The 57,394-nt window shown below is 60.8% G+C and carries 50 protein-coding genes and 4 pseudogenes (2 of these 54 only partly in view); 20 read left to right on the forward strand and 34 right to left on the reverse strand.

Annotated elements, in window-relative coordinates:
- The 3 genes in view from ABLE86_RS12655 to ABLE86_RS12665 are tightly spaced (each overlapping or abutting the next) and all read left to right on the forward strand, a layout consistent with a single transcriptional unit that may run on beyond the window.
- Positions 1-425: the 3' portion of a lasso peptide biosynthesis B2 protein gene (locus ABLE86_RS12655; protein WP_348779321.1), read on the forward strand. It extends 43 nt beyond the left edge of the window; 425 of the gene's 468 nt are visible here — the last part of the coding sequence; its start codon lies off the left edge, out of view; the stop codon is at positions 423-425.
- A complete protein-coding gene (locus ABLE86_RS12660; RefSeq protein ID WP_348779322.1) occupies positions 418-1,434 on the forward strand; it encodes a hypothetical protein in 1,017 nt (338 codons plus the stop codon). The genes ABLE86_RS12655 and ABLE86_RS12660 overlap by 8 nt, the downstream gene beginning before the upstream one ends.
- A complete protein-coding gene (locus ABLE86_RS12665; protein ID WP_348779323.1) occupies positions 1,431-2,471 on the forward strand; it encodes a nucleotidyltransferase family protein in 1,041 nt (346 codons plus the stop codon). Before ABLE86_RS12660 ends, ABLE86_RS12665 begins: the two co-directional genes overlap by 4 nt.
- 734 nt (positions 2,472-3,205) lie before the next feature.
- Here the strand turns inward: ABLE86_RS12665 and ABLE86_RS12670 are convergent.
- The 8 genes and pseudogenes from ABLE86_RS12670 to ABLE86_RS12705 all read right to left on the reverse strand — a co-directional run bounded on the left by ABLE86_RS12670 (position 3,206) and on the right by ABLE86_RS12705 (position 11,002).
- Complete coding sequence (locus ABLE86_RS12670) at positions 3,206-3,451, reverse strand: acyl carrier protein (RefSeq protein WP_348779324.1); 246 nt, start codon at positions 3,449-3,451, stop codon at positions 3,206-3,208.
- Positions 3,448-4,050 (reverse strand): GNAT family protein, encoded by a 603-nt coding sequence (locus tag ABLE86_RS12675; RefSeq protein WP_348779325.1) that lies wholly within the window; start codon positions 4,048-4,050, stop codon positions 3,448-3,450. Before ABLE86_RS12675 ends, ABLE86_RS12670 begins: the two co-directional genes overlap by 4 nt.
- The gene (locus tag ABLE86_RS12680) at positions 4,047-5,498 is read right to left on the reverse strand and encodes a class I adenylate-forming enzyme family protein (RefSeq protein ID WP_348779326.1); all 1,452 of its coding nucleotides are present in this window, start codon (positions 5,496-5,498) and stop codon (positions 4,047-4,049) included. The genes ABLE86_RS12675 and ABLE86_RS12680 overlap by 4 nt, the downstream gene beginning before the upstream one ends.
- 421 nt (positions 5,499-5,919) lie before the next feature.
- Positions 5,920-6,027 (reverse strand): annotated as a pseudogene (locus ABLE86_RS12685) (IS6 family transposase); the annotation flags it as partial.
- Between the two features lie 149 nt (positions 6,028-6,176).
- Positions 6,177-7,256: an AI-2E family transporter gene (locus ABLE86_RS12690; RefSeq protein ID WP_348779327.1), complete on the reverse strand. Its 1,080-nt coding sequence runs from the start codon at positions 7,254-7,256 to the stop codon at positions 6,177-6,179.
- Between the two features lie 85 nt (positions 7,257-7,341).
- Positions 7,342-9,024: an arylsulfatase gene (locus ABLE86_RS12695; protein WP_348779623.1), complete on the reverse strand. Its 1,683-nt coding sequence runs from the start codon at positions 9,022-9,024 to the stop codon at positions 7,342-7,344.
- 97 nt (positions 9,025-9,121) lie between these two features.
- Positions 9,122-10,114 carry a formylglycine-generating enzyme family protein gene (locus ABLE86_RS12700; RefSeq protein ID WP_348779624.1) on the reverse strand — a complete coding sequence of 331 codons (993 nt, stop codon included), beginning with the start codon at positions 10,112-10,114 and terminating at the stop codon, positions 9,122-9,124.
- A gap of 369 nt (positions 10,115-10,483) precedes the next feature.
- Positions 10,484-11,002: a GNAT family N-acetyltransferase gene (locus ABLE86_RS12705; RefSeq protein ID WP_348779328.1), complete on the reverse strand. Its 519-nt coding sequence runs from the start codon at positions 11,000-11,002 to the stop codon at positions 10,484-10,486.
- A 79-nt stretch (positions 11,003-11,081) separates the two neighbouring features.
- Here ABLE86_RS12705 and ABLE86_RS12710 point away from each other — a divergent pair.
- A pseudogene (locus tag ABLE86_RS12710) lies at positions 11,082-11,174 on the forward strand (IS5/IS1182 family transposase); the annotation flags it as partial.
- Here the strand turns inward: ABLE86_RS12710 and ABLE86_RS12715 are convergent.
- The 4 genes from ABLE86_RS12715 to ABLE86_RS12730 form a co-directional block, all read right to left on the reverse strand.
- Positions 11,136-11,573, reverse strand: a complete 438-nt coding sequence (locus tag ABLE86_RS12715) for a GFA family protein (protein WP_348779329.1) — start codon at positions 11,571-11,573, stop codon at positions 11,136-11,138. The pseudogene ABLE86_RS12710 and the gene ABLE86_RS12715 overlap by 39 nt on opposite strands.
- Before the next feature lie 609 nt (positions 11,574-12,182).
- Positions 12,183-13,328 carry an MBL fold metallo-hydrolase gene (locus ABLE86_RS12720; RefSeq protein WP_348779330.1) on the reverse strand — a complete coding sequence of 382 codons (1,146 nt, stop codon included), beginning with the start codon at positions 13,326-13,328 and terminating at the stop codon, positions 12,183-12,185.
- Positions 13,329-13,522: 194 nt separating this feature from the next.
- Positions 13,523-14,044 carry a Cache 3/Cache 2 fusion domain-containing protein gene (locus ABLE86_RS12725; protein WP_348779331.1) on the reverse strand — a complete coding sequence of 174 codons (522 nt, stop codon included), beginning with the start codon at positions 14,042-14,044 and terminating at the stop codon, positions 13,523-13,525.
- 259 nt (positions 14,045-14,303) lie between these two features.
- Positions 14,304-14,858: a hypothetical protein gene (locus ABLE86_RS12730; RefSeq protein WP_348779332.1), complete on the reverse strand. Its 555-nt coding sequence runs from the start codon at positions 14,856-14,858 to the stop codon at positions 14,304-14,306.
- A 907-nt stretch (positions 14,859-15,765) separates the two neighbouring features.
- On the opposite strand from ABLE86_RS12730, the gene ABLE86_RS12735 reads away from it, so the two are divergent.
- From ABLE86_RS12735 to ABLE86_RS12745, 3 genes are all read left to right on the forward strand, one after another.
- Positions 15,766-16,833, forward strand: a complete 1,068-nt coding sequence (locus ABLE86_RS12735; protein ID WP_348779333.1) for a hypothetical protein — start codon at positions 15,766-15,768, stop codon at positions 16,831-16,833.
- Positions 16,834-16,948: 115 nt separating this feature from the next.
- Positions 16,949-17,401, forward strand: coding sequence for a hypothetical protein (locus ABLE86_RS12740; RefSeq protein ID WP_348779334.1), 453 nt, complete (start codon positions 16,949-16,951; stop codon positions 17,399-17,401).
- Positions 17,402-17,556: 155 nt separating this feature from the next.
- Positions 17,557-17,928 (forward strand): YkvA family protein, encoded by a 372-nt coding sequence (locus tag ABLE86_RS12745; protein ID WP_348779335.1) that lies wholly within the window; start codon positions 17,557-17,559, stop codon positions 17,926-17,928.
- A gap of 993 nt (positions 17,929-18,921) precedes the next feature.
- On the opposite strand, the gene ABLE86_RS12750 is transcribed toward ABLE86_RS12745, so the two are convergent.
- Positions 18,922-19,056, reverse strand: coding sequence for a hypothetical protein (locus ABLE86_RS12750; protein ID WP_348779336.1), 135 nt, complete (start codon positions 19,054-19,056; stop codon positions 18,922-18,924).
- 281 nt (positions 19,057-19,337) lie between these two features.
- Between ABLE86_RS12750 and ABLE86_RS12755 the strand changes: the two genes are divergently transcribed.
- Together ABLE86_RS12755 and ABLE86_RS12760 are read left to right on the forward strand one after the other, a co-directional pair.
- Entirely contained in the window at positions 19,338-19,766 is a 429-nt protein-coding gene (locus ABLE86_RS12755; RefSeq protein WP_348779337.1) for a YidB family protein, read from the forward strand.
- 281 nt (positions 19,767-20,047) lie between these two features.
- Positions 20,048-20,224, forward strand: coding sequence for a hypothetical protein (locus tag ABLE86_RS12760; protein ID WP_348779338.1), 177 nt, complete (start codon positions 20,048-20,050; stop codon positions 20,222-20,224).
- A gap of 356 nt (positions 20,225-20,580) precedes the next feature.
- Here ABLE86_RS12760 and ABLE86_RS12765 read toward each other — a convergent pair whose 3' ends face one another.
- The 3 genes and pseudogenes from ABLE86_RS12765 to ABLE86_RS12775 all read right to left on the reverse strand — a co-directional run.
- A complete protein-coding gene (locus tag ABLE86_RS12765; protein ID WP_348779339.1) occupies positions 20,581-21,648 on the reverse strand; it encodes a hypothetical protein in 1,068 nt (355 codons plus the stop codon).
- Positions 21,649-21,916: 268 nt separating this feature from the next.
- Positions 21,917-22,231 carry a hypothetical protein gene (locus ABLE86_RS12770; RefSeq protein WP_348779340.1) on the reverse strand — a complete coding sequence of 105 codons (315 nt, stop codon included), beginning with the start codon at positions 22,229-22,231 and terminating at the stop codon, positions 21,917-21,919.
- Between the two features lie 60 nt (positions 22,232-22,291).
- Positions 22,292-22,393 (reverse strand): annotated as a pseudogene (locus ABLE86_RS12775) (IS630 family transposase); the annotation flags it as partial.
- A 420-nt stretch (positions 22,394-22,813) separates the two neighbouring features.
- Between ABLE86_RS12775 and ABLE86_RS12780 the strand changes: the two are divergent.
- Complete coding sequence (locus tag ABLE86_RS12780; protein ID WP_348779341.1) at positions 22,814-24,103, forward strand: acyl-CoA dehydrogenase family protein; 1,290 nt, start codon at positions 22,814-22,816, stop codon at positions 24,101-24,103.
- Between the two features lie 251 nt (positions 24,104-24,354).
- Positions 24,355-24,582: pseudogene (locus ABLE86_RS12785) on the forward strand (integrase); the annotation flags it as partial.
- A gap of 43 nt (positions 24,583-24,625) precedes the next feature.
- Here ABLE86_RS12785 and ABLE86_RS12790 read toward each other — a convergent pair.
- Positions 24,626-25,699, reverse strand: coding sequence for a DUF4917 family protein (locus tag ABLE86_RS12790; RefSeq protein WP_348779342.1), 1,074 nt, complete (start codon positions 25,697-25,699; stop codon positions 24,626-24,628).
- Between the two features lie 241 nt (positions 25,700-25,940).
- Entirely contained in the window at positions 25,941-26,504 is a 564-nt protein-coding gene (locus ABLE86_RS12795) for a hypothetical protein (RefSeq protein ID WP_348779343.1), read from the reverse strand.
- 213 nt (positions 26,505-26,717) lie between these two features.
- On the opposite strand from ABLE86_RS12795, the gene ABLE86_RS12800 reads away from it, so the two are divergent.
- The 3 genes from ABLE86_RS12800 (at position 26,718) to ABLE86_RS12810 (ending at position 29,550) form a co-directional block, all read left to right on the forward strand.
- On the forward strand, positions 26,718-27,557 hold the full coding sequence (locus tag ABLE86_RS12800) for a hypothetical protein (RefSeq protein ID WP_348779625.1): 840 nt from the start codon (positions 26,718-26,720) through the stop codon (positions 27,555-27,557).
- Positions 27,547-28,356 (forward strand): IS21-like element helper ATPase IstB, encoded by an 810-nt coding sequence (istB, locus tag ABLE86_RS12805; RefSeq protein ID WP_348779344.1) that lies wholly within the window; start codon positions 27,547-27,549, stop codon positions 28,354-28,356. Before ABLE86_RS12800 ends, istB begins: the two co-directional genes overlap by 11 nt.
- Positions 28,357-28,497: 141 nt before the next feature.
- A complete protein-coding gene (locus ABLE86_RS12810) occupies positions 28,498-29,550 on the forward strand; it encodes a hypothetical protein (protein WP_348779345.1) in 1,053 nt (350 codons plus the stop codon).
- A 293-nt stretch (positions 29,551-29,843) separates the two neighbouring features.
- Here the strand turns inward: ABLE86_RS12810 and ABLE86_RS12815 are convergent, their stop codons facing one another.
- The 10 genes from ABLE86_RS12815 to ABLE86_RS12860 form a co-directional block, all read right to left on the reverse strand.
- Complete coding sequence (locus tag ABLE86_RS12815; protein WP_348779346.1) at positions 29,844-30,761, reverse strand: TIR domain-containing protein; 918 nt, start codon at positions 30,759-30,761, stop codon at positions 29,844-29,846.
- A gap of 52 nt (positions 30,762-30,813) precedes the next feature.
- Entirely contained in the window at positions 30,814-31,524 is a 711-nt protein-coding gene (locus ABLE86_RS12820) for an adenylate/guanylate cyclase domain-containing protein (protein ID WP_348779347.1), read from the reverse strand.
- A gap of 6 nt (positions 31,525-31,530) precedes the next feature.
- The gene (locus ABLE86_RS12825; protein ID WP_348779348.1) at positions 31,531-32,343 is read right to left on the reverse strand and encodes an E2 domain-containing protein; all 813 of its coding nucleotides are present in this window, start codon (positions 32,341-32,343) and stop codon (positions 31,531-31,533) included.
- Entirely contained in the window at positions 32,344-33,759 is a 1,416-nt protein-coding gene (locus tag ABLE86_RS12830; RefSeq protein WP_348779349.1) for an adenylate/guanylate cyclase domain-containing protein, read from the reverse strand.
- Positions 33,760-34,171: 412 nt separating this feature from the next.
- Positions 34,172-37,966: a vitamin B12-dependent ribonucleotide reductase gene (locus ABLE86_RS12835; protein ID WP_348779350.1), complete on the reverse strand. Its 3,795-nt coding sequence runs from the start codon at positions 37,964-37,966 to the stop codon at positions 34,172-34,174.
- Between the two features lie 650 nt (positions 37,967-38,616).
- A complete protein-coding gene (locus ABLE86_RS12840; protein WP_348779351.1) occupies positions 38,617-40,143 on the reverse strand; it encodes an inorganic phosphate transporter in 1,527 nt (508 codons plus the stop codon).
- Between the two features lie 90 nt (positions 40,144-40,233).
- Positions 40,234-40,725, reverse strand: coding sequence for an NUDIX hydrolase (locus ABLE86_RS12845; RefSeq protein WP_348779352.1), 492 nt, complete (start codon positions 40,723-40,725; stop codon positions 40,234-40,236).
- Between the two features lie 193 nt (positions 40,726-40,918).
- Entirely contained in the window at positions 40,919-41,416 is a 498-nt protein-coding gene (gene gpt / locus ABLE86_RS12850) for a xanthine phosphoribosyltransferase (protein WP_348779353.1), read from the reverse strand.
- A 107-nt stretch (positions 41,417-41,523) separates the two neighbouring features.
- Positions 41,524-42,366: a universal stress protein gene (locus ABLE86_RS12855; protein ID WP_348779354.1), complete on the reverse strand. Its 843-nt coding sequence runs from the start codon at positions 42,364-42,366 to the stop codon at positions 41,524-41,526.
- 85 nt (positions 42,367-42,451) lie between these two features.
- The gene (locus ABLE86_RS12860) at positions 42,452-43,204 is read right to left on the reverse strand and encodes a competence/damage-inducible protein A (protein WP_348779355.1); all 753 of its coding nucleotides are present in this window, start codon (positions 43,202-43,204) and stop codon (positions 42,452-42,454) included.
- 187 nt (positions 43,205-43,391) lie between these two features.
- Between ABLE86_RS12860 and wrbA the strand changes: the two genes are divergently transcribed.
- Entirely contained in the window at positions 43,392-43,991 is a 600-nt protein-coding gene (gene wrbA, locus ABLE86_RS12865) for an NAD(P)H:quinone oxidoreductase type IV (RefSeq protein ID WP_348779356.1), read from the forward strand.
- Positions 43,992-44,091: 100 nt separating this feature from the next.
- Here the strand turns inward: wrbA and ABLE86_RS12870 are convergent, their stop codons facing one another.
- Positions 44,092-45,195: an NADH:flavin oxidoreductase/NADH oxidase gene (locus ABLE86_RS12870; RefSeq protein ID WP_348779357.1), complete on the reverse strand. Its 1,104-nt coding sequence runs from the start codon at positions 45,193-45,195 to the stop codon at positions 44,092-44,094.
- A gap of 465 nt (positions 45,196-45,660) precedes the next feature.
- Positions 45,661-45,927, reverse strand: coding sequence for a hypothetical protein (locus ABLE86_RS12875; protein WP_348779358.1), 267 nt, complete (start codon positions 45,925-45,927; stop codon positions 45,661-45,663).
- A 301-nt stretch (positions 45,928-46,228) separates the two neighbouring features.
- Here ABLE86_RS12875 and ABLE86_RS12880 point away from each other — a divergent pair, with 301 nt between their 5' ends.
- Positions 46,229-47,311: a polysaccharide pyruvyl transferase family protein gene (locus tag ABLE86_RS12880; RefSeq protein WP_348779359.1), complete on the forward strand. Its 1,083-nt coding sequence runs from the start codon at positions 46,229-46,231 to the stop codon at positions 47,309-47,311.
- Positions 47,304-48,689 carry a Coenzyme F420 hydrogenase/dehydrogenase, beta subunit C-terminal domain gene (locus tag ABLE86_RS12885; protein WP_348779360.1) on the forward strand — a complete coding sequence of 462 codons (1,386 nt, stop codon included), beginning with the start codon at positions 47,304-47,306 and terminating at the stop codon, positions 48,687-48,689. The genes ABLE86_RS12880 and ABLE86_RS12885 overlap by 8 nt, the downstream gene beginning before the upstream one ends.
- A gap of 30 nt (positions 48,690-48,719) precedes the next feature.
- On the opposite strand, the gene ABLE86_RS12890 is transcribed toward ABLE86_RS12885, so the two are convergent.
- Both ABLE86_RS12890 and ABLE86_RS12895 read right to left on the reverse strand, forming a co-directional pair.
- The gene (locus ABLE86_RS12890; protein ID WP_348779361.1) at positions 48,720-50,015 is read right to left on the reverse strand and encodes a divalent metal cation transporter; all 1,296 of its coding nucleotides are present in this window, start codon (positions 50,013-50,015) and stop codon (positions 48,720-48,722) included.
- A 103-nt stretch (positions 50,016-50,118) separates the two neighbouring features.
- Positions 50,119-51,153: a DNA topoisomerase IB gene (locus ABLE86_RS12895; RefSeq protein WP_348779362.1), complete on the reverse strand. Its 1,035-nt coding sequence runs from the start codon at positions 51,151-51,153 to the stop codon at positions 50,119-50,121.
- Between the two features lie 149 nt (positions 51,154-51,302).
- On the opposite strand from ABLE86_RS12895, the gene ABLE86_RS12900 reads away from it, so the two are divergent.
- Genes ABLE86_RS12900 through ABLE86_RS12910 form a run of 3 tightly spaced genes read left to right on the forward strand, consistent with a single transcriptional unit; the run spans position 51,303 to position 56,105 of the window.
- Positions 51,303-53,255 carry a PrkA family serine protein kinase gene (locus ABLE86_RS12900; RefSeq protein WP_348779363.1) on the forward strand — a complete coding sequence of 651 codons (1,953 nt, stop codon included), beginning with the start codon at positions 51,303-51,305 and terminating at the stop codon, positions 53,253-53,255.
- The gene (locus ABLE86_RS12905) at positions 53,256-54,566 is read left to right on the forward strand and encodes a YeaH/YhbH family protein (RefSeq protein WP_348779364.1); all 1,311 of its coding nucleotides are present in this window, start codon (positions 53,256-53,258) and stop codon (positions 54,564-54,566) included.
- A gap of 21 nt (positions 54,567-54,587) precedes the next feature.
- Complete coding sequence (locus ABLE86_RS12910) at positions 54,588-56,105, forward strand: SpoVR family protein (RefSeq protein WP_348779365.1); 1,518 nt, start codon at positions 54,588-54,590, stop codon at positions 56,103-56,105.
- Here ABLE86_RS12910 and ABLE86_RS12915 read toward each other — a convergent pair.
- Together ABLE86_RS12915 and ABLE86_RS12920 are read right to left on the reverse strand one after the other, a co-directional pair.
- Positions 56,102-57,037: a beta-xylosidase gene (locus ABLE86_RS12915; RefSeq protein ID WP_348779366.1), complete on the reverse strand. Its 936-nt coding sequence runs from the start codon at positions 57,035-57,037 to the stop codon at positions 56,102-56,104. The genes ABLE86_RS12910 and ABLE86_RS12915 overlap by 4 nt on opposite strands.
- A 1-nt stretch (position 57,038) precedes the next feature.
- On the reverse strand, positions 57,039-57,394 hold the 3' end of the coding sequence (locus ABLE86_RS12920) for a TIGR04290 family methyltransferase (RefSeq protein ID WP_348779367.1). It continues 397 nt past the right edge of the window; 356 of the gene's 753 nt are visible here — the last part of the coding sequence; its start codon lies off the right edge, out of view — the gene reads right to left on this strand; it ends in the stop codon at positions 57,039-57,041.

Genomic DNA, 57,394 nt, shown 5'->3' on the forward strand with positions numbered 1-57,394 from the left:
TGTGGATCGCCGCAAGGCTCATGCCGGTATTTGCAAGAAGGCGGCCGCTTGGCGAAATTCTCAAACGCGCAACGCCCGATCCGCAGACGCGCGCCTATGGCGACATGGCGCCCGGTGAGGTGATCGCTGCGGTGAAGGCCGTCGTCGCGCGGCCCTGGCGGATGCGGCGGCGGCGATGCCTGCGCGAGGGATTGCTGGCCTTTCACTATCTCGCCCTGAGCGGCCAAAGGCCCGTCCTGCATTTCGCGATCGTGCCGAAGACGGCGCTCACAACCCGGCCGCGCGCGCATTGCTGGGTCAGCCTTGAAGGCCAGACGGTCATGAATCCGCCGCAAGTACCCATGCTCGAGCTCTTCTCCTATGACGGGCGCACGGCTGCGCCCGCGCAACAAACGGTACAACTGGCGAGCCTAGTTCATGACTGAAGCAGCCATTCTGCTGGATTTCGTCGGATCGCGTTTCAAGGTGACTGCGGACGCCGGGTCTTGGATCGATAGGCTGCGCCAGGCCTTTGGGGGCTTTGTTCGTGACGACGCGGTCACATCACCCGATTTCGAATTGACGATCCGCGAAACCACCAGCCCGGCCTGGGCCGGCGGATTGCCTCTGACCTGGGAGGGCCAACTGCCCGACGGCCATATGGGACGTGTGTTCGAGTCCGACGGATCGGCCGTGCTCGAGGTCGACGGCGGCGGCGTCCTTGTCATCGACCATCTCGAACGCAAGGCCCTCGCCGAGTTCCGGCCGGGGAGCCATTCACATTTCTTCGGCTCCGCCGTCATGCTCGTCACCGACGCTGCACTCATGGCCACAGGCCAGCATATGGTTCACGCCGCCTGCCTGATCGAGAAGCGGTCCGGGCGGGCGGCGCTCGTGTGCGTTCCATCGGGAGGCGGCAAGACGACGACGGCGTTGGCGCTTGCCCATGACGGGTACTCGCTGATGACCGACGACGCCAGCGCCCTGATCCCCGATGCCGCCCGACCGCATGTCTGGGGATTTCCTCGGCCTCTCAAGGTTCACCGCAGAACCGCCGAACTGCTGCCGTGGCTTGGGACATTGCCGGACTGCTGGGACGAGAATGGGGAGCAAGGCTTGCCACTCGAGGGCCTTGCGGGTCGCATTGAGGTGGCAACTGGGCGAGAACCGGTAGAATTGGCCGCCATCTTCCTGCTTGGGCCACGCTCGACAGGCGGACACGCAATAGCGCCGCTGCCGAAGTCGGAAATGCTGTTCGCCATCGCACATGACAACGTCGCCTGGCGCCCCGCCGGCCTGGTTCCCAGGGCGATCAGGCGCTTCAATGCCTTCGCCCAGATGGTCGCACAGGTGCCGACCTTTGTCATTTCAGCCGGGACGGAGCTGGCAACTTTGCCGGCCCTGGTTGCCGCGGCGATGGACCGTTCCACGCAGCCCGGGAGGAATTTGCCATGACGAGCAAGCTCGAGGCTTGGCTGGCGAGGCTGTCCGATCCGAGCGGCCCCAATCCGCAGTGGTCGCCAGCACCTTTTTCGGACACCGAACTGGCGCTGTTGCCCAAAATCCTCGACGCCGCGGGACGCCACAACATCCGCCCCGGCCTGGTCCGCAATCTCGGCCTGCAGTTGCGAATGGCGCCAGAAGCCTTCGTCTCCGGAGAGCCCGCACGCAGCCGCACCGTAATCGATGCGCTGATGGCCCGTGCCAACGATCTGCGGCTGCAGGATGTTGCGCGCGCAGTCTTGCTTTCCAATGCCGCACGCGAGATCCTAACCGATGTGGCCGAATCCGCGCTGCCCGTCGTCTTGATAAAGGGCGTCGACTTGGCGGAGAGCGCCTATGGCGGCCTGCACGCCCGCACGTTTTCCGACATCGATTTGCTGGTGAGACCGCAGGCAGAAGAGGCGCTGGGCCAGATTCTGGCGAGCCACGGCTTCACCGCCCATCTGCCGAGCAAGAAGCGTGTCGAACATACCGAACGGCAATGGACGCGTACCGACGCGCATGGTGGCGTCATCCTGGTCGAGGTTCACACCGACCTTGTCCATGCACCGGAACTGCGCGCACGCCAGACCCTGACCTACGACCTCTACGCGGCCCCCGCAGCAGGAGGAGCAACGCCCGCCGCCAAGCTGGTCCTGTGCGCCCTGCATGGCGCGACGTCGCACCTGTTCGGCCGGCTGCAATATGTCGTCGACGGCCTGATGGTGGCACGCAGCGGCGTCGATCCCACCGAACTCCGCCAACGCACCTTGAGGTCCGGCGCCCTGTTGCCGGTCGCCACGATGCTCCGTCTTGCCCACAGGCTCTATGGCTGCGAGCCAAGCCATGCGCTTCTCGGCGCGCTCGGGCCGGTCCCCTGGGCCGGGCTGGAACAACTGATGATTACTCCAGCCATGGTTCTGTCGGCCAAGAGCACCCACAGATGGCGGCTGCTGCCGCAACGCTACATGTATCGGCGGCTGTTGCGCATGACTGGAAAACCTGCGTGAAGCGTTGCCACGCGCTGTTCACGGCGGAAGCCGTTCCCCAGGCTACTGCTGCAATGCGCGCTTTATTTGCCCCCCAAAAACCACAGGCGTTCTCGCGCGCTGGCGAAGGCCTGATGTCCAGCCTCGATGACCAATCTTGACGTTACGTCATTGCTTATTGTAAGTTGGGAATACAGGTAAGCATATCCTTTGGTTTAGTCTGAATCTGATCTGGAGGGAACCCCATGAAACGCGTCTATAGCAAACCAGTCTTGGTCAAATCAAAGATCACGCTGCAGGCTGTTACTGCAGGTGGCAAGGTTACCGGCGTAAAGGGAAAGTAACTGCAAGCCTTGAACTCCGCCCGCCGCGTCTCATCGGACAGCGGCGGGTGCGACGTGCGGCGCGCGCCCCCAAAAAGCCATGGTCTCCGGGTGCCGACGTCCTCGCTGTCGCGCTTTCTCCTTTGCGAAGGCCTCACATATAAAAAAGCGCTGATGGGTTCGGAGCGCGCACGCGCGAACGTTCGTCAGGCGCGTGATGTGTGGATCACCAAACGTCAGCCGAGCATGTGTCTTGAGCCGCATCGCCCTGGCCCAAGGCCATAACAGTAAGCCTGGACCCCGCCCGCCCGCCGCATCTCACCGGACTGCGGTTGGTTTGGTGTGCGCCTGGAAGGCGCGGCATCAGCGCACAATGAGTGGATTTGGTCTGGTACTGTCGCTACCTGAACAACATGTGAGTATCAGAACTCGCTATTTGGCCGAAGTTTTTCCCGCGAGCGCCAAGGCCACGTCGCTAATCGAACGCATCGTCGCAATGCGTTCGCTGTCGAGCAGCCGTCCGGTTTCCGCTTCGATCGCCAGCAGAATCTGCACATGCGTAACGCTGTCCCACGCCGGGATCGTGTCGACACTGCCGTCAAGCGGAATTGCCTCAACCGGAAGTTCGAGCACCCCTGCCACCAGGGCGCGGGCTGCTTCGAGGTGTGTATCGCTCATGCGGTGTCCTCGCGCTGGTGTGATTTCAACATTTTTCGCCCATCGAACCACTCGGAACGCAGCAGCCCGAATCCGAGTTGATCGACGAGCGAACCATCCAACAATACGAAGCTTTCGCGCATCGCCGCTTCGCGCCTGAAGCCCAGCCGCTGATAGTTGTACAGCGATGCGAAGTTGCGGGCATTGACCCATCCGGTTGCTCGGTGCACGCCAAGGCGCTCGAAGCAGTCCCCCAGAACCGCCTCGCGCACCTCGACGACGGCGCCCTTGCCCCGCCAGCCATGGTCCGCGATCAGCACGCCGAAGGTGATGTTGCCCGTCGAGGGCTGATAGGCGACCATATGCATCCCGATGGGTTCGGTGGCACCTTTAGGCCAGATGCCGTGGCCCATACGATCCTTGCGCGCGAGTTTGCGCAAATGCCGCCACCAGCGCCACATCGTCCAGCCATCGGACTTCCATGCCAAATCCGAAAAGGCCTGGCGGTCGCTCGTCCAATGCAGGGTCCGCCGCGCAAAGGCGACAGGCTCGATGGGCCGCAGCACGAATCGCTCGGTGGCGAGTTCAATTGCCTTGATCGATTTCGGATGGCTTGTCATATCTCCTGTCCATTGGCCGCGGAAAGGCAGGCGTTCCTGACGACGTCACGATTGAGCTTGCCTCGATCAGTTCGCGGCAAGGCATCGAGGATGAAGAGGCGCGATGGCATCGCCTCGCGGCGGACGCGCGTCTCGCACCAGACGCGGATTGCCTCTGCGTCGATAGCCGCATCGGGCTCGGTCACGATCGCGGCCGCAACCGTTTCGCCGCTGAGAGGATCGGCCAGCGCAAAGGCGCAGGCCTCGATGACGCCAGGGTGACGCTCCAACAGTGCATCGATTTCCTCCGCCGGTATCTTGATACCGCCGCGATTGATCTCGTGCTTGCTGCGGCCGACGAGACGCAGCACCCCGTCGCCGTCGATCTCGCCTATGTCGCCAGTGAGGAACCAGTCACCCGACAAGCTCTGGGCGGTGAGATCGGGGCGGTTGAGATAGCCTGTCATGAGGCTGGGCGAATTCACCGCCACCTCGCCACGCCCGTGCGCTGCGAAGCTGCCGTCAGCAAGACGAACCCGAAATGCGCCGCCCCAGGGCCGACCGACGATGCCGTCGCCAAGGCCGCCTTCTTCGGCGCTGCGGCCACCGATCCAGTTGGCCGTCTCGGTGATCCCATACATGTTGACCACGCGATTCGTTCCGGTCCAAGCCGCGATATCCGTCCACAGCGATGCCACCAACGGCGCCGACCCGACATGCACGCGCCGCAATGTGCCGCGTTTCGGTGGCGGCGAAAGCTTGAGTGCGACGCGCCACAGCGACGGGACCGAACTCATGAAGGTTACACCATACTCATCAATGACCTTGCCCAACGCATGCAGCCCGGTCGGGCCCGGCTCCGGCCAGAGGACCAGCCCGGCGCCGGCGGCAAGTGCCGTCAGCGTGTTGCCGATGAGCCCATGGCCAAAATGCATCGGCAGCACGGTGAGTGCGAGGGCAAGGTCTTGGCGGCCGATATGCGCGACATTGAGCGCGAGCCTTGCCTGCACCGCCCGATGCGTCAGCATCACGCCCTTGGGGCGGCTGGTGGTGCCGGAGGTCATCATGACCAGGGCCAGATCGTCGAGCCGCGCCATCGATCGGACGGGCGCCGCAGCCTTCGTCACGAACTCCGCCGGCGCCAGGGTGGTGACCCCATCAGGGGCCGCATGGCCGATCCAGGCGCGCGGCGCCGTCGTGTCGCGCACGATGCAGCGCTCCTCGCGCGTGATGCCATGGGAAACGACCACAGCCGCTGCGCCGCATGACCAGACCGCCAGCAGGTCGACGAGCAGGGCGGCACCATCACCATGGGCGAGGACGACGAGGTCGGCGGAGGTTACGTACGCTTCGCCAAGCTCCCTGACACGGTTCCAGACCGCATTTTGCACAGCCAGGCGATCGTAGCGGCGTCCGCAACGATGGTCGATCAGACATGCACCAGTGGCCAGATAAGAATCGATGGTCAACTATTGTCTCCCGAAGACTCCTGCGGTGAACAGCGCTGCCAAGTTTTTCCTACGATGAAATCGTTGGTCTACCACTCCATCGCAACTGCAAGACGGAACCGGACAATTGCTTTTCCCCAGTTTCAAATGCCGATGTCGTGCCTGGCGTGATTACTAAGTTCGATGAGCCGCACGCTTACATGAACATGACTTTGGAGGCCGCCAGCGCGTCATTGTTGGCATAATTGAAGCGATGAGGGAAGGATCCTTCATAAGCCCGCCGATGGATCTGTAACCGGAGGTAGCCGCAGCGCCCACTGACGTTCTTCCGGGAAGGTCAGAATCATCGGTAAAAAGGCAAGCTGGTTCAAAAACTCAACGGAAAACCAGGGTTCTGTTGCAACGGCTGAATGGGAGTGCAAAAAGGCCGGCCCGAGGCCAATTATGCGGCAAGAATTTCGAACTGCTCGGCCAGGGACGGATTCGGATTGAAGGCGTATCTCGCCTGTCGTTTGCGCATCATATGAACCATCTCGATGCCGGACATTAGGCGACCTTGCTTGCGCAGGGCGAACGGCAGATCTGCGCCCGATCTCGGCCATTCCCATCCGCGTCGCCACTTCCTGAAAGCTGACATCGCTGGATGAACGCTGCAGGTCGCGGACGCTCCACGAACGGCAATGGTTCAGTACCGCTCCATCACTCCGGGCCGGGCAGGCTGCCATCGACGTCGTCACCTGAGCTTGCCAGGGACTGCCGCCTCGCGAACCGCAGGATCACGCCCAACGCGGCCGCGGCCGGTATCGCCAACAACAAGCCGATGAAGCCGAACAGCCATCCAAACGCGAACAGTGCAAACATCATCCAGACCGGGTTGAGTTTGACGCGGCGACCGATAATACGCGGCGACAGGACGTAATCGGCAAGCATTTCTCCAGCAATAAAGATGCCCCCGACGACGGCGACCGGCAGCCAGTTCGGCCAGAACTGGGCCAACGCAACGCACACGGCCACGAAGAAGCCGGTGGCGGCTCCGAAATAGGGAACAAAACTGATGAGGCCCGCGGTGATCCCTATCAATATCGCATGGTTGAGGCCGGTCAGCTTGAGAGCTGTTGCATAGAGCACGGCGAGAACGAGACAGATAACGATCTGCCCGCGCACAAAGCCGGCAACCCTCTCGTGAATCTCGCGCCCAAGCGCACGAACATGGACGCGGTGCGCCGGGGGAAACCAGCCATCGACGGTCGCAAGCATGCGGTGCCAGTCAATAGCCAGATAAATGGCGATGACCGGCGTGACGACGAGCAGCGAAACAAGGTGGATCAGGGCCAGTCCGCCCGACCATGCCGAGCGAAGGAAGCCATCAAGCCAGGCGCTGCCCATCGCTCGCGCGAACTCACCGGAGGATGGCTCGATATGAAGTTCATCACCCATGATGCGGCGCAGCCAGGGGCGGCTTGCATCGGTCATGAGCGACTGTAGCCGTGCGACATAGCGGGGAAACTCCTCGATAAAAAATCTGAGTTCGCCAATGATGGCCGGGAGCATCACCAGGAAAGAGGCGATAAGACCCGCAAACAGCGGCAGGAAGACGATGAGAGCGGCAAAGGAGCGACCAATCCCAAACCGCTCCAATCTGTCGACTGCCGGAACGAGCAGATAGGCGAGCAATGCGCCGACGACGAACGGCAAGAGGATTTGGTGCAACAGCACCAACGCAAGCAAAGCGACAGCAGAGACCGCAATCCAGAACGCGGCTGGTTGCGCAAATCTCATCGAGTCTCTCCGCCTGCACCCCGGCGCTCCCTCCCCCGCAAGCGGGGGAGGGCTGGGCCACCGGATGCCTCATTTATCGGGTTGGCTAGTCGCTCGGGTGGTTCGCCAGGGATTTCTTGACCTGATCGAGGATGCCGCTGAGATTGTAGCTCTCGGGGGCTTGCAGCGGCGGGAACTTTTCGTAGGTCTCGAGGTGGCGGAGCCACAATTGCTGGCCGATCGGCAGCATGTTCCAATCGTACTGGAACGCCGTCGCCGGAGCGCCCAATGCCCCGCCAAGGCTCATCGCCGACTTCTGATCGATGCCGACCGCCTGCTCGAATGGGTCGCGCTTGATGTTCTGCACCAATGTGAAGTGGAACGGGACCAGCGGCAGTATCCATCCCTGCGGTCCCGGCTGCGACATGGTGTAGTACATCTTCCAGTTCTTGTAGCGCACCGCGGAGGGCGTCGCCCCTGAATAGTAGAAGAAGAAGTCACGTGCCGATTTCGCGGACGTTCCCTCCAGCAAGTCGCGCTGGTCGAAGCCATCGAGCGTCGTCTTGACGATACCGGGATACTGGCCCGCCTCGATCTGCTGCTTCAGCCCATCCCCCTTGGGGCCGCCGGCGATGTCGACCAGCGTCGGCACCCAGTCGAGGGCGGCGAACAACTGGTTGTTGATGGTGCCAGGCTTGATGACGCCGGGCCAGCGGATCACCATCGGCGCGCGGTAACCGCCCTCCCAGGCCTCGCCTTTCTGGCCCTTGAAGGGGGTAACCCCGCCATCCGGGAAGCTGATGGCCTCGGCGCCGTTGTCGGTGGTGAAGACCACGATGGTGGTGTCGAGTTGGCCCATGTCCTCCAGCTTCTTGAGGACGACGCCGATGTTGTCGTCCATCTGCTTCATGCCGGCTTCATTGACGCCCCAGTCCTTGCCGCCGCGCTCGCCGACCATGGCTTCGTATTTCGGCGACAGCACCGTCACCACATGCATGCGGGCCGGGTTGTACCAGACGAAGAAGGGCTTGTTGGTCTTCTTCGGGTCGTTGCGGTCGAGGAAGTCGACGACCTTGTCCGAGATTTCCTCGTCCACCGTCTTGGAGCGCTCAAGCGTCAGCGGCCCCTCGTCGGAACACATCTGGTTCTGCTCCGTGCCGTTGGCGGATTTGCATGACAGCACGTTCCGAGGTGGGGTGAGGCAGGTCGTGGTCTTGGCGTCCACCGCGCCCGGCACCTCCGCAATGCCGGGGATTGGCGTGTTGCGGCACGGCGGGGCGACGGTCTGGGTGTTCGGATTCTTGTTGATGTCCGGGAAGCTCACCTGCTGCATGGCATCAAGGTGATAGAGATAGCCCCAATATTCCTGGAATCCGTGCGCCGTTGGAAGCGCTGCGGTGTGATCGCCCAGGTGGTTCTTGCCGAACTCGCCGGTGGTGTAGCCGAGATCGAGCAGGAACTTGGCCAGCGCCGGTGTGCCGGGCTGCAGAAAGGATGGGCTGCCGGGCAGTTGTGGCGGGATCATGCCTGTGCGCAGCGGATACATGCCGGTGAAGAAGGCGTTGCGACCGGAGGTGCAGCTCTGCATGGCCACATAGTCGGTGAACATCGCCCCTTCCTTGCCGATGCGGTCGATGTTCGGCGTTTCGCCGACCATCACGCCGCGATGGTAGATGCTCGGCTGCATCCAGCCGATGTCGTCCCCCATGATGAACAGGATGTTCGGTCGCTGGGGCGGCGGCTGCTGCGGCGGCTGTTGCTGTGCCTGGGCGAGGGACGCGGTGGCCATCGCGGCCGAGAGCAAGGCGGTGCCGCCGATCAAGGCGGCTGTTGTCAACATGCGCCTGAGGCGGGGCCGTTCATCTGTGGTCTTTGAGAACGCACGATCATTGCTCATTGAGTGCTCCTCTCTTTCTGATGATGCAGCGGAAACCGACATGGCTCATGGAAGTGTCGACGGGCTGCGGGTGACGCGCCGCCGGACGGTAGCGGCGGCAATAGTTCGGCGCGCACAGATGCGAACCGCCCTTCAGGACCCGTCGGGGAATCTTCGCGCCCACCTGACTGGCGTCAAAACTCTGCTCTTCACGCCCGCCGCGGGGATTCTCCGGAACGCAGCACGCCTTCGCCGCATCGGCCGGGTGGTTCGGCTCGTACCAGTCGCTCGTCCATTCCCAGACATTGCCGATCATGTCGTAAAGCCCGTAGCCATTGGGCGGGAACGACATGACCGGCGACGTGCGTTCGAAACCGTCCTGCGCCAGGTTCTGCCAAGGGAACTGGCCTTGCCAGGTGTTGGCCATATGTCGGCCATTGGGGGTCAGTTCGTCGCCCCACGCGAACTCTGCCTGGACGAGCCCGCCGCGCGCCGCGTATTCCCACTCCGCTTCGGTTGGCAGGTCCTTACCCGCCCAGCGCGCATAAGCCTCCGCGTCGAGGCAGGCGATGTGCACCACCGGGTGATCTTCCAGGCCCTTGATCGAGGAGCCTGGACCATAAGGACGACGCCAGTTGGCCCCGAATTTGAAGGTCCACCACCGGCTGAAGTCGTTGAGGCTCACTGGGTGATCCGGAGGACTGAACACCAGTGAGCCTGCCTTGAGCATGTGCGGCAGTGCGAACGGATAATCCTTCGGGTCCGGATTTCTCTCCGCCACCGTGACGTGCCCGGTTGCACGGACGAAGGCGCGGAACTGGCGGTTGGTTACAGGCGTCCGGTCCATCCAGAAGCCGTCGACGGCGACCCGGTGGACCGGCGCCTCCTCAGGATAGTGCTGTTGCGATCCCATGCGGAACGTCCCGCGAGGAATCCAGACCATGCCGGGGCTTGGCGTCTTACTTCGGGGTTCCTCGGTCGGCGCAGCCCAGGCAATGGCCATCGAAAGCAGCATCCTTCCTTTTCCAGGATGATGACTGATCTTCGGGAGTTCTAGGGCGCGCGTCTGTAGTTTCAACCTTGACTCGGTGGCCCCAATATTCATCTGATTAAGACTGGATGGGAACGAGATATTCTCGTTCCTCGCCAAATGGCATCTTGAAGCGGCCAGCGCCCGATCCTCGTCGAGGTAGCCAGCCTCGAACAACGGCCTGGCACCCTGTGCCAGCGCGACGACGCGCGCCACGTTCTCCGATCAAGGCGCTCCAACGCGCCAGATGCGGCTAAGCTCCAGTCCGTGGTGGAAGCTTCTTGGAAAGTGGCAACTGCCGCTCAAGGCCAGACCGGGTGAGTTCCGTTCGGGATATGAACGTCAGGAACGTGTGGAAGGCGGAAGAAGCTCTCCCTCCATGAGCACAAGAGGAAACTCGACACCGGCCCCGATCGGCACGCGGATCAGATCCAAGCGCCGCAGACCCATGCGCTCATAGAACGGTGCGGCGTTGAGGCTGGAAAGCGCTTGAATTCGGGTTGCGCCTGCCTCTGCAGCGTCTCGTGCGGATCGCCCAAAGATAGCCCGCCCAATGCCTCGCCCGGCTCGTTCGGGATCGACGGCAAAGCGGCGAGCGTGGGCTAGCCCGTCCACGACCGCGCCCGACCCCGGCGCATCGAATGTCCAGCCTCCGCAACCGACAATAATTCCAGCGTCTTTGGCTACGTAGAAAGTTCCCGAGCCGATGAGTGCGGGATTTTCCCGCGCAATCAAAGTCAGGGCAAGCGCCAGAACCGGCGGTGAGTAGGCTTGGGCCATCAGGACCGGGTATGAACGGTTCAGAAGGGCCTCAATTCCCGCTATGTCATCGCTGGTCGCGATACGAACCTGCACGCACATCACGTGCTCCGCTATACAGGTTGAGGACACCGGTAACCGTTCGCCGCGTCCTCTGACCCAACGGCCTCAGCTAGGGTCGGCAACACGTTACGACAAGCTAGCCGAAAACTACCTCGCTGCCCTCAAGCTCGTCTCAAAACGCATCGGGCTGCGCGGTATTGAATCTACAGCCTGGGTCTTTCGTGTAGTCAGGCCCAAAACGTGTCGGCAGGCCGTCTGCGAGTTTCAACCAAGGGAGTTTCTCCTCAAAAGCGACATGCAGCGTAGGTGCAAATTTTTCCGGCTCCTCCAGCGCTGCCGCAAAAAAATGCATGACATTGGACATGTTCTTTGAGCGGAAGGACAGTGGCGTGCCACAGTGATCGCAAAATGTTCTTTCCACGCCGGGAGAAGAGTTGAATACCTTCGGGGAGTTGCCCAGCCATCGCCATTGGCCGTCCAAGACGCCAATGTAGGTTGTCATCGGCGCAGAACATTGCCGCCTGCAGCTTTCACAATGACAGACCACGCAGGACTGTGCCGCGCCATCGACTTCGAAAGCAATAGCGCCACAGAAGCAATGACCACGCATGCAAATTCCCCTTCAGGCAACAAGCACAGCTTAGTGCCGGGGCGCGCGGGAGTCGCTAAGAAATGTGCCGAACTGGCGCTAATAGGGCATTCGGCGCTAGCGGTCGTGAGCGCGTGCGTGGGCGTTAGCTTCAGGCTGAGTTCGTTAGCGCCTTCCGGTCATCGTGAAATGTTCGTCAATCTGAGCGGCCGCTATGTCCTCACTGGCAAAAGAGAGAAAATCCGGGGCAGTAGCCGAGAGTGATGACAATACGCATGGCCCAGTCTCCCTAGGGATGGGTTCGAACTGGCGGGACGCAGCGTTGCGTCGCTTCGCGATCCGTCTGATGATCGCCTTGGAACCATGGGCCCTGCAGCCGAGGTTACAATGGATCACCCAGTTCTTCTTTTACCTTCCGCTCGCGCCTGCATTCTTCGTCTTTCTTGTTGTCACCTTGAGCCGATTGATATCCAAGTCGGCTATGAAGTAGATCAGGCGCGGCATAGCCACGCGCAATTCGTCGCCCATGCGGCTGCAGAAACCGGGCATCTCGACTGTCGGGCACGCGCGCAGGACATCGATCGCCGGGCGCTCGAGTCTACATGCCCGAAATAACATGCCCAAGCCGACCTACCTGAAGACGAAGCGTGTCCCGGTGTAGGAGCGCAACAGCCTGTTCGGCATCTCGCCTTTCGCGATCTCGTAAAACGGCTCGCCCGAGCAATGCAGCGGAATGACATAGTCGACATCGATGTCCTTGAGCGCGCCGATCGTTTCCCGAATGTAGTCCTCCTTGTAGGGCGCAAGGTGGAACCCGCCGATGACCGCGTGAACCTTGCTGATGCCTGACGCGAGCTGAGCCTGCTTGATCGTGTTGATCACGCCACGATGACTGCAAGAGGTCAAAATGACCAGGCCGCGCCCCTTCAGATTGAACGCGGTGGCGATCTCGTGCCGAAACTGGTCGGGGACAACCGATTGCGTCCGTTCGTCCTCGGGGAGCTTTTCAGCATAGCAGCCCATCCCGTGTTCCGCGCCGATCCTCATCGAGGTGGGGGACAGCAGCGTCTCGAAGCTCGCTTGGCCAATTTGCCCGGTCGTGAAAGCATGATCGGCAACAAGTGAGGGTCCTTCCGCAAACCTTACCGTGAGGGCGGCTTCTTCCAACGCACTACGGTCCAACACGCCGAAATCGCCATGTGCTGGCGGTGCCGTCCATTCGCGTGAGCAAAATGCCTCCTCTCCGCCGATGTAAATTGGCAGCCCATCCTTCAGCCTGCCCTTGTTTTGCTTCAGGAAACCGGCGAGGCCACCGAAATGATCGTAGTGCCCGTGGCTCAGCACCAGCGCATCGAGCTCCGACGGGACGATGCCCACAAGGCCGGAGTTGTTGAGCAGGGCCTCTGGCGTGAAGCCAAAATCGACCAGGACATTGCGCGTCTCGTCACCGCGTTGCGACATGGCATGCATCGAGAGACCAAATTCGCTCATCAGCGTTTTGCCAGGCGGTCTTCCATCAGCGATACCCCAACCGAAATGCTGAATGTCGACATTCGCGGCATTGTGGCTGGGCGCGACCGCGAATTGATAGTTGTCGACGACCACCCTCACCGTGAGGCGGTCGATCTCGGGAACAGCGCCTGAGACAGGATCGGCCATTCCAGGTTTGGCGCCACCGATCAACGCCGTAACCACAGCGCCAAACAGGGCAGCGCCACCACAGCGTAGGAAGTCGCGCCGCCCAATCGGGACAGGCTCGCATCGGTAGATTGACATCACGCCTTCCTCCCATTTGCCTGTCCAAACTGGTCACGCGACCAACTGGCGTGCATTCTTGCAATTTGTCGGAACTGACCGAACCTCCGCCCCCAAAGTCTCGGCTGTCGATCTGCCGGGCGTCCCGGCCACGCCATCGCTCAATTTGTGAGGCGTCCGGCAGTCATCCGCATTGACGTTCGAGTACCGCGGATCTATTTCAGATAGCCGACGTAGTAGATGCCGATCACGTGTTTGTCCGGATCCCTTATCGGGTCGTATCCCGTCACGTAGGGTTTGCCGAGAATGTCTACCTCGCCGTAGAAGGCTTCACCCTTCTTGATCGACTCGATCGCTTTCCCTTTTGGGTCCAGAATGGTCCCGATCGCTCGCGCGCCGTCGTCCTTTTTGACGTTCGTGGCGACCCGGACATATTCCTCACCGCTCTTGACGAAGATGGTCGCGGTGCCGCCAGCTTCCTTCACGACCTCATCAACCAGAGTGAAATTGTTGTTCATCTTGGTGGATCCAAAATAGATCGCGGGCACTTCTTTTCCGGCGACGGCGTCAGTTCCCTCGATCTTCGGCGGCCCCAGTTCGTTCGCCTTCGACTTCAGGAGCTCCATCGCAGCAGTCACCTTCGCATCCTGTGCGAGGGCGGTCATTGGCACGAGCGCGACGCCTCCGGTGAGGAGTGAGGCCGTCAAGGTGCTGATGATAGCTTTGTGCAGGCTCATGGGCTTTCTCCTTGTAAGCCCTCTCCAACGCTGACCAACGCCCCGCGTCGGTTAGCCGGGCGACTTTGTTTATCCAGGGAACAATCGACTGTTCAGCGCGTTGTCACCGTACCCTTACTCATCAGCCCGTCGTCTCCTCCCCCGAGGCGGCGGGCTTCTTTTTGCGTCTCTGGCAATGCAAATGCCCCAGCTTGCGCCACGGCTTAAAGCGCCGATGCAGGTTGGGGAGCCTTCCCGGGCCATAACAGGAAGGTCCTGATCACTTGATTTCCCACGTGGTGTTGTGCGGGATGTCCATTGCGGTGTAGCCGCCAGGGCCGGCCAGCGCAGGCATCGCAATGCAGGCGAAGGGCTCACTCCCGGTGATGCCTTCGTACTTGCCGGTGCCGCCTGTAATGATGTGGGTGCCGCAATTCATGTCCGCCTGCGACTTGTCCTTGTCACGGGTGTCGAAGGTCGAGAAGATCTTGTCTCCATCCTTGTCGGCCAGCACGCAGGCACCATCGATGTATTTCTTGTCGCCTGAATCTACACTTAGTGCCGTGCACTGGGCCGACATCTTGTCGAGCATCTCCTCCCCTTTCATGTTTTGGGTGGTCCCCACCGCCTCCAGCGCGGTTGCCGTCCCGAGTCCGGGAATGTCAATGCTGTGCAAGGGCCGAAAAATGAAATGCGTCACGTAGGGGGTAGTGCCTTTCTTGGCGATCGGCGCACCCAGAACCACACCTGGTGCCAAAGCCAAGAGCATCCCGGTGAGAAGTGCCGCCTTGGCGGTTTTGATTGCCGCAGCGGATGTCACTGTCGTGGGTTTCATCGGTTCCTCCATCGAGAGCGGCGGAGCAAGCCGACGGCAGGCGCCGCCGCAGGCCGGAGACGACCTGCCTGCGTTTGAAACGCGTCTGGTTTAGCGGGCGCCAGTTCCCCCGATCAACATCAAGCGCATGGGCGTAAGCCAACCCGTTTCGCTCCGACATTGCTTAGGAGAGACTGCATCTTCGATGGTCGATGCGTGGACTCGTCCCAACTCATGCCGCGCATGAGCAACTGTCTCTAGGTGCAAAATACCAGAACCTTCGGTGCCGAGCCACGGGTTGCCAATCACGCTTTCTAGAGAAAACGTCCACCGTACGCGACGGCCGATCAAGGTTCCGTGACAACTCAGAAAATTTGGAAAAACTAGGGGAGGGTGGGCATTCGGGTGGTTGAGCAGGACAATATGCTTGACCAGCGAAAGCCAGAAGCCCGTTGTTCATCCCGGGTGGCCGGCTCCGGTCGCTCCTTGTTTGTGACCTGCCTTATCCGCCGTTCGTCGCAGATCGGCGCGCATTTTCGTTTCTTGCCCCCTAATGAAACCCGCGCCGAACCGCTGGGGACAGCTCAACGCGGGTGAGCAGGGAGATCGCAGTACTTCTCTCGCCCCTATGTTGACAGTCGCCGGATGATGTCAGAAGCGAAAAAGGGCAGCCAGTCGGAAAACACTGACAAAGGCTCGGCGGGGAAGCAGGGAAGTGGCACCGAGCCTTCGCTTGGCCCCAGGCAGCGCCCAGATGCTTGCAGAATGAGAAGATAAAGCAAGTGCGTCGGCTATTGGCGAGCCTTACGCCAGCCGGGCGGCGGACATGCAGCTTTCAATCAGAAATCAACCGTGAGCCACCGTTGTTGCCGACCTCAATTCGCTCATGGCGGCAGGTTTTGCCGCTTTCTCGAGGTGGACGTTGCCGATGCCGATCCGTAAGACTGCAGCTTTGTCACGAACTGCCAGATCGAAGGATTTGGCCCCTTGGGGGGGGGGAGCATTCATGGCAAGATCAGACGACAAGATCGAGAACGCGAAGCGGGACGCTGCGGCGCACTATGCCCGCATCCGCGAAGCCGGAGGCGCGCTTTCATACTGCATCGACTACGTCCATCACATCGAGGGCCTGAAGGGCGAAGGCGAACCCGCTGTCATTCGCGAGCGAGGGGCCGCTTTCCCGAGGACGGCGGTGCGGCTAGCGGCGGTCGGCGCTGTCCAATCCGCCCGAAGCGAAGGCGTGGATTCGGAGACGCTGGACGAGACCCTCAAGTGGGCACGCGCCGCATGGGTACACTCGGCTGGGCGCTACGTCGACCAGCCTTTCGGCGGCGGCGGACCGGAAACTGCGGACCTTCCGAACGCTCAGGTGGTGGCGATAATCCGGAAGGCGGCGGAGACCCGCAAAGCCAGGGCCGCCGAGCAGTGGGACCGTCTCGTGGACTCGGATGTCGAAAGCCTGGCGACCCTCGCACTGATCGGGCGAGAGGCCGCGAAGCCCGTCAGCCGCAAGGACAGATGGATCGGCAACGCGATCCTGGCGGGACTGACGGCCGCTGGTGTTGCCTACGGCCTGTCGAACTCGTACCTTTCGGTCAAGGTGGATCAACCCTTCGACAGCGAACTCGGCTTCCAGCAGCACCGGGACGCGACCGCCCGGGTCCTGAACCACACGACCCTGATGTCGTTGACCGTGCCGCGATCCGGCATCCTCAAACTGGCTTTTGGCTGGCCGATGAGACCTACGGAAGACGAGCGGGAGGCTTTCACGAGGTTCGGACGCGAGGTTTTCAGCTCGTGGCGAGGCCTCGCCGCGGTCGGCGATCTCATATGCGGCGGCGCGGAACCGCCGGAGGACGACCTGCTTGAAATCATCCGAAACGTAAACGACGGCATCAACCTGCAGGAGCCTCCAATTGGCGGGACCGGCAGGTATCAATCCCTGATCATTCGGTCGCTGCTGCGGACATATCCAGCGCCGGCTCCATGCAAGTAGGACTGATTGAAGGGGGCGGGATCGAATTCCTTAACCACGGCAGCCGGGCCTACGCCTTCGGAAGGATTGACGCCCCGCGCCCTTTCTCGCACCCTGCCGGCAAAGGGAGGGGGCGATGAAATTCACCATCGCTGCGCTGGCGCTGTCATTAGCTACATCTGGCCTTGAGGTCGCTCGTGCCAACACGCCGGGCAGCGACCTGGTCCCGCCTCGGAAAGTGCGCACCATTACCGTTGGACCTGACCGGATACTCCCATCTGCCAAGAACGAGCCGATCCCCGCGGACAGGAGCGACCAAGACCTGGTTATTTCTCGAGTTGATATTTGCTGGGATCGACCATCTCTCAATTGGCAAGGACGCACGCTGGTTTCGTTGCAATTTCAACTCACAGAAACCGGGAATATAGATGGAGAGATAACGACCATCGACTGGGAAGGCAGGCGCCAACAGGTTCTCGCACTTGAGGAGAGCGCTAGAAGGGCCATCATGAGATGCGCGCCGTACAAGATTAGATCCAAAAGCCGATCCCCATTCACGATCGACTTTCAGATGAGCTCCCAAAAGTGAGTTTCGGGCAATCAACAGCAGCGACGCCTGCTTCGGGTGAAGCGAACCGCGGGCGTCGACCAGCCAAGGCGACAGGAGAAGCACCCACAGATCGAGAATATCGGTTGGATGGCTCAACCCCATCGCCTATTTTGCGCAGCATGAGAGAAACCCGCATGCTGCTGGAGCGGGCAAAGCAATGGGCAAGATTACTGAAGCGCGACGTCGTTGCCCTGTGGATCGCCGCTCGCGACTCGCGCACCCCTTGGTACGCGAAAGCCACAGCCGCGGCCGTTGCAGCCTATGCCCTCAGCCCGATTGATTTGATTCCTGATTTCATCCCGATCATTGGCTATCTGGATGATCTCCTGATCGTTCCCGTAGGAATTTCCCTCGCCATCCGTCTCATTCCTTCTGGGCTTATGGCCGAGTTCAGGCAGGAGGCTGCTCGCCGCCAGGAGCGCCCGCGAAGCAACGCGGCAGCCGTCCTCATCATCGTGGTGTGGGCTGCTGCGCTGGCTGCATGCTCCTACAAATACTGGCCCTGATGTTGGGATGTCCAGGACGAATTCAGCGGGCCTGACATCCCATTCCTCACGCGTACCGGGGCAAGCTTTCCGCTCACCTGGGTTCTTCCCGGGTTTTGCCTGACTGGCTGCACTATTGCAGTTCTGGCATCATCCCGCTGCTGCCTCAAGCGCAGAGGTAGCGCGCTGTCTCCAAGCCAACCCGCGCTGGTCCGTCCCGAGCGGTTCAGCGCGGGCTTGAGCGATAAGAGAGCCCGCCGGACCATGGCGTGCGGCGGGCTTAAGGCGTGTCAGGAAGAATGGGGGTCGGCCGGAGCCCGGAGCCGGGATGAACATCGGGCTCCTAGCTCTCACTCGTCGAGCAACTCGGTCTGCTCAACGCCACCCGAATGCCTCCCCTCCGTCAGTGTTCCAAATTTCTCTGGTGTGTCACGAAACCTTGATCACCAGGGCGGGTTCCATCGCCGCAGCCAGGCTTAGGCCGTTTGTAGATGCGAAAGCACTGCTTTCCCCAAACACGAAAAAAGCCCGTCGCCTCGGGGGAGGAGACGACGGGCCGATGAGTAAGGGTGCGGTGGTAACGACTCGAGTGTTCAGTCGTTCCCAGGTGGCCGAAAAAAATTGGCGGTTAGGGAAAGCGGGTATTGCGGGCATACCTCGATCGCTCGCGTTGATCGAAGCTCCCTTCAGCGCTTCACTCTGTAGCGGCGGAGCCGAATGAAAGTCCATCCTTGGTTTTCCGGATGAGAATTCGCCACGTCCATCTGCACCCAAAGGGGCAGTGATTGGTCAATCCCGGGACCGGAAGCAGGCAGTGCCTCGCGACGAATGGCAGCTATCCCACTCTCGGTGCCTGAAAGCGGACAGTCCGGACCCGGCCCCCTTCTGCCGGAATGAATCCTTCCCCATCCGGAGGGTCACAGGATTCCTTTAGGTCTGCTGTGGGGTGGGACGGAGACGGTCCGGTTCGTGCCGGATTTTCGGGAAAGCTGACGCGGTACCGGTGCATCGGAGTTAGGCGGCTCTTGGCCAGATGATGTCGCCAAGATCGAACAGCCTCGTCGCTCGATCTTCCCAGCCGTCGATGTCGACCTTGCGCAGATCGCTTTCCGCATGGAGAAGCGTCAACGTCAGGAGGCGACGCCTCATCGCGTCGTCACACTCGCCATCAACCACGCCGTATCCCCTCAGAAGTGACTGAGTGCGGCCATGCTCGATGGGCGTCTGCGGCCCGGATTGAAGGCCATGGAAGACGATGTCCGTCTCAGCAGATCGGCTCCGGAATGCCCGGTGACAAGTGCCGCAGGAAGTCGTTGAAGGCAAGCAAGGTGATGAAAGGTGGAAACTTAACTGGCCTATGGCAGTCTTGAAAAAGCGGTATCACGCTCCACCCTTCTCAGCGGTGTGATGTCGTGGCACAGGAGGCTTTCATGGGACTGTTTGACGATGCTGTACCAGGCGGCAATATCGGCAAACCTTTGATGATAGCGCTCGGCGCGCTGTTGCTGGGCAAGATGCTGAGCGGCAAGAACCAACCCCAAGCGGGCGAGCGCCCGCAAGCCGGTGAAGGCGGGCTGCTCGGAGGCCTTGAAGGGCTTCTCGACAAGCTACGGAGTTCAGGGCAGGGCGCCGCAGTCGATTCCTGGGTCGGTACTGGTCAGAACAAACCGATAGCGGCCGAGGATCTCGGTAGGGCGATCGGGCCGCAGACGATCAAATCGATCGCTGAGCGTGCCGGGATGAGCGAGGATGAACTGCTGCGGCAACTCTCAACGGCGCTGCCCGGCGTGGTCGACAAGCTCACACCCGACGGCAATGTCCCGCGACCGGAGCAAATCGCGTCGCGCTGGCAGGAATAGGCCCGGGGACTGCAGAACAGAAGCGCACGGTACTGCTTCCCGCCCTGTGTTGGGCCGAGAAACCGAGGACGGTGCGCGGAGGAGCTCTGACCGTTCCGAGAACCCTGGCGATGAGAGCCGGTCTGTACCGTCCTCGCTAGCCGGTTCGCCTGCGGCCAGCTCCGATTGAACCTGCGCCGACCTTCCGGCCCCTAGACTGCCCGTCCGCAACGCGCCCGATCCCAGCCGTCGGTGACGTTTTTGCCACTCCCCAGAAGCGGACATCGCCGACAGCAAATCTGTTGGTCGGGGATCTCCGCCGCAGCGAAGGGCAGGCGGCGCTGGAGATCGAAGATCCGGTCGCGCGGGAGCAGGCGCTGGACGACGCGGAAACCCGGCTGACGGCGGATTTCGGAAGGGCCGCGCTTACGAGCGACGAAATCGGCAAGATAAATGTATTGCTCGGTGCTCGTCAGTAGCAGTTCTGCGCCTAAAACCCGTCGGCGATGGGGCCACATAGCTTGGTCGCCACCCCCTGCCACAACCGGGGCGACTTCGCCGCTCCGGTTGTCGGTTAACGATCAACGCAGCACGGCGGTGATTAGCAGATGATTATTCGACAACATCGCTGCCTCCTCGTCTCGGGACACATGGTAAGAGGCCGGAAGACAAGCATTCCACAAGACAGCGCATCAGACCGCCAATTCAGCCCCGTAGGATCAACGACCGCGAAGGGCAGAAAAATTGCCCGCTCCAGGGGAGGCGGGCATGTGATCAGTCGCCGATCTCGGGCAGACGAGAAAGACGGTGGCGACCAGTCACGTCATGAATACAGTTATTTGGCAGCGTGGCTGGGTTCGGTAAGTCCGACGGTCTGCGTTTGAAGTGCCTCGCGGACCTGATCGATTTTGCCGTAGGTTGCTCCCACGCCCAGCACATCCTTTGCCCAGTCCACCATCTCTTGATCGACCACTCGGTTCGGATTCGCGCCCGCCTGCAGCGCCGCTGTGAGCGCCTCGTCCGTGATGGCCTCCATCTGCTCCGCTTGCCTAACCTCGAGATCGGCGACTTGCGCTTTCGCCTCGCCGACGGCTGCAGCCATATCAAGGGCGGAGCGAAGGGCATCGATTTCCGCTGCGATTGCTGCGGCCACGTTGGCATCCAGCGTGGAGGGATCGATCGCGTTGAGATCGCCAAGGCGCGCCTCCAGATCCGCGGCCGTCAGGTCCGCGGTATAGGAGAAGTCGTCATACGGTTCGATCGCGCCGACCGACTCAGCGAATTTCGCATCCGCAGCAGCCAGTGCGGCAGTGGCCTTCGCAAGTTCAGCCTGCGTCAGGTCATAATTGGCGGATGCCATTACATAGGAACGGATCGCCGCGAATTTCGGGTCATTCGCGTTTATGAAGGCGTTGACGTTCCGCTTCAGGGAATTGAGGCCACCGAGCTTGGCGTGCAGGTTCTTCTCCTTCATCTTGGCAGCCGAAGCTTTGTTGGTTTTGCGACCGGCGTCCTTGGCCGACACTGCTGCCGTTTGCGACTTCACCGCGCCCTTGCCCTTGGCCGACGAAGCACTGGCGCTGCCACCGAGCTGGCCCCCCGGGCCCTTCGCGTTGCCGCGCTCGCCAGCCTTCCCGGCACCGGCTCCTTGACCGCCACCTTTGCCGGCGCCGTTACTTCCAGCGTTGCCGCCCCCCTTGCCGCCGCCGTTTCCACCACCGTTACCGCCGCCCTTTCCTCCGCCTTCGCCCTTGGCATGGGCCTGCTGGGAAAAGTCATCGAGGGAGCCCCTCCCGCTTCCAGTCAGGATCGGCAGAAGCATGAGGGCTGTTGTGCAGCCAAGCACGACGAATGCGCGCGCAAATGTGGTTTTTGCAACCGCTGCTCGCATTGGAGAAGACATGGGGGCCTCCGATTCGTTGGACGCTGATGCTAGCGCGCAGAACCTCACCGATCCGATAAATTATTCTTTCAGGTTTGTTTCAATGTCAGTGCAGACCAAGGTGACGTCTGGAGGTGCTACCTGACACTGCTGGTCGCGGTATCCAAATCGTGGTTCCTCTCACGTAGCCATGCCGATAGTCTACAGTTACTGCCGCTGGAAGTCGTTGTCGGCGCGGCTCTGGCGAGGGGCGATAAATGGGATGAGAGGTGCCAAGGTGGGCCTACGGCTAACGCGGCCAAACCAGCCAGAGAATTCCCACGCCTATGAGCCAAAGCAGCGCCATCAATATCGCCGCCGCAACAATGAAGCGGACGATCAAAGCCCGCGACCATAACGGTTCATTGGGAAGTCGCCGCCAAGCCCAGGTCGCCCCCAAAAAGGCAGTCACAAGCGCCACTACCTGCCAGATGATTGCTCCCCCGGGCAAAACCCCATCCAAGGCTGGCAAGACATAAACACTCACCGCAGCACATAGGGCGAAACCTGCCGCCGCAAACGCGGACCTAAATGAGCGAAGTTGCGATTGCACGTCGGGCGACATGTCCGGGCTCCCGCTGTCGCTGCGATACTATTGAATTGGAAGGGGCAGAGCTAGAGCCTTTCAGGTTTTGACGGAAGCGTATCCAGCGTTCTCGAAGTAGTTGGCGCATTCGTTGGGCTGGACGGCCATTGAACCACGGCAGGTCTGGGTAATCCGCTTCTTCCTCGATCAGCATTCGACCACCGTGCTGGAATTCTGATGGCGCGTAAGGCTCCGAGGCCGATCTGGATCGTCTGGCAACTGTCGATCTCCTGTGCACGCGATAGAGAAGGTTGGCGCAACTCCTTGACGCCCGCAGTCGGCGAAATTCTCCCGCCTCAAGATTTCCTCGATGATCTGCAACTTTTGCTCGACATCGCCGGGAATCACTTCGATGCGTCGATACGCATCGGACATAAGTCTATACTCAAGCGTTACCTTCAGCATTTCTGCTTATGCCAACTGCCCCGTTGAATTGGGGGGGCGCAGTTCGTTGACCATTATTGGGTATGCAGCGCCACTGTTTCACTCGCTATTCCGATTCGACCGTAAGGAGGACGATCACGGTACGGCTGGAGGGCACTGATCCGATGGAGGAAAGATATGGCAATCGACTTCACGTTGACCAGTGAACAGATCGCTATCAGGAAGACGGCGCGCGAGTTCGCCCAAGATATTCTCAAACCCGTCGCCATAGAGGCAGATGCGGAACGTGATCCGCAAAAAGCCTTCTCCATGATGAAGCCTGTATATAGAGAGGCGCATAAACTTGGCCTCACTTTCGGGTTCATTCCGAAGGAATATGGCGGCGCGGGTATCAGCAATGTCGACCTCCAGATTGTTGCTGAGGAAATTTGCGCGGTGGACCCGGGCTTCGGGTGTATTCTGCTCGTCAACGGGCTCGCGCTGCTGCCATTGGTCTGGTACGGCTCGGAAGAACAAAGAAGGAAGTGGTTGTTCGAGGCCACCAGCGATCAGACGGGCGAATATATTGCCGGATACAATGTGAGCGAGGCCGCGGGTACGGCAAACTTCGATCACCCTGGCGCATATCCCTCAGGCATGCAGATGACTGCAGAACATGACAAGGGCAGAGGCGAATATGTCCTCAACGGCTCGAAGTATTGGCCGAGCAGTTCGGGAGGTTGGGATCTCAAGGGCGCGAACGTCAACATGTTCATCGTCCGGACGGATCGCCACAAGGGTGGCAAGGAGGGCTTGAGCGCCATACTGGTGCCGCGGGGCACACCGGGCATGACCTTCAAGGCGCCAATTGACAAGATTGGCCACAGAACCAACCAGAACAACTGGATCGAGTGCGATAACTGCCGGGTTCCTGAGGAAAACGTGTTTGCGGTCGGCGATGGCGACCTGATCATCTCAAAGGCATTCACATGGTCCGGCCCAGTTGCCGGCATTGCCGCAGTGGGGGTGGCGCGCGCGGCATATGAATGGACCATGGAGTGGTCAAAAACGTATACTGCTGCCGGCGACAAGCCCATCATGCACCATCAGAATGTCGGTTACGCGCTGGGCGATATAGCCATGCGGATCGAAGCCAGTCGCTATCTCTGTTGGAAGGCGGCGCATTATCTCGACATGTATCAGTCAGAGGGGCAGGCCTTCGGCGCCATGGCCAAGGTATTTTCCTGCGAACTGCTTTTCGATACTGTCTACAAATGCATGCAAATCGCTGGAGTGAACTCGCTGAACAAGGAGTACCCTCTGGAGAGATATTTGCGCGAAGCTGCCGTTTTCCCGATATACGACGCGGGAACGATGGGGATGCAGCGTCGAAAAATCTGGGGAGTCATGGCGGACCCGGATTTCGCCACCAATGCTTTCAGAGACTGCGAGCCCGTCAAGTTCAAGAAATCGATGGAAGGATGGTAAAACTCTACTCTCGCTGACACAGAATTGGCGACAGTTTGTGTAGCCGGATTGATCTGCCACGTTCATCCGGCTGCGATGAGAGGCTCAACGGTTTTGAATACGCCCATGGGCGCGGTGTGAGCAACCGGCGCAACGCGAAGCTTTCATCTTGCGCAGCGTTGGAGCCGGTTGCGGCGATGGCCTCGGCGTGGTTGCCGGATCTGGTATCCGAGCAATGAACGCAGTCGGAGCGGCCACTCACACAGAAACAGATATGGGCAATTCGCTTTTTTCTCGATCGCGAAGGACGCTTACGTGACCGTGCGCTGTTCGACTTGGCGATCGATAGCAAGCTGCGCGGATGCGATCTGGTCAAGATCAAGATTGGTGATCTGGTCGCTGGCCCGGAAATCCGCACGCGTGGGGTCGTCACGCAGCAAAAAAAAACAGGCCGACCGGTGCAGTTTGAACTAACCGGTGATGTGCGCGCACGCTTGCTCGCCCGGTCCGCTTGGTCTTCGAACCGATGCTACTTGTCCGGCATTAAGGATACGTCCACGGATTGGCCGTCGCTGCGTCATAGAAGGCGACTTCGAGCGGAAACCTGTCGTCACGCATGGCCGCTAAGCTGTTCGCCTTGGCAATGATCTGCTGGTTGCTTGGTGATCCGGGATCGCCGAACAGGCTGACGTAAAGCTTCTTGAACCGACCGGTTCCGAAGCGCCGCAAGATATGGTCATCGTTCTCTGCCAACGAATGCCCGAGGACAAAAAAGCAGTGCCGCCCCTGCTGCGCGTTCGCCGTTAGCTGCTTAAACCCTTGGTAGAGATAGGCGTTGTGTCGGATCTTCGCCTTTTTCTGCGCACTCGACCCTTCGGTGACAAACAGCGGGTATTTGTTGTCGTTGATCGCCCGCCGCGCCTGATCGATCAAGCGATCGTTCGTCCTGACCCAGGTGAACTTCTGTAGCTCCGTGCCAGCATCGAAGAGGTGCAAGGCTCCATGAAGGAAATGGATCTTGGCACTGTGCGCCCCGACTTCGCCCTGCCAGACGACATAGTCGGCCATGGAATCGTCTTCGTCATTCCCAAAACCGTCGTTCGTGGTGAGGTCGATGGCCTGCGTGAACGGATTGTCCTCGTGCATGAGGGTCCAATATAACAGCAGGTCGTAGTTCAGGGTGAAAACCTGACCGTCGTTTTGCCGCCCCAAGAACAGGCTGAGAAATCTCCGGCAGGCCCAAAATTTGTCGCGGGGAATGTCGCCGGGAACGTCCGGGTGGTTTCTAGCGATGGCGGTTAGAAGGATTTCCTTCAAAGCGTTGGCATCGGCCAGCATCTTGGCGGCTGCATCGGCATGCCCAGGTGTATATATGCCCGCGAGCAGCGCGCCGGCTTCGAGGTTCTTGATGGCAATCTCGAAATCCTGCGTTCCGAGAACTTCGAAGACTTTTACCAGCTCTGGGTTGTTGGAAAAATCCGCCGCGCTGAAGAGCGATCCGTAATGAAAGATATCGGGGCAGCACGCGATGCTAAACCCGTTTCCGATCAAGAGATGGCGCTTTGAGAATTCGCGGGAATCGGCGATTGCCTCGGCAAAACTCACCAGATCGACCATGCGAACTCCCCTGCGCCCCTAGAAAGTCGATCCTATACTTCGAGCTGTGACATACAAGATCGTTGATGTCGATCGTGGCGTTGCGGTCGTCGGCTTATAAGCGAATCTGGGCGTCGCATAACGTCGGTTGAAAGCGCCTTGTGGCATCGATTGGTGATCTGCGGAATATCAGTTTTGGGTTCAAAGTTGACGGGAGTGGAAGTGCCCGATGCCCACCTCGCTGTTCTCATCGGAGAGCCTATCAGAACTGGTTTTTCAACGACTGGGTCACGCTGAACGGCGGAAAGTTAGGTCTTCGCCGCGTACTGTTCAGTAGGTCGTAATACTGCGCCCATGCAAACTCGTTCGCAATCTCGGCGGGTCGGTCATAGGTGTACATGTCGAGATAGTCGTCGATCTTGCCCGTGACGCGATAGCGGGCTTCTGCGACGGGTGTGACGTAGAGTCGAATGGCATAGCGTATATTGTTCAGGAACTCCGCTAGCGTGCTGACATGGTATGTGAATAGATGCGTGTAAAACCAGTCCCAGCAATCTGGCAGCGCCGCGTAGGCTTGGCTCTCATTAATCGTAACGCCGTTCTGTCCGAGAATCTTTTGAAGCCTAGCAGCTTGTCCGCCGAGACGCAGGAAGTTGTGCTTCCCAATGTCTCCGCTCATGCGGATGAAGTCGATGCGCTTGATAGTTAGATCGACCTCCACCTCGATATTCGACAGCCATACCTTCGGGACGAAGGTAGAAGCCTCAAGCCATTCGGCAAAATCGTGAACCAGCATTGCGAGGAAATCGAGATTCGTCCCGATCAACGGGCTCTCGCAAACGCGCGCGAGATAAAAGAGGGTTGTGTGATCGGTGGCCTTGTTGCCTTGGGGTGGCTTTGGGAGTCCGAAGGGCATCGGCCCTTGGCTGTTGATTTCCGCCAGGAACTGACCCGGGATTAGCGAATATTTCCATCGAGAAGTGACCCATGTTTGAACCTTGCCCCGCGTGTTTTCAGCGGGGGCTATGGAGTGATCGACATGGCGTTATTGAGCGTGATCCGACGCTGGCATTTTCGAGAACATTTATCGATCCGGGAGATTTGCCGCAGGAGCGGACTGTCCCGGAACACCATCCGCAAATACCTGCGGTCGGGTAGCGTGGAGCCGAAGTTCAAGATTCCGGAGCGGCCGAGCAAGCTCGATCCTTTTGCCGACCGGCTGTCAGCCTGGCTGAAGACGGAGACAGTCCCTTATGCCGACATCGCGTGTCCGTTCGACGGCTTTGTGGAATACACCAAACGGGTCTCGCCCACCTGCCTCGTGCATCTGGAGCGCAACCGCTACAGCGTTCCGGCATCCTTCGCCAATCGGCCGGTGAGCGTTCGGGTCTACCCGGATCGGGTCGTCGTCGCCGCTGAAGGCCAGATCGTCTGCGAGCATCGCCGCATCATCGACCGTTCGCATGATCGCCCCGGCCAGACCGTCTACGACTGGCGGCATTATCTGGCGGTCGTGCAGCGCAAACCGGGTGCGCTGCGCAACGGCGCACCGTTCACCGAGCTTCCAGACGCATTCCGGACCTTGCAGCAGCACCTACTCAAGAAGCCAGGCGGGGATCGTGAGATGGTCGACATCCTGGCGCTTGTTCTTCAGCACGACGAGAAAGCCGTGCTGTCCGCCGTCGAGATGGCACTGAAGACCGGTGTCCCGACCAAGACGCATGTGCTGAACCTGCTGCATCGCCTGGTCGATGGCAAAACCTTCACACCGCCGACCGTGAATGCGCCGCAGGCCTTGGCGCTCGCCAACGAGCCCAAGGCCAATGTCGAGCGCTACGATGCGCTCAGGAAGGCCATGGAGGTGCGCCATGCGTCATAATCCTGCGAGCGGCGCTATCGTCATCATGCTCAGGAGCCTGAAGATGCACGGCATGGCCCAGGCGGTCGGTGAACTGACCGAACAGGGCTCGCCGGCATTCGAAGCCGCCCTTCCGATCCTGTCCCAACTCCTCAAGGCCGAGACCGCGGAACGGGAGGTTCGATCCGTCGCCTACCAGCTCAAGACGGCGCGCTTTCCGGCCTACCGCGACCTCAACGGCTTCGACTTCTTAAGCAGTGAGGTCAATGAGGCTCTGGTGCGTCAGCTCCATCGCTGCGAGTTTACCGACGAAGCCAACAACATCGTCCTGGTCGGCGGTCCCGGCACAGGAAAGACGCATATCGCAACGGCGATCGGCGTTCAGGCGATCGAGCATCACCACAAGCGTGTCCGGTTCTTCTCGACCGTGGAGCTGGTCAATGCGCTCGAGCAGGAGAAAGCACAAGGTCGATCCGGCCAGATCGCCAATCGTCTCGTCCACTCCGATCTCGTGATCCTCGACGAACTTGGCTACCTGCCGTTCAGTGCGTCAGGTGGGGCATTGCTGTTCCACTTGTTGAGCAAGCTCTACGAGCGCACCAGCGTCATCATCACCACCAACCTCAGCTTCAGCGAATGGGCCAGCGTCTTCGGGGACGCCAAGATGACCACCGCACTGCTTGATCGCCTGACCCACCATTGTCACATCCTCGAAACCGGAAACGACAGCTTCCGGTTCAAGAACAGCTCAGCGCATGAGACCAAAACCACGAAGGGGAAAAGCAGGACCTTGACCACCACCGAACCGAAACATACCTGAAAGGCGGGTCAATTCTCGGCGGAAATCCCGGGTCAGTTCCTGGCGGAAATCAACAAGCAGGCAAATACGAGCGCTCCCGGTGCCCGTCCGCATCTCAATCTCGTCGCCCTCTCGCACTTCGACGAGGATCATCTGAGTGGGATGGTCGATCTGCTCAAGACGTTCTCCGTCGACACGCTTCTCTTGCCCTATCTGGCCCCCTGGGATCGCCTCATCGTCGCGCTCGACGAGCGCGCCAATGCAGGCAGCGACCTGTTCAGCTTTCTCTTTGCTCCCACCGCATTCCTCTCAGGGATCGAGGGCGCAGAGATCGGCCGCATCCTTCTTGTCCCGCCGAGCGGGGAGGGGCCGGCTCTCGCGCCGCTGCTGCCGCCGGACGGTTTCGACCCCGACGAACCGAGTGCGCGCTTTCCCGAGGTTGAGGCCAAAAGAGCGCCGCTCGAGGCAGAAGATGAGATCGAAGGACCCTGTTGGGACGGCGGCCTCGCCCATAGCAATGTCGAGGTCCTGCAGCGCGGCGCGGCAATCACAGTCGACCGAGCTTGGGAGTTTGTCCCCTATAACGATGCCAGCCTCTCCGGCTTGGCGACGCCGACCTTCAAGAAAGACGCGCGCGATCTCGCTAAGCAGCTCGTCGGAGCGTGTACGAAAAGCGCCCGGAAAGCGGCCCTTGACGATCTCATCAAACTTTACGATGGCCAGTACAAGACGCGTGGTTCGACGAAGATTTCTGCCGAGCGGCGCAACAAAATCTCGCTCTTCCTCTACAGCGGGCCCATTGGAGAGGTCGAACTGGTCTGGATTACTGAGGAGGTGCGGCGGCACAGGTTGGAGCCGACACCTATGCCTACTCCGATCGGATGGCTGGGCACCGATCGGTTTGGTCAGATGTTCACCGGCGATGGCTATCTCAAGACGACGAAACAGTGGGGGAATTTCCAGACCTTCTTCGCGGCACACGACCGCCTGAAGCGGGGCGCAGTATTCCAGGTCATGCATCACGGCTCAAAAACCAATTGGCATCCGAAACTTGCCGCCAAGCTTGATCCGATGGCAAGCGTGTTCTGCTCGGACCCCGCAGGAAAGCTCAAGCATCCCTCAGAGGCGGTTCTGATGGATTTTGCTCCGTACAATCCGAAGCAGGTCGACGCCTTCCATGGCTGGTCGGTCTGCGGCCGTTATCGGTTTCGCTGACGTGCCATCGATTGAAGATATTGTCGCCTCGGTATCGGTCCTCATGGCTTTCCTTGATGCCACCCACTCATCCAAACCGTCCGCAATGCTGATTTTCCCGCCAAGGCCGACGTTGCAGGCATTCCGCGGATTTTGCCTACAACGCAAGGATCTCGGCGCTAAGCTCAGCGGGATGGCCCTCTCTGTGTTCAAGTTGGCTCTAACTCGAATCATAGGTTGGGCGGCATGTAATCCAGGAGATACCGAATATTGCCGTCCCGGCCCGTCAAAAGTCGTCATCCGATAGCGTAAGCTCAATTCCCTGCCGTCTTGACACCAAGTTGGTGAACGATTTTCCGTATTTGAGTACATACGGGACCGAGCAGCGCGGGTAAGTCCTTGGCCTCTCCAGGACTGTACGATGCAGGCGTCAGCCCGTGCAGGTCGGATGGGAGCGTCAGTCCCGGAAGCTTGGGAAACACCAAGATGCTTCTCCTGCGCCCGAGCCGACCCATGAACATCCCGAGTTCAAAAAGAACGTTGTCGCGGATCGTGGGCTTGCGATCGCCGCGATTCGTTTCGACTATGTCTTCAAAAAGTGCGACCGCTATGCCGAAATCGCTTTCGGCGACGGCCGTCTCCAAGGATTCCAGCGGATAGCCGCCGGCCCAGAAGACACCGTTGGGCCACACTGTTGCCAGGACATCGTGCTGGAGGCCAGCCTGAATTTCATTGGCAACTGTTAGTCCTTCCACTGAAGACATTATAAACATGCGAGGCTTGTCGTTCGGAGCAGCCATATGTCTGTTTCGGTCATATAGTCGCCTTGACAGTTCCTGCGCGACCGATCGCCATATCAAGGGTGGAAACTTGTCGGCCAGTCTAGTGAAATCGCTGCCAGCCATTTTTACCGCCACGACCGTCTCCACCGCGACGACGGAAGCGGCGCGCCGCTGTGAAGGCTCGATTGCAGCCATCTCTCCGACGTGGTCACCGCTCTTGAGTTGCCGAACCTCCTGTCCTTTGACAACGATGGAAACCTGCCCGGAAACCAGGAAGAAGACATCGTTGTCCTCGCCGCCTTCAGCAATCAGGACGTCGCCTGCCTTGAACTCGACGAGCTCTCCTCCGGATGCGATCGCTTCGGCAACCGCGGTGTCTCCACTATCGAACTGACGTTTCAGACTGCCGATCAATGCTGCTCGATTCTCACCCTCGAAACGTTCCTTCACGACGGCTCCTTGCTTGTTCTATGAAAATTGCTCAGGCAACAGGGGGCTCGTTTCAAGGCTTCTTCCATTGACTTGATCGGTAAACCGTCTCTGTGTCGTCGCTGAAGTTGAAGGGCCGCGCCTCCCACATATTTTTCCCTTGCTCGTCGAATTTGGCCTCCTTGCTCAGCTTGTTATAGGTCCGGCTGGAGATGTAGGTGCAGTATCCTCCGTCTCTGACATCAGACAATTTTGCGGAAAAGCTAGCCGCCTTCCCGATCCAGATGAGATCATTGCTGTTCCGTATCCCCGAGCGGACGGCTCGGATTTCCCCGACATCGATGCCCGAACAGTTTCGTATCTCTATGCCGTTGTCGGATATCGATTTGAATTGCTTTGCCGCCGCAGGCTGGATGATCTTGCGGACACTCCAGTGGATTTCCCGCCCGCAGATGGAGGCGTTGCTGTTCTTGGAATCACCGATGAAAATGCCCATCACGCGATCGCCGTCGAAGCTGCGCACATGCCCGCCATGCTTGATTATCAGACGGGTCGAGCAATCCAGAAACGCGCGGATTATCTTCGCCGTCGTGGACCAGGGGCATGTCTTTGACAGTTTCGCTGAACCCGCGAGATCGGCATACAGGAAGGCGGCTTCGATCTTCACTGCGCCGTTCTTCAACGCCACATCGTCAGTGGCCGGCACGACCCGCCCATCACGCTGGTCGAAGTCAGTGCGGAATAGCGTTTCGACCCGATCCTTCAGGAAATTTTCACTAGCCATGGCAATTCAAGCTTCTCCAGAGTTCACGGCGCCCCTTTGAAAGGACCCCTGGGATCCGCTTCCCGAGTTGCCCGAACACAAGACACCATCCGAGGCGGGATCGCGCAGGCCGCATCTCAGCATCGTTCCACAGCATTTCTCTCCACAGGCGCGCGCAAGCCAGTAGAAGTCAGCCGTCTTCTTCCTCCGATGCCGCTCCTGCTTGATCAGCGTGGCAACCGCTTCGGGTCGACAGCAATCCGCCCGGGATATCCGCTTTCGGTTCTTCCGGCAGCCCACAGGGCAGGGCAGCCAGCTATTCTTCAATCGATCTCGCGCATTGAGTTGAAGACCACTGTTGGAAAACCATGCAGGCTGGCCTGCAAGCATTTCCATGTACTCGTTCTCGATTCCCAGTTCCTTGGCTGCCGCAACGGCTGCGAGTTGGTGCGGCCCCGCGGCGCCGTGGGCCAGCTCCTGTTGCGGAGGCCAGCGCCCAGTCCTTTGCGCCACTCGTTGAAGCTTGAGAAAATGCCGGAGCAGACCCCACCAGACAGTGGCGTGATCTGTCGAGACGATCCCTTTGCCCGCCTTGAACCCGATGCAGAAATGCTCATCCGACTGCAGGTGACGTTCATGGCAGATCCTGGGATAACAGGTTCCAGGCACCTGTTCCTGAACGGCCACTTCGCCACCCTGATCATGCACCCTGAGATCCACTTCGATCACGCCGACGGCATTGTCGAGTTGGACATAGGTTGTCCCAAGTATCTCAGATTCGGCGCGGCTGCGGACCTGGAACCAGTCTGGGACCGCATTGAGGATATGATCCAACGGCAATCACCGTTCTCCGGCGCTGTAGGGAGCCGCTGCGGCGCTGACCGTCCCACTGCTCACTATTGGAGGCGAACCGAGATGCTCTCCCACCGATTCCGCATCAAGGCCCAAAGCGACACCACCTTCAAACAGTCTCCGGATGCTCGCTGGAGCATGTGAGAATGCCGTCGGGCCAAGTGCGGTCTGATCGCCCGAGCAGTCTGCCTGGAGGTCTTCAGACCGTGAGACCGCCCTGCTGACCGAGCATCGGACGCTTCGTTCCCCACGGATCCCAATCCGGGTGATCGGCGTCTCTCCGAACTCGAGGCCGATGGCGATCCCCAGCTTGTCGAGACCACCGAGTTCATCCTGGCAGAGCTCGAAGCTCGAGCGCATTCCGCCGGCGGCCTTCACCGCCGAGACCACGGAGGCGGAAGCATCTGTCTCATGCGAGGTGCCCTCGGCGAGGAGGCCATGGATGCAGTCGCCGATGAACCGCACCTTGCGACCGGAATAATCTTCGGACAGGGTGGCCGCCAGTTCGCTGCGGATGACGTGGAGGTTGGAAACCATCTCGCCGATCCTGTGCTCGGCGATGCATTCGTCGACATACTTCGTGAAGCCGTCGATATCGCCGAAGATCGACATCAGCCCCATCCGGATGGAGTTGGACGGCATCAGGAGAGCGAAGTCGATCGTCTTCAGTGGCGGCGTGTGCCTATGGAATGAGAAGGTGGCGTCGGTACCAACATCGAGGACGAAGCGGCTTCTTGCGCGGGATGCAGCCGTCACGATAGCGGCGTCGGAAAGGCGTTTGGACTGGAAGCCCCTGTGCGCCGACAGCCCGATGTTACCCATGGACGAAGTCGGGCTTGCTCGTTCGGCTGCAAGCGTGTCGATGCTGAAGAGCGGCTGCAGTCCAAGATCCTTTCGGACCCTGTTCGACATGAAGATGCCTTCCTCGTCGCCCTCGGCAAGCTTCGCTGCGTAGTTCGCGGGTGCTCCAAGGAATAGCGGCTCGCGCTCATCCTTTGTCCCGCTGTTCACGGCGACGGCAGAGCCGCTGTCAACGCCGACTCGCACGCGGGTGGAATAGCGGCCGTTCTCGGTGGTGCGACCGACTTCCTCGATCGCTCGCTTGGCGGCGTCAGCAAATGCGATCGCACGCTCCGCGCGTTCCTTCTCGTTGCCGGGTCCGGGAGGAGAAACGATGACGGCATGCATCCGCGCACCGTGGAAATCAACACGTTGGGCTTCGAATTCTTCGGCGACCTGATCGCAGGCTGCGTAGTTGAGGTGCAGCATGGAGAGGACGCGGCGATGACTGGCCTCAGTCTCACGCTCGCGCTCGGTCATCGCCGCCGCAAAGTCCAGCATCTGGATGTAGACGTGAACGCCTTCCACTTGAATAGCGGTGTCCGGCGGAACATCGAAGATCAACGGCTCCGACTTCCCGCCCAGTCTCATCTTGGCCTGTATCGTCGCCGCTCGGGCAGTCATGTAGCTTAGGTCGAAGCTTCTCAGGTTGATCGAGGCGGCTGGCGCAGTGGCTCGGAACGATCGGATACGCTGGAGACTCTTGTGACGGGACCAACTCATTACAACTTCCTCTAGGTTTGCCTTGCGACAGGTCGAATGCTGAATGACGGATGGGTGGTGCGAATAGGGTAATTCTACTTTCGCGATTGTTTCCCTGTTTGTTCCCTGAGGCATTTTCCGGGCACTTTTCAGTGCCCGGAAAATGCAAAATGTGGTGTTGGCCAGTTTCAGGTTCAAAAATGGCCAATACTCAGCCTATTTGGCCAGTACTAGGCTGGGTTTCTCACGAACTCATTAGTAGTAGGTCGAATTTTCAGCTGCAGCCGCTTGTCGCGCCGCAGGTGTCGCACTTCTCGCAGGTGCCGTTGCGGACCATGGTGAAGTTCTGGCACTCCGTGCACATGTTGCCGGTGTAGCCCTGCATGATCGCGCGGTTGCGGCGTTCCGCGGCCTTGGCCTTGGCCTCGGCTGCCTCCTGCGCGGCGGCGTCGGTGAAGAGTTCCGCGGCGGCTTCCTCGTGCTTTGCTTCTTCCGCCGCTTCCTTCGCGTGCTGCTCGAAGTCGCGCTTGAAGGCGGTTGCGCCGTCGCTATAGGCCGGCGCGCTGGCCTGGACGGCTGCCGCCGACGAGATCGAGCGCACATTGGAGCCCGAGAAGGCGACCGGAGCCGTGACCTTGGCGGGCGTGCCGGCCGGCTGCGCGCCGGCAAAGCCCTTGGGCTCTCCGCCCGGCAGGCCGGACACCACCTTCAGCGGCGCGCCGCGGGTCAGACCCTTGGAGACGGCCTGAGCACGGCCTTCGTTGATGCCGCGGCCGAGCGCGGTGTTGGAAAAGTCCGACGTGTCGACATGGGCAAGATCGTTGCGGCCGAGATAGGAGACGGCGAGCTCGCGGAACACATAGTCGAGAATCGACGTGGCGTTCTTGATCGCATCGTTGCCGATGACAATGCCGGCCGGCTCGAACTTGGTGAAGGTGAAGGCCTCGACATATTCCTCGAGCGGCACGCCATATTGCAGGCCGAGCGAGATGGCGATGGCGAAATTGTTCATCATAGCGCGGAAGGCTGCGCCTTCCTTGTGCATGTCGATGAAGATTTCGCCCAGCCGGCCGTCGTCGAACTCGCCGGTGCGCAGGTAGACCTTGTGGCCGCCGATGACCGCCTTCTGCGTGTAGCCCTTGCGGCGGTTCGGCAGCTTTTCGCGATCGTGCACTACCTTTTCGATGATCCGCTCGACGATCTTTTCGGTGACAGCGACCGCCTGGGCGGCCGCCGGGGCGGCAGCCAACGCCTCCACGGCCTCTTCTGCCTCCTCGGCGTCATCCTCGATCAGCGAGGCGTTGAGCGGCTGCGAAAGCTTCGAGCCGTCGCGGTAGAGCGCGTTGGCCTTCAGCGCCAGCTTCCACGACAGCATGTAGGCTTCCTTGCAGTCCTCGACCGTCGCATCGTTGGGCATGTTGATGGTCTTGGAAATGGCGCCCGAGATGAAGGGCTGGGCAGCCGCCATCATGCGGATGTGGCTTTCCACCGACAGGTAGCGCTTGCCGATCTTGCCGCAGGGGTTGGCGCAGTCGAACACCGCCAGGTGCTCGTCCTTCAGGAAAGGCGCACCTTCGAGCGTCATGGCGCCGCAGACATGGATATTGGCGGCTTCGATCTCGCGCTTGGTGAAGCCAAGCGCCGGCAGCATCTCGAAGGAGAAGTCGTTGAGCTGCTCGTCGGTGAGGCCGAGAGCTTCCCGGCAGAAATCCTCGCCCAGGGTCCACTTGTTGAACACGAACTTGATGTCGAAGGCGCTCTTCAGTGCCGCGTTCAGCGCCTCGATCTTCTCGTCGGTGAAGCCCTTGGCCTTGAGCGAGCCGGGATTTATACCCGGCGCCTGGTTCAGGTTGCCGTGGCCCACCGCATAGGCCTCGATCTCGGCGATCTGGCTTTCGGTGTAGCCCAGCGTGCGCAGGGCTTCCGGCACGGCGCGGTTGATGATCTTGAAGTAGCCGCCGCCGGCCAGCTTCTTGAACTTCACCAGCGCGAAGTCGGGCTCGATTCCGGTGGTGTCGCAGTCCATCACTAGGCCAATCGTGCCGGTGGGCGCGATCACGGTTGCCTGCGCGTTGCGGTAGCCGTGCTTTTCGCCGAGCTCGATGGCCCGATCCCAGGCGGCGCGGGCGTGCCCGATCAGTTCGTCCTGCGGGCAGTCCTCTGCCATCAGCGCAACCGGGTTGACCGACAGGTTCTCGTAGCCGGCCTTGTCGCCATAGGCGGCGCGGCGGTGGTTGCGCATCACGCGCAGCATGTTGTCGGCATTGCGCTCGTAGTCGGCGAAGGCGCCGAGCTCGGCGGCCATCTCGGCGGAGGTGGCATAGGCCACGCCGGTCATGATCGCGGTCAGCGCGCCGCAGATGGCGCGGCCTTCCTTCGAGTCATAGGGGATGCCCGAGGTCATCAGCAGGCCGCCGATATTGGCGTAGCCGAGGCCGAGCGTGCGGTACTCGTAGGAGAGCTTTGCGATCTCCTTCGACGGGAACTGCGCCATCATCACCGAGATTTCGAGCACGACGGTCCACAGGCGCACGGTGTGCTCGTAGGCTGCGATGTCGATGTCGCCATTGGCCTGCCGGTAGGGCAGGAGGTTGATGGAGGCGAGATTGCAGGCCGTGTCGTCGAGGAACATGTATTCCGAGCACGGGTTCGAGGCGCGGATCGGGCCGGCTGCCGGCGAGGTGTGCCAGTCGTTCATCGTGGTGTTGAAGTGCAGGCCCGGATCGGCCGAGGCCCAGGCGGCATAGCCGATCTTTTCCCACAGGTCGCGGGCCTTCAGCGTCTTCATGACCTTGCCGTCCTTGCGGGCGGTCAGGTGCCAGTCGCCGTCGGTCTCCACCGCGCGCAGGAAGTCGTCCTTCAGCGACACCGAGTTGTTCGAGTTCTGGCCGGAAACGGTCAGGTAGGCTTCCGAGTCCCAGTCGGTGTCGTAGGTGCTGAACTCGATGGAGTTGTAGCCCTGCTTGGCGAATTGTATGACGCGCTTGATGTAGTTCTCCGGCACCGAGTTCTTCTTGGCGGCGCGGATCTCGCGCTTCAGCGCGGTGTTGATTGCGGGATCGAAGCAGTCGTCATCGTGGCCCTCGCAATTCACGCAGGCCGCCATGATCCGGGTCAGGTGCTGCTTGACGATCTTGGAGCCGGTGACGAGGGAGGCAACCTTCTGCTCTTCCTTCACCTTCCAGTCGATATAGGCCTCGATGTCGGGATGGTCGATGTCGACCACCACCATCTTGGCGGCGCGGCGCGTGGTGCCACCCGACTTGATGGCGCCGGCGGCGCGGTCGCCGATCTTGAGGAAGCTCATCAGGCCCGACGACTTGCCGCCGCCCGAAAGCTTTTCGCCTTCGCCGCGCAGCATGGAGAAATTGGAGCCGGTGCCCGAGCCGTATTTGAACAGGCGCGCCTCGCGCACCCACAGGTCCATGATGCCGCCCTCGTTGACGAGGTCGTCCTGCACGCTCTGGATGAAGCAGGCATGCGGCTGCGGGTGCTCATAGGCCGACTTGGACCTGGTCAGCTTGCCGGTGAAGGGGTCGACGTAGAAATGGCCCTGGCCGGGGCCGTCGATGCCATAGGCCCAGTGCAGGCCGGTGTTGAACCACTGCGGCGAGTTCGGCGCCACGCGCTGGGTGGCGAGCATGTAGGAGAGCTCGTCCTTGAAGGCGAGGGCGTCGGCTTCGGAGTTAAAGTAGCCGCCCTTCCAGCCCCAATAGGTCCAGGTGCCTGCAAGCCGGTCGAAGACCTGGCGGGCGTCGCGCTCGGAACCGTAGCGTTCATTTTCCGGCAGTTCGGCAAGTGCGTCCTCGTCGGCTACGGAACGCCACAGGAAAGAGGGGACGTCGTTCTCTTCGACCCTTTTCAGGCGGGCGGGCACACCAGCCTTGCGGAAATATTTCTGCGCGAGGATGTCGGCCGCGACCTGGGAGAACTGGGCGGGCACATCGATGTCGTCGAGACGGAAGACGATCGAACCGTCCGGGTTCTTGATCTCGCTCACCGCTTTGCGGAATTCGATTTCCGCGTAAGGCGATTGTCCATCCTTGGTGAAACGACGCTCGATGCGCATTGGTTCGTCCTCAGTCCTATATATAGCACCTCTCCGCAGCAATTTCCGCGGATAGGCGCGTGCCCTATCGATCCGGCCTTGCCAAAGGCCGGCGCCCCTATGCTCCGATCCGTCGCTAACGCCGCTGGCTGCCGTTGGTTGCGGCCGACAACTCGCATATGCGCGGGCCGGAAAGCCCTACTCTAAGTTTTAGACAATGAGTCTCTCGATGGAGAGATAAATCACATTACCTTGTGCTGGCCTTGCGGCGCAAATACTAAATGTAGTGCTCCAACCAAATTTATTCTAGTGTTACTCACAGGACGCCACGGAACAAAACGGAAAAAAGCCGTGCGTCTGCCCGCCGTTAAAAAACGGGGAAAACGCCCGGAACGCGTGGGAAAACCTGCTGAGACCGACCTAAACGTCTTGCCGGCCGCACTCTGAACAAGAGCACATGCCGCATATGAGACGACTCGGTTTTCGTCGTCAAGCACTCGTTACGGGGTTCCTGCGACACCCAATATGTTGTGTGGCACTTGTGTGGATAGCGGGGACAGGCAGGGCCCTAAGCAAAGCGGGGAGGTTGCTCTTTCCAGAGCCTTGCCGCGTGCCCTTCAACCAGGCTGTGGATTTCTTGCGACAGCCTGCAAGCTGCGTGGGGGCCGCAATCAGGATGAAAAAATGCCGAGAGCAGTGAAAAGCAGCGCCGCCAGCGCCGCCGAGGCGGGCACTGTGGTGGCCCAGGCGGTCACGATATTCGTCAGGTGAGTGCGACGCACCAGCCGGCGGCGGTTGAGCTCTTCGCGGGATAGCTGCCTGCGGGGGGCCTCTTCGTCTTCCGGGTCGCGCCGCATGTTCGGCTGCCCTGGCTTAAGCAGCCTCTGCCGCAGGAGAAAGGCGCGCCGGTGCGACGAATGCGCGATGTACCATTCACGGAAGAAGCCGACGCCGAAGACTGCGCCGACCGCGATGTGAGTCGAACTGACCGGCATGCCGAACCAGGAGGCGGCGATCACGATGATTGCCACGGCAAGCGCCACCGAAAAGGCCCGCATCGGGTTCAACTTCGTGATTTCGCCGCCCACGATGCGGATGAGCTTGGGCCCGTAGAGCAGCAGGCCGCAGGAAATGCCGAGCGCGCCGATCATCATCACCCAGCGCGGAATATCGACCACATCCGCGACGTTGCCCTGACGCGCGGCGTGGACGATCGCGGCAAGCGGCCCGATTGCATTTGCAACGTCATTGGCGCCGTGGGCGAAGGAGAGCAGGGCGGCTGCGCCCACCAGCGGCAGCCTGAAGAGGCGCCGCAGCGACCGATTGCGGTTTTCCATCCCTTGCGACTGCCTGGCGATGGATCTGTGCGAGACCGCCCAGGTTGCGGCGAAGAAGCCCAGGCCAATCCACATGCTGGTCTGCCAGGTAGATGCAGAGTGAAGCATCGGCACCAGATACGCCGCAAAGGCACCCGCCATCACCGCCACCAACACCGGAATCCAGCGCCGTGCAGCGGCTATCTTGTCGTCCTGATAGATGATGGCGGTCTTGATCAGGTATTGAAACATGATCGCCACCGCGGCGCCCAGGACTGGGGTAGCGATCCAGCTTGTCGCGATAGCCGCCATCGTCAGCCAGTTCACCGCCTCGATGCCAGCGGCCACAGCGCCGGCGCCCATCACGCCGCCGACGATGGCGTGGGTGGTCGAAACGGGCGCGCCGATCCAGGTCGAGAAATTGATCCAGAGAGCCGATGAGATCAGCGCCGCGAGCATGATGTGGATCAGGATTGTCGGATCGGAAACGGCTTCAGGCACCACGATTGCGGTCGAGATCGTGGCTACCACCGCCTTGCCTGCCAGAAGGGCGCCCAGGCTTTCGCAAACGGCTGCCATGGCCAGCGCGCCAGCCATTGTTATTGCCTTGGCGCCTACGGCGGGGCCGACATTGTTGGCAACGTCGTTCGCGCCGATGTTGAGCGCCAGGTAGGCGCCGACCGCCGCCGCGACCACGACGACAAGGGCGCGCGGTTCGCCGAAGACGTAGATCGAGGCGAGCATGCCGGCCAGCACCAGGAACACCAGCGCCAGTCCGGGGGCGACCAGGCCGCGAGCGACGAAGCCCGTTGCCTCCTCAATGTCGGTGATTCGGCCCAGATCCTTGTCGACTGTGTGCTTGCCGCGCGAACTGATGCTCATTGGTGCATTCGTGGCAGCCGACTGCGGCCAAAAACCGGATTGGAGCGGGTGAAGTCTGTGTCGGCCGGCATCGCGAATGCGCGAACACGCTCAAGCCGCGGCTTGGTAGCGACCATTGCCAAACCGCGCGATGAGTTCGCCGAGATCGGGTTCGCGCACCAGGCTTGCGGCCTCGGCGGCGGGGAACCATTTGCGCTGGCGCTGCCCCTTTTCGGGCCATTCGGCAGCGATTTCGGCAACTTGCAGGGGGAAGACGAGAACCTCGCAGCGCCTCTCTGCGCCGGAGGCCCTCACTTTGCCGTAGAAGTAACGACCGATTTCGAGCTGCGCGACTGCGCCGGCAATGCCAGCTTCTTCAACCGCTTCGCGCGCGGCCGATTCCCAAAGCTGCTCGCCCGCCTCCGGCCAGCCCTTCGGCAGAACCCACCGGCCGGTGTCCCGGCTGGTGATCAGCATGACCTCGATATTTCCGCCTCTGCTGCGCCACGGCAAGGCGGCAACCTGCACACGCCGGGGCATTCCCCCGAAGAGGCGCCGGATCCGATCTGCAATGCGGTTTCGGGTGGCGTGGCTGAGGAGCATTTCCCGGTGCTTTCCTGATCTCCGATTCGTTTGCCGTCTCACGAATATTAGGGTTAATTATACGTAATAACAGTAAAACTTTTGCAAATCCTTGCAGTTCCCGATGCGCCCGAGGGCGCACCCGGTTCAAGGCTTATCGCATATAGCGATCCCTGGCCCGAATTGCAGGACCAATGGCGGGGCCACGTCCGAATCAGCCGGCGTGGTCGTCCGAAATCGGCTTCTGGTAGGTGAAGCCCAGGTCCCAGGGGAAATAGATCCAGGTGTCCTGAGACACTTCGGTCACGAAGGTGTCCACCAGCGGCCGGCCCTTGGGCTTGGCGTAGACGGTAGCGAAATGGGCCTTTGGCATCATGGCGCGCACGATTGCAGCCGTCTTGCCCGTATCGGTCAGGTCGTCCACGATCAGCGTGCCTTCGCCGTCACCTTCCAGCAGCGCCGGGTTTATCTCCTTCAGTACATGGAGTTGCCCCTGCGAAGTGTAGTCATGATACGAGGCCACGCAGACCGTTTCGATCATGCGGATGCCGAGTTCGCGCGAGATGATGGCCGCCGGAACGAGGCCGCCGCGGGTGATGCAGACGATTGCCTTCCATTGTCCGTTGACGCCGGCAAGCCGCCAGGCAAGGGCGCGGGCATCGCGATGGAACTGGTCCCAGGATACGGGAAAGGCCTTTTCGGGAAGAGACATGAGGCTCGGCACTCCGGTGGCGCGCCGCGAGCGCGCGATGATGGGGAATGCGAGCGCAATTAGCCGGAAAGACCGCGGTTTGGCAAGCCTCTCCGGCGCTTGATCGTTCAGCGCGACATGAAGGTCGCCACCGGCATGGATTGAAGCACTGTGCGGGTCACGCCGCCGAACAGAAGCTGACGCAGCCAAGAATGGCTGTAGGCGCCAAGCACGAGAAGATCGGCATCGGTGTCGGCGATGCGCGCCTGGAGAATATGGTCGATTGAGCGGCCGCGAGAGGGCTCCGAGGCGACCGCCACGTTCACGCCGTGCCTGGCCAGCGCCTTGGCGATTTCGGCGCCGGAGGCCTCGGCGTCTTCTTCGGCATCCGCGGGCGGGTCGATCACGAAAATCTCGGTGCGGTGGGCTTCCTTCAGCAGGGGCAGGGCGTCGAAGGCGGCCCGCGCGGCCTCGCGGCTTCCGTTCCAGGCAATGACTATGCGCCTGTAGCTGCCGTCACCGGCTGGCCCTGCGTGGGGCACGACCAGCACCGGACGACCCGATTCGTAGAGCAGCGCGTCCACGTCGGCCGTGGCGCTGGACTCCGCATGCGGATTGCGCTGGGCGGCAACCACCAGGTCGGCGCAGCGCGCGCTTGCGATGCCCGAATGCGCGCTGTCGCCGGAAAAGCTCTCCAGGCTGCGCCAGTCGAAGGTAAGGCCCGTACCTTGCATGCGGCGGCGGCAGGCCGAATGAAGTGCTTCGGCCCGTTCCTTGTTGGCTTCGGCGGTGGCTTGCAGAAACTCCGTGTCGGGAAAACCGACCGCCGACGTGTAGGCAACCGGCAGCGCCTCGGCATGCACCCCGATCAGATGGCTCTGAAAGCGAATGGCCAGAGGAATGGCGCAATCCAGCACGCGGTCTGCGTCATCCTTGCTCTGGATGATCGCAACGATGGTCTTGAACGGCATATCCGCCTCCTCGCGTGCAGAGCCAGCCCTCAACGGAACTCTAGCATGCGAGGGCCGATTGCGCACGAAAGTTGCGCGCCCTGTTTCAGTCCGGCTTGGCGTTGGCCTCGGAGATGCCTGCGACCATGGCCGCGACCTCGGCGCGAGCCGCTTCCAGCGCCTCGGGTGAGCGGGCGCGCACGACCAGTTCGGTCCGGAAGGAACCGTCCAGATATTTGGGATACGAACCGATGATCGTATCGGGGTGGCGCTTCTGGATCTCGGCAAGCGGACCGCCGATGATGCCTTCTCCGAAGGGGCAGTCCACCGTGGCCGAAAGCAGCTTGGTACCGGTCTTCAGCGTGGGCACCACATTGTCGAGCATGGCCTGGAAGACGGCTGGCACACCGGCCATGACATGGACATTGCCGATGCGGAAGCCGGGCGCCATGGAGACCGGGTTGTCGATATGCGTGGCACCGCGCGGCATGCGCGCCATGCGCTTGCGCGCATCGGTGAACTCCATGCCGCGGCTGGCATAGTTCGCTTCCATCATCGCATAGGCCTTGGCGTCGTACTCGCACGGCACGCCGAAGGCTTTCGAGATCGAGTCGGCGGTGATGTCGTCATGCGTGGGGCCGATGCCGCCGGTGGTGAAGACGTAGGTATAGCGCGCCCTCAGCGCATTGACCGCCGCGACGATCTCGTCCTCCTCGTCCGGCACGATGCGCACTTCCTCCAGGTCGATGCCAATCGCCGTCATGACGTCCGCGAGATGGCCGATGTTGCGGTCTTTCGTGCGCCCCGAAAGGATCTCGTCCCCGATGACGATCATTGCGGCGGTGACGATTTCAGCCATGGGGCGCTCCGGAAAAGAAGGTGGTTCCCGTGGAATAGACCTGCGCGTCGCGGCAAGCAATGGTGCGCAAACGGTGAACGAACTGTCCCCAACTTCCACGTGTTCAATGAACGACCGAGCCATTACATCGGCAGGCAAGGCGGCGACCGATCCGCCCCCGATCTTTCCCGATGCAAGGAGTTTTATAATGGCGAAGGTTTTGGTGCTCTACTATTCGAGCTGGGGTCACATGGAGCAGATGGCGAAGGCCGCTGCCGAAGGCGCGCGCGAAGCCGGCGCCGATGTGACCATCAAGCGCGTTCCCGAACTGGTGCCCGACGCCGTCGCCAAGGCTGCCTATTACAAGCTCGAGCAGGAAGCGCCGATCGCCGACCCGCTGGAGCTGGAGAACTACGACGCGATCATCATCGGCACCGCGACCCGCTATGGCACCATGGCCGCGCAGATGAAGAACTTCCTCGACCAGACCGGCCCGCTCTGGGCCAGGGGTGCGCTGCTCAACAAGGTCGGCTCGGTCATGGTCTCGACCGCCACTCAGCACGGCGGCGCCGAGCTCGCGCTCATCAACGCGCAGATCCACCTGCAGCACCACGGCATGGTCATCGTGCCGCTGTCCTATGCCTACCAGGGCCAGATGGGCAACGACGTCGTGCGCGGCGGTGCGCCCTACGGCATGACCACCACCTCCGACGGCGACGGCTCGCGCCAGCCTTCCGCGCAGGAGCTGGAAGGCGCGCACTTCCAGGGCAAGCGCGTGGCCGAGATCGCTGCCAAGCTGCACGGCTGATTTCTCAAGCATTGCCGTAACGAAAGACGGGCGGTTCCTCGCGGAGCCGCCCGTTTCGTTTGTTCAGTTGAACTGGCGAAAGCCATGTATAGTCAACCGGTTATGATGGCTTCTGCGTCCAGTGGCGCATGAACGGCTCGCCGCGCTGGAGCTGCGGCGCAGGGTGAAACTCATGGCCGAGCGTGGCTGCTGCGCGCCACGGCCAGCGCGGGTCCGCGATCAGCGCGCGGGCAACCGCCACCATATCGGCCTTGTCCTCTCGAATGATGTCGTCGGCCTGCCGGGGCCTGTCGATCAGGCCTACGGCCCGCGTGGGTATGCCCGCGCCTTCGCGCACGGCCGTCGCCAGATGCACCTGATAGCCGGGGCCGGTCGGGATTTTCTGCAGCGGCGAGTTGCCGCCGCTGGAGCAGCAGATATAGGCCGCACCCGCCGCCTTGTAGCCGCGCGCAACCTCGATTGCCTCCTCGACCGAAAAACCGCCGTCGACCCAATCGGTGATCGACATGCGCGCACCCATCATCAGGCTGGGGGCCGCCTCCCTCACTGCCCTGGCTATCGCCATTGGAAAGCGCATGCGGTTTTCGAGCGAGCCGCCCCATTTGTCGGTGCGCTTGTTGGAGAGGGGAGAGAGGAACTGGTGCAGCAAATAGCCATGCGCTGAATGCAGTTCGATGAAGTCGAAGCCCACGCGCGCCGCGCGCCGCGCCGCCTCGCCAAACAGCGAGATGATGCGCTCGATGCCGGCCTCGTCCAGTTCCTGCGGAACCTGCCAGCCGTCGGCGAATGCAATCGGTGAGGCCGAGACAATGGGCCAGGGGTCTTCATCGGGGCCGAGCGCTGCGCCACCCTCCCAGGGACGGCGGTTCGACGCCTTGCGCCCGGCATGGGCAAGCTGCACGCCGAACTTGGTGCCGGGGGCGGCCACGCGGCGCGCGGCGTCCAGCGTGCGCTTGGCGGCGGCCTCGTTGTGGTCTGAATAGAGGCCCATGCAGCCATGGGTAATGCGGCCACGCCGCTCCACATCCGTCATCTCCACGGTCACCATGCCCGCGCCCGACATCGCCAGGTTCATCCAATGTTGTAGGTGCCAGTCGGTCGCCGAGCCGTCATCCGCCGAATATTGGCACATTGGCGCCACTGCGATGCGGTTTGGAAATTCGAGCTTGCCGAGAGTGATGGGCGAAAACAGATGTGTGGACATGCAAACTCCTATTGGCGCGGCAGCGAGGAAATAAGCCCTACACTGCGCACGTGTGAAATGCCGGGCTTTTGGTGGAAAACAGTTCGAACCAGTCGAGCATTTGTTCGTTGAGTTAATGCGATCAACGCGGGCGCTTAAGGGCGCAGGCCTACTTCGCATTTTCCGCACAGGAGCAATCCGCCATGGCCAGGAACACAGCCTATACATCAGGTGCCCAAAAACCGCAGCCCGCCACCGGACCTGATCCAGCGGAAGATCGAGCGGTCGAGAAGCGAAAGCCCCAGCCGGGGAGCGGGGCGACTGAAACGGCGGGGAAGGAGCATAGGACAGAAAAGCCCGGCAAGCCGCCCCGAGACAGCAGAGAGTCGCCGGCACCCCATGCAGACGAGAAAGGCTAGGTCAGTTTTCCGTGTTTGCATGGTGAGACCGCAATGAGGGCCGATCAGCACCGCCGCGGTCTACGCTTCAGTCCTGCCGTATGAACTTGTTGAAGCGACTCACACCGCCGTCCTCGGTTCGCTCCTGGTAGAGAAACTGCAGATTGTTCTCATCGAAAATCTTGAAGAACTGATCCCAGTCGATGCGCTCGAGCGTCTCTTCGGGTTTGCCAAAGTCAATGCGCAGGATCCCACCCTCACGACCGGGTGTCTTCACGCGTGCAGGCATTCCCTGACGTGCCTCTGCCCAGCGTTTGATTTCATCGTGATGTGTCGTCGTTTTTGCTTCAGACATATCAGGGTTCCTCGTTCCCAATGCTTCGCCGCGTCTACCCGGCGCTAGGGCGCACAAAACATGGAATCGCGTGATTTGTTCCTTGGGCAGGCAAGGGAACATGAATTGTCAGGCCGCGGATTTTCGGGCGATGGCCCACCAGCGAGTCACAGGGAACAAAATCGGTCAGCACCAGTTTGACGACACGCCCTGAGGCGACGCCTGACGAGAGGCACTCGCGCGGCGAACTTCGGGGACGCAAGGCGACGCAGAGGCAATTCGGGGGCGGTTCAGCACATCGAAGAGCGGCGGCAAGACCTCAATGACCTCCTTCCCACGGATCGGCATTCTCACCTTTCACCGCTGCATAAACTATGGTTCCTACTGGCAGGCGCGGTGCCTTGTCGAAGGTCTGAGGAGCCGGGGTTTTGATGTCGCGATCCTCGATCACTTTTCATCGCGGATCGAGCGCGCAGAGTTGGTGCATGCCCTTGGCCCCATCTCTCCGGTCAGAGCGGCCGAAACGCCGCTCTACGCCCGCAAGATTGAAAAGTTCAACGAGGCGGTCGAGTCGCTGCCTCTGTCTCCGGCCTTCCCGCTGGAGGAACCGGCGCGGCTGCCGGCCGGTTTCGACACGGTCTTGGTCGGCAGCGACGAGGTGTGGAACCAGCGCCACCCATGGTACGGAGCTTGCAAGATATTCTTCGGGTGGGGGCTGCCGACAGGCAGGCTCGTTTCCTACGGCGCCAGCTTCGGCAACCAGCCGCCTTCCGACGAACTCTGCCCCGAAGCTTCGGCCTTGAGGAGCTTTTCGGCGCTATCTGTGAGGGACATGAACTCCCGCACCATCGCCGAGCGGATCGTGGGCGCGCCGATCGAAGTGGTCCTGGACCCGTGTCTCCAATTCCCCGAGCCGATAGCGCGAGCGGAAGTGACGCAAGCGCCTTACCTGCTGCTCTATGGACATGACTTGCCGGATTGGTTCTGCAGCCGCGCGGTGAAGTGGGCGCATGAGCGGTCGCTCGGTGTGGTGAGCGTCGGCTACCGCAACGATTGGGCAGACGCGCAATGGATCGCCGCCGGGCCGGCAGAATTCGCGCAGGCCATGGCGGCGGCGACAGCCGTCGCAACCACTTTTTTCCACGGAGCGGTGTTTGCCCTCGTCAATGGCAAGCCCTTCATCTGCGCGTCATCCCCCTATCGCCACAACAAGCTGTCGGACCTGATGACATTGCTTGGAACGCAGGAGCGCCTGGTTGGGGAAGATGTTGCCGAAAGCGATTTCGGCTCGGCTCTCCAACGCCCGCCGGGCGAGGCAGTCATGCAGCGCATAGAAGCCCTGCGTCGCCGATCCAACGCATATCTACAGGAAGCGCTGATGCACGAGGCGGTAACCCATGCATGACGGCATGCCGCTCAGCCCGAGGGCCGTTGTGGATGCCGGCTTGTGCATTGGCTGCGGGGCCTGCGCGGCCTATCCGGGATCGGGCGAGGTCGACATGGAACTCGACCGTTATGGCCTATACAAGCCCGCGGGTTCCGCAGCATGGTTGTCAACGCCCAGTGCCGAGTTTTCGCGCCTGTGTCCATTCTCCCCGGCCGCCTCAAGCGAGGAAGAGTTGGCAAGCTCGCGCTTTCCCCAAGCGCTTCACGATGACCCTTTGCTTGGCCGCTACGAAGCGCTCTATGTCGGTCACGTGGAAGAGGGCCGTTATCGACAGGACGGCAGCTCGGGCGGCCTGGCAACGTGGCTCGCAACGGAACTGCTGAGGGTCCGCGAAGTGGACCGGGTCGTGCATGTGGTCGAGACGCGGGAGCCCGAAGGGACGCTCTTCCGATACACGATCTCGGATGACGAGAGCGACGTTCGGTCGGGCGCCAAGTCCCGATACTACCCCGTCGAGCTTTCCGGGGTGCTGAGGAGGATTCGTGCCGAACCCGGCCGCTATGCGGTCGTAGGCATACCTTGCATGGTCAAGACGGTCCAACTGGTGTGCCAGCGAGACGAGATCGTCCGCGAGCGCGTAAGATACTGCATCGGCCTCGTATGCGGTCATATGAAAAGCACCCGGTTCACCGAGAGCTTCGCGCGGCAATCGGATGTGAAACGCGATGCAATCTGTGGCGTCGACTACCGGGTCAAGAGACCGGAGCGTCCCGCCTCCTGGTATCGGGTAGGCTTCCGGTTGCGCGGAGGAGGGGAGCGCCAGCGCGACTGGTGGCATATGCTGGAGGGCGACTGGGGCGCGGGCTTCTTCCAAAGTCCCGCCTGCGACTTCTGCGATGACGTCATGGCCGAACTGGCGGATGCGTGCGTCGGAGATGCATGGCAGGAGCCTTACTCCTCGGACGGCCGCGGCACGAATATAGCGGTTGTGCGCTCGCGGAGGATAATGAAGCTGCTGCAGGATGCCGCTGAGGCCGGACGAATTTCGCTCACCGGCGTGGACAGTAAATTCGCGGTTTCGACCCAGGCGGCCGCATTCCGGCATCGGCGAGAGGGTCTCGCCTACAGGCTCAAGAAGTTCCCCCCGCCACTGGCGTTGAAAAAGCGTGTCGCGGACATCTCTTCCCTCTCGCCCCGCCGCAGGGCGATCTATCGTTTGCGCAGGCATATCTCCAGGTGGAGCCACCGCGTGTTCTGCTTTTCCCAACTCGCCCATCTCGGCTTCGTATACGTCGTCTGGGCGCGCACGGCCGCCTCTCTCTACGCCGGAGTGACCTATTCTCGCGGCGCCCCGGGAAAAATTGCCGACCGCATCTTTCGAGGCACGCGCGCTTGAGCCCGACCAGAAGGCGGAACGGTGCTGAACTCAGAGGAACCAAGTCACCGCCAGGGCAATGAGGGCCAGGAAGGTCACAGTGGTGGTGGCCCAGCCAAGGAAATTGGTGAGCCATCCGTTTCTGCGCTCGCCCATGACGCGCCTGTCGCCGGTCATCAGCAACATCATCAACAGCAGTGGCGGCACGGAGAAGCCCTGTACGATACCCGACCAGACCAGCGCGCGCATTGGGCTGAACCCGAGGAAATTGAGGATCACGGCGATCAGAGTCACCGCCGCGATGACGCCATAGAACAGCTTGGCGTCGGCCGGCTTGGCGTGCAGGCTGGCCTTCTTGCCGAACGCCTGCAGGAGATCGTAGGCGGCGCCGGTCGTCATGACGGGAATGGCGAGGAAGCCCACTCCCACCACGCCCAGCGCAAACAGATATTTCGCACCTTCGCCCGCAAACGGCTCCAGCGCAGCGGCGGCCTGGGCCGCGGTCTCGATATGAGTTTCCCCCGCAGGATGAAGCGTGACGCCGGTGGAAAGAATGATGGAGTAGAGGATGATATTGGCGAAAACCATTCCGGTCAGGACGTCCCGGCGCTTGTCGGAAAGTTCCTCGTCCGTGGCGCCTTTTCGCTGAAACAGCTCCTTCCGACCAAGGGCAATTTCGTCCTCGACCTCCTGGTTCGATTGCCAAGTGTAGACGTAGGCCGAAAGCGAGGTCCCGATGCACGCAACCACGATCGACATGAACTCCGTCGTGAACTCCACGCGTGGAAAGACGGTGGCGTGGAGGACCTCCATCAGGTCCGGCTTTGCCATGGCGGCGGCCGCGACATAGGCAAAAAGCGCCAGCGTGAGCCATTTGAAGATCCGGCGCAGAAGAAAGTAGGAGCCGAAAACCTGGACTGAGACGATGATGGCTCCAACGCAGACCACGAATACCGTTATCGGCAGCGGCACAAGCAGATTGAGCGCCGCGCCGACGCCTCCGAGATTTGCCGCTGCTTCGATGATATTGCCGGCGAATGCGCCGACCACAAGCGGGTAAAGCACCATGCGCGGGTATCGGTCACGAATGACGCCGAACAGGCCCTTTCCGCTCACCTGTCCAAGCTTTGCCGATATGTACACGACCACATACATCATCGGCAGGAGGAGCGGCGCGATCCACAGGATACCCAATCCGAACTGCGCGCCTGCGCTCGCATAGGTGCCGATGGCGGAGGGATCGTCATCCGCGGCGCCGGTGATGATGGCGTTGCCGATCCGGGCAGCACGACCGGAACGACGACCCGCTGTGTTTGGGCTGGATGTCTCTTGCCTTTGCTTGGACATTTGGCACCGGAGGAAGGACAGGCCTTGTTCCCAACTCGCAAGGAGCCTGGAAGTTCACCGGCTCCGCCACCCGGGACCAATTGCCTTGCGCGCGATCCTGGGGCTAGCTCTGCTGCCGACCGTATTCGGAAAGCCATATGCGCACGACGTGCTCTTCCTGGCTGAGATGGGATGGCGCCTCATCCGCCCCGCGGGCGATGCGCTCCATTTCTTCCGTGAGGCTGCCCGCCTGCCAGTGCTCGATAACTGCGGGATGGATGTAGCTTTGTCGGCACACTGCTCGCGTATTGCGCAATTCGGCAGCCACTCGGTCGATCGTCGAGTTGAGAACTCTCTTTGCCGGCGTTGCGGCGGACGGAAGAGGGGTGCTGGACAATAGCTGCGCGGCTCTCGTGGTGCCGCCCCAGGTCCTGAAGAATTTGGAGCTGAAATCAGCCCCGATTGCTTCGGCGATATAGCCGTTCACGTCGGTCGAAGTAATGGGATGCGGTTGGCCATCGCTGTCCAGATACTGGAACAAACGTTGGCCAGGCAGGTCCAGTATCTGGCGGACCGTGTTTGCTATGCGTCGGTCGGAAACCTTGACGGTCCACTGCTTCCCGGCCTTGCCTCTGAACCGCAATTTCAGTTCTGCGGTACCTACCACCACATGCCGCGACCGAAGCGTCGTGAGGCCGTAGCTTCCGTTTGCAGTGTAGGCTTCGTTGCCGATGCGGATGAAGGTCTGGTCGAGGAGCCAGACAGCCGTTGCTATTGCCTTTTCGCGAGGGGTTCCTCTTTGCCTCAGGTCGTCATCGACTCTTTGCCGCAAGGAAGGAAGGACGTTCGCGAAACCCGTCAGCTTGTCGAATTTCGCGAGATCCCGCTCTTCCATCCACATGGGATGATAGATGTATTGCTTGCGGCCCTTCTGGTCCCTTCCGGTCGCTTGGATATGCCCTCTCGCCGATGGGCATATCCACACATCCACCCAAGCGGGTGGAATAGCCAGCTTCTTGATGCGCTCGAGCGTCTCTGGAGACGTGACTGGTTGATCGTCCGCGCGCAGGTAGCGAAAGCCACGGCCAACCCGGCGCCGCCGGATGCCAGGCTGCTCGTCCGTCACATGAAAGAGGGTGTCAGGTTTGCCGGTATGCATCGCTCATCCGCAAAGCAATGAGATGAGATGACCAAAGTTCCGCTCGCGCGGACAGTTTGAAGCACTTCGCAAACAGGTGGGAACATTTGATGCCCGATCACAGTTTCTGACGGAGAGCCCGCTGGGCGGAAAAATTGGTCGGGTGCCACATGCCGGTAGAGCAACAACATGACATTTTCAGATTGGTTTCGGAGCGCTACGCGCGAGAAGCCGCGGAGGAGATGAGCCTGCAGCAATTCCTGCTCGCTTGTCGCGACAATCCCCAGATGTACGCCAGCGCGCCGGAACGGATGGTGCAGGCTATCGGCAAGCCCGAATTGATCGACACCAGCAAGGACGAGCGGCTGGGCCGCATCTTCATGAACAGAACCATACGTCGGTATGGCGTCTTCTCCGATTTTTACGGAATGGAGGACACGATCGAGCGGATCGTCAGCTATTTCCAGTATGCGGCTCAGGGCCTGGAGGAGCGAAAGCAGATCCTCTACCTGCTCGGCCCAGTCGGCGGCGGCAAGTCATCGCTGGCCGAGCGGCTGAAGAAGCTGATGGAAAAGGAGCCGATCTATACGCTCAAGGTGAAGGGACAAGTCAGCCCGGTATTCGAGTCTCCCCTGGGGCTGTTCGATCCCGATACCCTGGGCGACCTGCTCGAGGACAAGTACGGCGTGGCGCGCAGGCGGCTGACCGGCCTCATTTCTCCGTGGGCGGTGAAGCGGCTGGCCGAGGCGGATGGGGACATCTCGACCTTCAGCGTGGTCAAGCTCATGCCCTCCCGGCTGAAGCAGATCGCCATCGCCAAGACCGAACCGGGCGACGAAAACAACCAGGATGTTTCTTCGCTGGTCGGCAAGGTGGATATCCGGCAGCTGGAACATTTCAGCCAGTCGGATCCGGATGCCTACTCCTATAGCGGCGGATTGAACCGGACCACCCAGGGGCTGCTGGAATTTGTCGAGATGTTCAAGGCGCCGATCAAGGTGCTGCATCCTCTCCTGACGGCGACGCAGGAGGGCAGTTATAACGGCACCGAGAATTTCGGAGCTTTTCCATATCAGGGAATCGTTCTTGCGCACTCGAACGAGTCGGAGTGGCTCCAGTTCAAGCACAACAAGAACAACGAAGCCTTCCTCGACCGCATCCTGGTCATCAAGGTTCCGTATTGCCTGCGCTTCTCGGAAGAAAAGCTGATCTACGAAAAGCTTCTGCGCGAAAGCGAATTGGCGGATAACCCGTGCGCACCGGAAGTGCTGGACATTCTGAGCAAGTTCACGGTTTCCACCCGGCTGGGAGAGCATGAAAACTCCCCGCGCTACACGAAGATGCGTGTCTACAACGGCGAAAACCTGAAGGATGTGGATCCGAAGGCCAAGTCGATCCAAGAGTATCGCGATGTGGCCGGCGTGGACGAAGGGATGACCGGCGTCAGCACCCGCTTTGCATTCAAGGTGCTGTCAGAGACCTTCAACTTCGACACCCAGGAGATTGCTGCCGATCCCGTCCATCTCATGTATGTGCTCGAGCAAGCCATTCGCCGCGAGCAGTTCCCTGCCGAGGTCGAAAGCGCATACCTGAACTTCATCAAGTCCGACCTTGCAGCGCGTTATGCCGACTTCATCGGCCATGAGATTCAAAAGGCCTATCTCGAATCCTACAGCGAATACGGCCAGAACCTCTTCGACCGCTACATTGCATACGCCGACGCCTGGATCGAAGATCAGGATTACAAGGATCCGGACACGGGGCAGCTTCTGAACCGTGAAATCCTGGATAGCGAGCTATCCCAGATCGAAAAGCCGGCGGGTATTTCGAACCCGAAGGATTTCCGCAACGAAGTGGTCAAGTTCGCGCTGCGGGCGCGTGCGAAGAACGCCGGCAAGAACCCGTCATGGACCAGCTACGAAAAGCTGCGCGAAGTCATCGAAAAGAAGATGTTCGGCCAGGTCGAGGACCTTCTGCCGGTTATCAGCTTCGGGTCCAAACAGGACAGCGCTACGCAGAAGCAGCACCGGGAATTCGTGGAGCGTATGAAGGAGCGCGGCTACACGGAACGTCAGGTTCGTCGTCTCGTCGACTGGTACATGCGCGTAAACAAGGCCGGCTAGATGTCTCACTTTATTGACCGGCGCCTCAACCCGAAGGACAGAAGTCTGGGAAATCGCCAGCGCTTCCTGCGCCGGGCGAGAGACGAACTGCGGCATGCCTTCGACAGAAAACTGAAGACGACCAGGATAGCGGACGTGGATTCCGACCAGCCCATGTCGGTCTCGAGCAGCACCACCAGCGAGCCGAGCTTTCGCCAGTCCATCGCATCCGGACGAAGAGCGGTCGTCCTGCCGGGAAATACCAGATATTCGGCCGGCGACCGCATCCCCAAGCATGGGCAGCTTGGCGGCCAGCTTGGCCATCAGGCTGGCGGCGGCGCCTCGGATGACGACTTCCAGTTTGTGTTGAACAGGGATGAGGTTCTCGACCTCTTCTTCGAAGACCTTGAATTGCCGGACATGATCAAGCTGCACCTCAAGGAGACGCCGACATTCAAGTTCCGCCGATCCGGTTACACCACCACAGGCACGCCGGCGAACATCAATGTGGGCCGGACGATGCGCAACAGCCTGGGTCGGCGGATAGCGCTCAAGCGGCCTTCAAGGGACGAGCTTGAGGAAGTCGCGGGACAGATAGCGGAGCTGGAAGGCCGCGAACAGACCCCGACGGTTCGCCTCAAGCTCCTGAAGCTCCAGGAGACGTTGCGAAGGTTGACCCAACGCCGGAAGCTGGTGGCCTACGTTGATCCGCTCGATATCCGGTACAATCGTTTCGAGGCCCACCCGTTGCCCAATACGGCGGCGGTCATGTTCTGCCTGATGGACGTGTCGGGCTCGATGGGCGAGCGCGAAAAGGACCTTGCCAAGCGCTTCTTCGTACTCCTGCACCTGTTTCTGAAGCGTCGATATGAACGCACTGAAATCGTGTTCATTCGGCACACCCACGAAGCCAAGGTGGTCGACGAGGAGACATTCTTCTACAGCACTCAAAGCGGTGGCACGATCGTTTCGTCGGCGCTCGACGAGATGCGGCGTGTGATCGCCGAGAAATATCCGGTCAGCGAATGGAACATCTACGCGGCGCAGGCGTCGGACGGGGACAACTCCCCTTACGATTCCAACCGCTGCCAGGAAATCCTGGAGGGCGGACTGCTCGCGAAATGCCAGTACTTCGCCTATGTCGAAATCATCGACGCCCGCGAGCGCGACATTTTCCGTTCGGCAACAAACGGCACGCCGCTATGGAAGTCCTATCGGGCAATCAGTGAAAAGCACCCGCGGCTGCAAATGGTGCGCCTGGCAGCGCCAGAAGACATCTATCCGGTCTTTCGGCATCTGTTCTCGAAGCACGGCCCCGTGCGGGCCGGATAGGAGGACGAGATGCACGCTGACTTGCAGCATCCCCTGTTCCACGGGTCGGACTGGAATTTCGACATTCTCCAGAGGGTCTATGACGCGATCGAGGAGATCGCGCACAAGGATCTGCACCTGGATACATACACCAACCAGCTGGAAATCATTTCCGCCGAGCAAATGCTGGATGCCTATTCGTCGATCGGAATGCCGCTGATGTATGGGCACTGGTCCTTCGGAAAACGCTTCCTGCGCGAAGAGCAGCTTTATCGAAAGGGTCACACTGGTCTCGCCTACGAGATGGTGATCAACTCCAATCCGTGCATCTGCTATCTGATGGAAGGCAACACGGCGGCCCTTCAGACGCTGGTCATCGCGCACGCCGCTTTCGGCCATAACCACTTCTTCAAGAACAACCAGTCGTTCCGTCAGTGGACCGACGCCGGCGGCATCCTGACCTATCTCGATTTCGCAAAGAACTTCGTCAGGCAATGCGAGGAACGGCACGGCGTGGCGGCCGTTGAGCGCATACTCGATGCCGCCCACGCGTTGATGGATCAGGGCATCTTTCGCTACCGCAGGCCAGGGCGCCTCTCGGCCGATCAGCAGAAAGCCCGCGAGCGCGAGAGAGTTGCACACGCGGAGCGCATTTTCAGCGACCTATGGCGCACGCTGCCGTCTGCTTTCAAGAGCGCCGGCGGTGAGGGGGGCGCTGGCGACCAGCCCACCGAAGAAGAGAACATCCTGTACTTTGTCGAAAAGAACAGCCCCATCCTGGAGCCGTGGCAAAAGGAAATCGTACGCATCGTGCGTTATCTCGCGCAGTATTTCTATCCGCAGCGGCAGACGAAGATGATGAACGAGGGCTGCGCGACGTTCGTTCATTACACGATCACCAACCTCATGTTCGAACGGGGGCTGATCGAAGAAGGTCACATGCTGGAGATCCTCCAGAACCACTCGGAAGTGATTTTCCAGCCGGGCTTCGATGATCTGCGCTATGGCGGTTTGAACCCCTATGCGCTCGGCTTCGAGATGATGCGGGATATTCAACGAATATGCGTGCAGCCCACTCCCGAAGACCGGGAGTGGTTCCCCGAGATAGCGGGCACGGGGGCGTGGCTGGAGGTCTTGCTGGAGGCATGGGCAAGCCACCGCGACGAATCCTTCGTCCGGCAATTTCTCAGCCCGAATCTGATCCGCAAGTTGCGTCTGTTCGCCATCTCGGACGACGCAAGCAACAGCTATGTGGAGGTCGCGGCCATACATGACGATCGCGGCTATGAAACGGTCCGTTCCACTCTGGCCCACAGCTATGACATCGCCAGCCGTCAGCCCGACATCCAGGTGATCGGGGCGAACCTGGCGGGCGATCGCTGCTTGCTGGTGCAGCACAGGATTCACGACGGCGTCTTGCTGCAGGAGGAGAGCCGGGACGCAACGTTGCGCCATCTCGCGGCCCTGTGGGGCTACGAGGTTCGCCTCATCGGCATAGATGAGCGAAGCGGCCGGACCATATACGAGCGATCCATGAAGGCAGTGCCCGAGCGAGGCTAGCCGAGGACCGTCACGGTCTGCGGCAGCGGGTTGGCCGACGAAGACGCACCTGCATAGCGCCGTATCATCGCCGCGCAGAACTCCGCATACTCCTCCGGGACAAGCGGCGGACTGGTGTGGTGGGGTGCCAGACCCCTGTGCTCAGGAGTGAAGCAGAAGGTCAGCGTCACGTCCAGCTCGCGCAGGGCTTCCATCTGCCGGTCGAACCAGCGCAGGGCATCCGGCCGAAAACTGTCTGCCCAAGAAAGCCCGGTGCGCAGTGACCTGACGCCAAGTCGCCTGAGCCACGCCACCGCGTCGTCCAGACGATGGTCTTCGAAATGGAACCACTGGACGATGCCAAGATCGGCTGCGTGCTCGGCAAACTCTTCGAGAGCCGGCTTTGGCGAACCGTCTTCCCGAATGAGGCCCATGTAGAAGTGGCGATAGTAGGATGAGCCCTCGGCTTCGCGGTGGCGGGTCGTTGCCTCCCAGGCGCGCGGCAGATCAAAGAGGCTGTACCACTGGACCCTGGGTGCCCGGCCCCTGAGCAGCTCTGCGGTTCTCCGCAAGCCCCACAGTTGCACCTCTTCCGCCCCAAAGGATGAAACCCCGACCTCGCTGACCCACACAGGCAGATCGGTCACTGCGCGAATTTCCTCCAGCTTGTCGGGCCACTCGTGGATCTGCCAGAGGTTCCAATCGAGCGGGAAGCCGTGGACCGCCACTGCGTCGACATGGTCAAGCACGCCATGGGCCGACATGCGCCTGATGAAGGCGGAGTCTATCGGCGAAATCCCGCCCAGCACCTTGCAGATGGACCCGTTCTCCGCCGCAATCGCATCCGCCGCCAATATCGCCATTTGTGAAAACAGCGTCCACTCAGGATCGAGCTCCGGATCCCAGTGCGACTTGTTGTTGGGCTCGTTCCAGATCATCGCCGCTTCAATCATGTCACCCTCGCATTTCGGGATAGACGGCGCCGGCGCCGAACGGGATTTCGGCAGGTTCGCAGAGATAGACCTCCGGTTCTGGCCGACCGAGCACGCGGAAACCCGAGCTCCGCAACAAGGCTTCCACGCACGCACGGTTCGGCACCCACCAGTTGGTCGGATCTTCCGCGTAGCGGTGTTCTATGAAGTGGAGCTTCGGGAACTCCGGGGCATCGAAGACCTCCTGCTCGGAAAACGGATAATCCTCTGCGGCCTCGAAGCTCGCCTCGGAGCCTCTTTGCATCGACTGGAAAACCAGGAGACCGGAGACTGCGTGCTCGCGAATGAGATCGAGCGCGAGCAGCGGGTGTCTCAAAT

Origin of the sequence: Mesorhizobium sp. KR2-14 (assembly GCF_040049255.1) — a bacterium.
Lineage (GTDB): Bacteria > Pseudomonadota > Alphaproteobacteria > Rhizobiales > Rhizobiaceae > Pseudaminobacter.

Bases quoted from the DNA above. Each gene is read 5' to 3' on its own strand.
- ABLE86_RS12695 (WP_348779623.1), bottom strand. From the start codon at position 9,024: ATGGCCACCGCGTCCCTCGCCCAGGCACAGCAACAGCCGCCGCAGCAG.
- ABLE86_RS12780 (WP_348779341.1), top strand. From the start codon at position 22,814: ATGGCAATCGACTTCACGTTGACCAGTGAACAGATCGCTATCAGGAAG.
- ABLE86_RS12715 (WP_348779329.1), bottom strand. From the start codon at position 11,573: ATGCGTGGTCATTGCTTCTGTGGCGCTATTGCTTTCGAAGTCGATGGC.
- ABLE86_RS12905 (WP_348779364.1), top strand. From the start codon at position 53,256: ATGTCTCACTTTATTGACCGGCGCCTCAACCCGAAGGACAGAAGTCTG.
- ABLE86_RS12860 (WP_348779355.1), bottom strand. From the start codon at position 43,204: ATGGCTGAAATCGTCACCGCCGCAATGATCGTCATCGGGGACGAGATC.
- ABLE86_RS12755 (WP_348779337.1), top strand. From the start codon at position 19,338: ATGGGACTGTTTGACGATGCTGTACCAGGCGGCAATATCGGCAAACCT.
- ABLE86_RS12800 (WP_348779625.1), top strand. From the start codon at position 26,718: ATGGCGTTATTGAGCGTGATCCGACGCTGGCATTTTCGAGAACATTTA.
- ABLE86_RS12660 (WP_348779322.1), top strand. From the start codon at position 418: ATGACTGAAGCAGCCATTCTGCTGGATTTCGTCGGATCGCGTTTCAAG.
- ABLE86_RS12890 (WP_348779361.1), bottom strand. From the start codon at position 50,015: ATGTCCAAGCAAAGGCAAGAGACATCCAGCCCAAACACAGCGGGTCGT.
- ABLE86_RS12840 (WP_348779351.1), bottom strand. From the start codon at position 40,143: ATGAGCATCAGTTCGCGCGGCAAGCACACAGTCGACAAGGATCTGGGC.
- ABLE86_RS12705 (WP_348779328.1), bottom strand. From the start codon at position 11,002: ATGTGCGTGCAGGTTCGTATCGCGACCAGCGATGACATAGCGGGAATT.
- wrbA (WP_348779356.1), top strand. From the start codon at position 43,392: ATGGCGAAGGTTTTGGTGCTCTACTATTCGAGCTGGGGTCACATGGAG.
- ABLE86_RS12690 (WP_348779327.1), bottom strand. From the start codon at position 7,256: ATGAGATTTGCGCAACCAGCCGCGTTCTGGATTGCGGTCTCTGCTGTC.
- ABLE86_RS12875 (WP_348779358.1), bottom strand. From the start codon at position 45,927: ATGTCTGAAGCAAAAACGACGACACATCACGATGAAATCAAACGCTGG.
- ABLE86_RS12735 (WP_348779333.1), top strand. From the start codon at position 15,766: ATGCCGATCCGTAAGACTGCAGCTTTGTCACGAACTGCCAGATCGAAG.
- ABLE86_RS12895 (WP_348779362.1), bottom strand. From the start codon at position 51,153: ATGCATACCGGCAAACCTGACACCCTCTTTCATGTGACGGACGAGCAG.
- ABLE86_RS12720 (WP_348779330.1), bottom strand. From the start codon at position 13,328: ATGTCAATCTACCGATGCGAGCCTGTCCCGATTGGGCGGCGCGACTTC.
- ABLE86_RS12765 (WP_348779339.1), bottom strand. From the start codon at position 21,648: ATGTCTTCTCCAATGCGAGCAGCGGTTGCAAAAACCACATTTGCGCGC.
- ABLE86_RS12915 (WP_348779366.1), bottom strand. From the start codon at position 57,037: ATGATTGAAGCGGCGATGATCTGGAACGAGCCCAACAACAAGTCGCAC.
- ABLE86_RS12790 (WP_348779342.1), bottom strand. From the start codon at position 25,699: ATGGTCGATCTGGTGAGTTTTGCCGAGGCAATCGCCGATTCCCGCGAA.
- ABLE86_RS12885 (WP_348779360.1), top strand. From the start codon at position 47,304: ATGCATGACGGCATGCCGCTCAGCCCGAGGGCCGTTGTGGATGCCGGC.
- ABLE86_RS12675 (WP_348779325.1), bottom strand. From the start codon at position 4,050: ATGACAAGCCATCCGAAATCGATCAAGGCAATTGAACTCGCCACCGAG.
- ABLE86_RS12870 (WP_348779357.1), bottom strand. From the start codon at position 45,195: ATGTCCACACATCTGTTTTCGCCCATCACTCTCGGCAAGCTCGAATTT.
- istB (WP_348779344.1), top strand. From the start codon at position 27,547: ATGCGTCATAATCCTGCGAGCGGCGCTATCGTCATCATGCTCAGGAGC.
- ABLE86_RS12900 (WP_348779363.1), top strand. From the start codon at position 51,303: ATGCCGGTAGAGCAACAACATGACATTTTCAGATTGGTTTCGGAGCGC.
- gpt (WP_348779353.1), bottom strand. From the start codon at position 41,416: ATGTCTCTTCCCGAAAAGGCCTTTCCCGTATCCTGGGACCAGTTCCAT.
- ABLE86_RS12745 (WP_348779335.1), top strand. From the start codon at position 17,557: ATGCTGCTGGAGCGGGCAAAGCAATGGGCAAGATTACTGAAGCGCGAC.
- ABLE86_RS12665 (WP_348779323.1), top strand. From the start codon at position 1,431: ATGACGAGCAAGCTCGAGGCTTGGCTGGCGAGGCTGTCCGATCCGAGC.
- ABLE86_RS12670 (WP_348779324.1), bottom strand. From the start codon at position 3,451: ATGAGCGATACACACCTCGAAGCAGCCCGCGCCCTGGTGGCAGGGGTG.
- ABLE86_RS12750 (WP_348779336.1), bottom strand. From the start codon at position 19,056: ATGAGGCGTCGCCTCCTGACGTTGACGCTTCTCCATGCGGAAAGCGAT.
- ABLE86_RS12820 (WP_348779347.1), bottom strand. From the start codon at position 31,524: ATGGCTAGTGAAAATTTCCTGAAGGATCGGGTCGAAACGCTATTCCGC.
- ABLE86_RS12880 (WP_348779359.1), top strand. From the start codon at position 46,229: ATGACCTCCTTCCCACGGATCGGCATTCTCACCTTTCACCGCTGCATA.
- ABLE86_RS12740 (WP_348779334.1), top strand. From the start codon at position 16,949: ATGAAATTCACCATCGCTGCGCTGGCGCTGTCATTAGCTACATCTGGC.
- ABLE86_RS12730 (WP_348779332.1), bottom strand. From the start codon at position 14,858: ATGAAACCCACGACAGTGACATCCGCTGCGGCAATCAAAACCGCCAAG.
- ABLE86_RS12770 (WP_348779340.1), bottom strand. From the start codon at position 22,231: ATGTCGCCCGACGTGCAATCGCAACTTCGCTCATTTAGGTCCGCGTTT.
- ABLE86_RS12845 (WP_348779352.1), bottom strand. From the start codon at position 40,725: ATGCTCCTCAGCCACGCCACCCGAAACCGCATTGCAGATCGGATCCGG.
- ABLE86_RS12700 (WP_348779624.1), bottom strand. From the start codon at position 10,114: ATGGCCATTGCCTGGGCTGCGCCGACCGAGGAACCCCGAAGTAAGACG.
- ABLE86_RS12855 (WP_348779354.1), bottom strand. From the start codon at position 42,366: ATGCCGTTCAAGACCATCGTTGCGATCATCCAGAGCAAGGATGACGCA.
- ABLE86_RS12725 (WP_348779331.1), bottom strand. From the start codon at position 14,044: ATGAGCCTGCACAAAGCTATCATCAGCACCTTGACGGCCTCACTCCTC.
- ABLE86_RS12835 (WP_348779350.1), bottom strand. From the start codon at position 37,966: ATGCGCATCGAGCGTCGTTTCACCAAGGATGGACAATCGCCTTACGCG.
- ABLE86_RS12810 (WP_348779345.1), top strand. From the start codon at position 28,498: ATGGTCGATCTGCTCAAGACGTTCTCCGTCGACACGCTTCTCTTGCCC.